We start from the raw sequence: 57,671 nt of genomic DNA, 5'->3' as shown, positions 1-57,671 counted from the left end.
TCGTTGATAACCAGCACCGATACGGTGGCTTTCGTAACCCCATCAAAGTAGGTAGCGTCTTTGCCTACATTGCTTTTACCACCAATGATAAAACGTTCTTTGACACTGTGCCCTTGATATTGAGCAACGAAATCAAACATGGATTTCTCGCCAAGCCCGTGCAAAAAAATCGGCTCGCTATGCTGCTTGACGAAAAGGTCAACCACATTGCCTTGTGTGTCTAGCCCAATCACTACATTAACTGGTTTGCCTGAAAAGCCTATGAAGTCGACAAAGTCATTCGACTCAAAAACATATCCGAGTAGTTGCTGAAGCTGATAGACCGGGGTTACCTTGATGTCAGTGTGCATCTCCCCCACGCGTGTAGCGTTGGGAAATATTTTGTAAATGTCTTGTGGAATGTCTGTCGCGTCAGACTGCGCCAACACATTGGTGCTGAGAAACAGCAAGAAAATGATTGAGGAAAATGCGATGCGCATAAAAGTAGCGGGCGGCGGTAGGCGCCGCCCTCAGGTTTACTTAGAAGAAACCAAGTGGGTTGATGTCGTAGCTTACCAATAGATTTTTTGTCTGCTGGTAGTGATCTAGCATCATCTTGTGGGTTTCGCGGCCAATGCCCGATTTCTTGTAGCCGCCAAACGCAGCGTGAGCTGGATACAAGTGATAACAGTTCGTCCATACGCGACCTGCTTCAATCGCTCGACCCACGCGGAATGCTACATTCGCATCGCGGCTCCATACACCAGCGCCAAGTCCGAAGCTTGTATTATTGGCAATCTCAATCGCCTCTTCTTCGGTTTTGAAGGTTTGAACAGCGATTACCGGACCAAAAATCTCTTCCTGGAACACACGCATGTGGTTTTCACCCTTCAAGATAGTCGGCTGAATGTAGTAGCCTCCATCAAAGCCAGGTAGCTGCTCTTTCTCACCACCAGTGACAACCTGAGCCCCTTCTGACTTACCGATATCGATGTATTTAAGGATCTTTTCGAACTGCTCATTAGATGCCTGTGCACCTACCATGGTGTCTGTGTCTAGTGGGTTGCCACGTTTGATCTTCTGAATTTTTTCCAACACTTTTTCCATGAATGCATCATAGATGTCTTCGTGAATAATCGCTCGAGAAGGACACGTACATACTTCACCTTGGTTGAAGTATCCAAGCACTAAACCTTCCGCACACTTATCAATAAATTCAGGCTCGTGATTCATGATGTCTGGGAAGAATAAGTTTGGTGACTTGCCGCCAAGCTCAACGGTAGATGGAATAAGGTTTTCAGCAGCACAGCGAAGGATATGTCCGCCAACAGGTGTAGAGCCAGTAAACGCAATTTTTGCGATTCTTGTGCTTGTTGCAAGAGCCTGTCCGGCTTCTGCCCCGAACCCGTTAACGATGTTTAGTACACCCGGTGGCAGTAGGTCTTGGATTAGTTCGGCGAACAATAAGATAGATACTGGCGTTTGTTCTGCTGGCTTTAGCACCACTACGTTACCGGTAACAAGTGCTGGCGCAAGTTTCCATGCAGCCATAAGTAGCGGGAAGTTCCATGGAATGATTTGCCCAACAACACCATAAGGTTCGTGGAAGTGATACGCCACCGTGTTTTTATCAATTTCACCGATGGTGCCTTCTTGGCTTCGAATACAGCCTGCGTAATAACGGAAGTGGTCTGCGCACAGCGGAATGTCTGCATTAAGCGTTTCGCGAACGGCTTTACCATTGTCCCATGTTTCCGCAACGGCAAGTAGCTCTAGGTTTTCTTCAATGCGATCGGCTATTTTCAGAAGAATGTTAGAACGCTCAGCTACTGACGTATCTGCCCAGCCCTTTTTCGCAGCGTGAGCGGCATCTAACGCAAGCTCAATGTCTTCAGATGTTGAGCGTGGGATTTGTGCGATGTCGCTGCCGTCTACTGGAGATGTTGCGGTGAAGTACTCACCTTTAACCGGTGCTACCCATTCGCCATTGATAAAATTACCGTAGCTTTCTTTGAAGCTTACGACCGAACCTTCACTACCTGGCTTTGCATAAATCATAAGAAGTACCTTTTGATAACTTTGCGCGTACCACGCGCACTAACTTGGTTTGTTGTGTAGTTTGATAATGGTACTTTTACGTTGTACCTACCATGATGCGATAGACCGATTTGACTCCTACTTTAGGAGGGGAAACCTATGGCTACTTCTCACTCTTCTCGACAAAAGACACCGATTGAGACGCTGAAAACTCTGCATCACCGATATAACCGTGTTTAGCCGCAATGGCTGAAAATTGGGAGGGCACCGCGTCGAGCTTTCGCTTAATGACGGTAAGTGCGTTGGAGACAGTCTTAGCCGATAGGCCCAACTCATCAGCAATATCGAAGCGGGATTTATTCATCGCTATCGCAATAAATATCTCGAACTCACGTTTTGTTAATTTGGCAGCAATGTCCACGTTGGTATCGAGAAGTTGATTGGCTAAATTTACCGCCAGGCCTCGCTCAATATACTTTTGCCCTTTTGCGACGACCTTAATTGCCGAGATCAATATTTCAGGCGAACTACTTTTACTGATGTACCCCATAGCACCGGTCTGCATGGCGCGGTGCAATATGACGCTGTCTTCGAACATACTGAAAAAGATAATTTTTAAATCTGGATGTCGCTTCAAAAAAATCTTGGCTAAAACAAGGCCACTTTCATTTGAAAGGTTTATGTCGAGGATTAAGATCTCAATGTCACTACTGGCTAATAAACGATGGGTTTGCGCGCCGTTTTCAGCATCAAAAATACGGCAATCGGGCATCATCGCATTGAGTAAAGCCTTGTATCCTTCACGCACCACAGCGTGGTCGTCGACAATTAGAATATTCATGCGACGTTAGCGCCCATAAGAGGAGGCATTTTTTTAAGGGTAAGGGACAGCGATACAGCAACGCCGCCATCATCGGGTGACGTCACACTGCAATTTGCTCCTATACAACGTGCTCGGCTGCGCATTGAAGACATGCCAATATTTTCTACAATGTGGTTCCCTAATCCCCGACCGTTGTCTTTGACCATCACAGAAACACGGTGAGTATCGCCATAAATTTGAATGCTAACCTTGGTGGCCTTCGCATGCTTAATCACGTTGTTAATGGCTTCTTGAGCAAATCGGTAAAGATGAATATCTCGCTCATTATCTTCTTGATAGCGCTTTAGATTAATTGACACGTCCCACTGCGTATCGGGCTGTGCTACTTCTTGTTCGTACACCAGTCGCTCAAGCGACGACTGAAGAGAGACTCTATCTAAAACAAGCGGGTGTAGGTGAGCAGTGAGTTTTCTAATTGCATCGCTTATTTGATGTGACATCACTTGAACCTTCTGCGCCGACAGTTCAACAACAGATCGCTCTTTTGCGTTAACCAGAATATAAGCGTGGGCTTTTATCGTGGTCAGCAACTGCCCCACATTATCGTGAAGCTCTCTGGCAAGGTAATTACGCTCTTGCTCTTGAAGAAGGGCTAACTGCTTATCTATTTTTATGAGCTGCTTTTCTTTTGATTTAAGTGCATTTTGCAGATGCTTAAATTGGTCTAATACCCTGTTCATTTCGGTGATATCTGAATGTGGCAGGGGCTGTGATTCCTTGCCTTCTCGTAGCTCAGATAACGCGTCAGCGAGCTGATTTAGCGGCACTAACCTTTGCTTAACCGCCACTTTTAACGTAAACAGCAACAGGACAAAGGTTGCGAAAAACAGTCCCGCCACCAAGGCAAAAAAAGTGAGATTCTGGGTGAGTTCAGTAGCATCAAAAGGCGTAACAATAAGATACTGATTTTCCTGAATTGGGATGATAACAGGTGTGAGTGCAGTACGTTCGGTTGTCGGCATCACTGAGGTCTGCTCTGCCTGAAGGCGCCCCGTGAAATAATGGGCGGATAAGTGAGGGCTAGGCTCTACAATCGCTTCGATATCAGCAACAGGGAAATTGAGGTTGACCATTTCTCGCACTTGATTAAGCGCGCCCGTCATCTCTTCCTCAATGTTATCTTGTATGTGGAAGTAGACCAGACAGGTAAAAACCAAAAAGCAGCCAATGAATACGGCCACTATAGCTGTAGATATTTTCGTAAAACCTGACATAACCGCCCCTGCAAGCCTTTTATTACAGGGTTATGCTATACAGGCTACGTTAAAAAGCACATCCTGCAATAGGGGCGAATTCATCCTACCAAGGTAGGATGAATTCTGTTTTGAGCAATGTTTTATTTGGTAAGAACTTAGACTGTTTACACTTATCGGTAAGCCTGTTTCTCTGTGCTACTAGCTTCCCAGTCGACTGCTGAATTGGCCTACTGCATCAACGACTTCTTTTGCACCGTCTTGAATTTGTTCGATAACTTCACCCGCCTCTCTGGCGTAATTGAGCCCTGATTGCGCCTTTTCATCACCTTCATTAACCAAGTTCACTGCGTCGGTGGCCAATGTCTGGTTGTGTTTAACCACATTGATGATTTCTTCTGTGGCTTCGGTTGTACGTGATGCTAATTGACGCACCTCGTCAGCAACTACAGCGAAACCTCGCCCCTGATCGCCAGCACGCGCCGCCTCAATCGCAGCATTTAGAGCAAGCAAGTTGGTTTGTTCGGCAATAGCACTGATACTTCCGATAATAGTGGCAATTTGTTGAGACTGAGCGTCCAACGCATTAATCCCCTCTTTTGCCCTATCCATTTGCTGCGACAGCGAAGACATTTCAGAAAGCAGTTCGCTAATGACTTCCTTTCCTCGCGTGGCGATTTGATCCGTAGTGTTTGAAGAACGGTAGGCGATATCAGCAGCACTGGACACGGCATTTTCTCGTGCCACCTGCTCAGTAATATCAGTAGCCAGCTTAACCACTTTATACATACGACCGTGAGAATCACAAATCGGGTTGTAGGTGGCTTCCAGCCAAATAGTGTTGCCGTGAGCGTCGAAGCGTTCAAATCTTCCTGCGACGAATTCACCCTGAGCAAGTCGTTCCCAAAACGTTTTATATTCGCGCGAATTTGCATACTCGGTATCACAGAAGATTCTATGATGCTGACCTTTAATGTCATTAAGGCTGTACTTAACGGTTTTTAGGAAAGCTTCGTTTGCGTCTTGAATATTGCCGTTCAAATCGAATTCAATCGCTGCATTTGACTTATGTAGTGCGGCCACCAAATCTTCGTGTTCTTTCGAGTTGGCTATAGTGCGCGTGAGGTCGTTGAGGTTAACTGAGAATTTGTGAATATTCCCTTTTCCGTCAAAAATAGGTTCAACTACGCCCCTTAACCACGCTTCTTCACCATTTTCACGAAGAAACTCAATCGCCCCCCAGTAATGAACACGCTGCTCGATAGAATCTTTCAGCTTTTTAAAGTGAGGCGTGTTTCTGGCAATCTCGGGAACAAATTCAAAGAAGCGATGCCCTTTCACTTGAGAGAGTGAGTAACCTAGCTCTTTCTCGAACATCTCGTTGACGGCTTCAATTTCACCACGCTCATTAAGGTTGAGAAAGATCATTTCTTCGCGCAAGCCATCTCGCACTTGCTTGAGTATATGTAGCTCCTCGCGAAGCGCTTCGTTTTCTTTCACTAAGTGTTTATTGAACATAGGGCCTTCCCTGACAGAGAATTACAGTAATATGCCGTTTATCGGCAGTAACTAACCTTGCCTTAACGATAATTTGATTAATCTACACAAGGTTTAGCAAACGGTTCGCTAGACAATGTCCTTTTAACTAGGACGTGTCGGCCTAATTTATTAAAGCCTAGACCACATTCAGCCACTTGTATTAATGCGTGGCGAGTTTTTCGACGCTGCTACGCTATTTTTTACATATTTACCCTGCAAAAGACAGTAGATAAACGTCTAATTTTTTAGTCGAGAAATTTTGAATGGTATTGCGTAACTTTATCTGTAAGCCATTTTGTAAATACCTGAAAGCGTGCTTGAGAATGAGTCTCTTTGTGTGTGGCCAGCCAGAATGTACGCTTAATATGAATCTCGTTTTCAATGAGTCGAACTAAGCCTGGCTGAGTTTCAGCCATAAATTTAGGTAAAATGCCTACCCCTGCGCCATTTACAAGCATTTGATATTGCGCATTAATACTGGTGCTGCGAAGCGCACTTAACTGTGACAAAGCAGTCTCTTCAATGAACTTTAATTGAGGAGCGTAAACCAAATCGGGCACGTAACTCACTAAATTGAAGGCGGTGAGCTCTTGTAATGTTCGTGGTTCGTTGTCGCTGATAAGGGACTGGTGGGTATAAAGATAAAGGTTATAGTCAGTTAATTTTTGTGTAACCAGCAAGCCTTTACTGGGCTTTTCTAACAAGATAGCCATATCGGCTTCTCGTTTGTTCAGGTTTAAAAAGCCGCTGGTTGCCACAAGCTCAATACTGATCCCCGGATACTGCTTTTTAAAATCGGGTAGTAAAGGCGCCAAAAACCAGCTACCGAAACCTTCAGAAACACTCACTCTGATCGTACCTGCCAAATGCGAGCGTTCATCACCTAATTCATTTTGTGCCTCTAGAAAGTAATGCTCTGCTTTTTCAATATACGTAACTAGCTCACTGCCATGGGTGGTAAGCACATACCCCTTTTTAGTTAGCTCGAACAACTTGCAATTTAATGAGTCCTCCAGTTTTTTTACACGACGAATTAATGTCGTAGGGTCTACCTTCAAGCCTTTAGCTGCAATAGCTACACGACCATTTCTTGCCAAACCAAGAAACAAACGCATGTCATCCCAATTCACTTAAACACCTGCATTTTTACAGCACCATACTGCAAGTATATGTATTGCCTTTGCAAACACAAGGTTTCAATATTGTTAAAAATTACAGGAGCTATGTCATGAGAAAGATTGTTCACTTTATTGCAGGTAAAGATTTTGAGGATAGCAGCGAGAATACCGCGTCGGTATTTGCGCCTAACACCGGTGAAGTACAGGCTGAAGTAAGCTTGGCTAACACTTCAACTTTGGCCTATGCAATTGAAACAGCCCAAGCTGCACAGGTTGAGTGGGCAGCAACAAATCCTCAACGACGCGCTCGTGTTATGTTCAAGTTTAAAGAGTTGGTTGAAGCAAACCGCGATCGCTTAGCGGCACTATTATCAAGCGAGCACGGTAAAGTGTTGGTTGATGCGCAAGGTGATATTCAGCGTGGCCTTGAAGTTATCGAGTTTGCCTGTGGAATCCCTCATGCACAAAAAGGTGAATATACCGAAGGCGCAGGCCCAGGAATCGATGTGTACTCCATGCGCCAAGCACTTGGTGTAGTGGCAGGTATTACGCCATTTAACTTCCCGGCCATGATCCCAATGTGGATGTTCGGTGTGGCAATTGCCTGCGGTAACGCGTTCATTTTAAAGCCATCAGAGCGCGATCCGTCAGTACCTGTTGAACTGGCAAAGCTTATGATTGAAGCAGGCCTTCCTGCAGGTGTACTTAACGTTGTACACGGTAACAAAGAAGTGGTTGATGGTATTTTAGATCATCAAACTATTAAGGCGGTGAGCTTTGTAGGCTCATCTGATATCGCTAATTACGTGTACGAGCGTGGCGCTCGTGCAGGTAAGCGCGTTCAAGCTATGGGCGGCGCGAAAAACCACGGCATTGTAATGCCTGATGCAGATCTAGATCAGGTGGTAACCGACTTAGTTGGTGCTGCATACGGCAGTGCCGGTGAACGCTGTATGGCGCTACCGGTTGTCGTTCCAGTGGGCGATGAAACCGCTGAGAAACTGAAAGCCAAGCTTATTCCGGCTATTAAAGACATTATGGTAAGTCATAGTGAAGATCCTAACGCTCATTATGGCCCTGTGGTTACTGCTGCTCACAAAGAGCGCGTTGAAGGCTATATCGACCTTTGCATAGAAGAAGGTGCTGAGCTTGTTTACGACGGCAGAACCAGTCAGATCCCAGACGACAGTCAAGGCTACTTCATCGGCCCAACGTTCTTCGACCACGTGACCAAAGACATGCGCTCATACCAAGAGGAGATTTTTGGTCCAGTGCTTCAAATGGTGCGCGCGAAAGATTTCAACGAAGCGGTTAACTTAGCAAGTGATCATCAATACGGTAACGGTGTTGCTATGTACACCCGTAACGGCCATGCGGCGCGCGAATTTGCGCAACGTGTAAACGTGGGCATGGTAGGGATTAATGTACCTATTCCAGTGCCAGTTGCTTACCACACTTTTGGGGGCTGGAAACGCTCTGCATTTGGTGATACCAACCAGCACGGTATGGAAGGGGTGAAATTCTGGACCAAGGTTAAGACCATTACGCAGCGCTGGCCTGATGGCTCAGATACGAACGACAACGCCTTTGTTATTCCAACCATGGGCTAAGTGAGGAGACTATTATGACCACAGTTGCATTTATTGGCCTAGGTAATATGGGCTCAGGGATGGCAGATAACCTAGTTAAGAACGATTACAACGTATTGGCTTTTGACTTAAGCGAAGCGGCACTGGCCAAAGCCAAAGAAGCAGGCTGCACTATTGCGCAAAGTACCGAGCAAGCTGCTGCTGAGGCCGACATCGTTATTACTATGTTACCAGCAGGCAAGCACGTAAAAGATATCTATTCAAATCAGATCTTGGCTTCTGTCCGCGAAGGCACCTTGCTTATTGATTGCTCCACCATCGACGTAGAAACGGCGAAGAGTGTGTCAGAATTAGCTGAGAAAAAAGGCCTTAAAATGCTGGATGCGCCAGTTTCTGGTGGTGTTGCAGCGGCTGCAGGCGGCACACTCACGTTTATGGTGGGTGGCGACGCTGATGCCTTTGACAAAGCCCATGGTGTACTTAGCGCAATGGGCAAAAAAATCGTCCATGCGGGCGGCCATGGTGCGGGACAAGCAGCAAAGATTTGTAACAACATGTTACTTGGCGCGACCATGATTGCGACGTGTGAAAGCTTCCAGCTGGCACAAAAACTTGGCTTAGATGCGCAAGTGTTCTTCGATATCGCGTCAAATGCCTCGGGACAGACATGGTCAATGACCACCTACTGCCCTGTAAAAGGTGTAGGGCCACAAAGCCCTGCTGATAACGATTTTGCTGGCGGTTTCGCTTCGGCGCTTATGCTCAAAGACTTGGGGCTGGCCATGCAGGGTGCGAAGGGCGTCAACGCGCAAGTACCTATGGGTGAGCTTGCTGCAAAGTGGTTTGAAATGCATTGCGAAGAAGGCAATGCAGGGATGGATTTCTCTTCAATAATCAACCGACTAGCATAAGAGAAAACCAACAGTTCTCCGACGGCTACTTTCCCTCAGAAGAGGTGGCCTTCTTACTGAGCGAGTAAAGGATTTTACTCGCTCTTTTTTATCTTTTCCCTCCTATCCCGCTTGTTTTTGCGCTGTTGTTACCTCGCAAGCTCCCTTACCAAGCGGAATTGTTCCTTTGTTATTTGGTGTTCCCTTTTCATCATCCAGAAGCCATTTTTAGGTGGCTATTCGTTCTCACTCACATGGTCAAAACGAGCCAATTCGGCGTTCGGTCTACATCTTGCAGTCCCGTATTTAGCCTAAGAAATTTACACTGCATTAAAGGGCTAAATTTTATACACCCTTATGCAAAGCGATACTTTTATAACCGTGAAAATATTATACGTTTTAATGACTTACTTAATTCACTAAGCAATTTCACTAAACACATTGGTTCTCTATATCGCTCACTTAGAGCGCGCTTTGAGAAGCAGAGTGTCGCTAATTTCTAACGTTCAATTTCCTAAATTCAGTAAGTAAAAATAAAAGGAACACACTATGAAAAAGCGTATTGTTGCCGCTTCGACGGCAATTGTAGCTATTGGTTGTATTTTCGCCTTTATCGATACAGCCCCCTCGGGCAAAAAAGAGGTAGCAGCGGCGAATGCTGAGACAAAACCTGTTGGTAAAGAAAACGCTGTTGAAAGGCAACGAAACGGCAAAGTGTTATCGACAGGTGTCGATAATTTCAAACCAAAAAATGAAGCCGAGCTAAAAGCTCAGGCTACAACTACTACTAACGGTAAATCAGAGAAAGACACCATCGTCTGGACAACATCAGAAGATGGCAAAAAGGTACTTGAAGCAGAAGGCTATATTCCCGCTGACGTAACCGATGAAGCTTACATTGAGCTTGATCGTGAAGAATTAATGACGGTAGAAGTTGGCGAGTATCTCGATTTATACATCCCACAGTTCGGTGGCAGTTACACCGGTGAAGTTGACCACGTTGTCACTCATCCAAACGGCGATCGTACCGTAGAGGCCCACATCCCAGGTGCGGGCTCTCTCTACGCCGCCGTTATAACGCTTGGCGAAAACGCCACCTACGGAAACTTAGCCACGCCTCGCGACGTGTTTGTGCTTGAAGGCAATGATAAATACGCGTGGATCGCACCAAAGTCTTCAATGATGCAAAACCACATCGAACGTGAACCCGACAGCGAACGCCCGCTTAGCGACGACAACGCTGAAGAAGTCTTCGATCTCCGCCAAAACTAATCCCCTAGTGCCTGTTGAGCTTCACAGGAAATTCAACAAGCTCAAATAAAACAACAAGAAGGAAATAAAAATGAAACACACATTTAAGTGTTTAACGGCAATGGCAGTTTCACTGCTTTGTGCAACATCAGTAACAGCAGCCACCATCGATGTAATGGTGCTTTACACCCAACCTGCTGCAAATAATGTGTCTAATATCGACACTAAAATTAACCAATACATCTCACACGCCAACCGTGTTTATCAAAATAATGCGGTAGATTTACAGTTGCGTTTAGTGGGCGCTCAGTCTTCTGCTGCTACATCTAGCGACCTTCGACCTACCGAAAGTGCGCTAGACTTGTTAACTGATAGCAGTGGTGTGCAAAACGCACGATCTTCAAACGGCGCAGACATGGTTGTGCTTTTAGGTAATCGTGAAAACATTTATGAAGGCGGTCAGCTAGTGGGTTACGTGTGCGGCATTGGCTGGGTAGGTCAAGGCAACAACGGTACACTGTACTCTAGCTCGCAAAGCCGCATGTACAGCATCAGCGCCTTTGATTGCGGTCTGTCCACATTTGTTCATGAACTCGGTCACAACATGGGCTTAGGCCACTCTGTTCGCCAAGGTTCAGTAGGCGGTGTATATGATGATGGTATCGGTCACGGCGTTGATAATAACTTCTCAACTATCATGGCCTATCCTCAGGCGTTCGGTAGTGCCACCCAGCTAGACTATTTCTCTGACCCTTACTGGTCAGGCTGTAATGGCCAAGCCTGTGGCGTTGAAAACGAATCTAATGCTTACCGCGCAGTAAATGCGGTTATTAACCAAATTGCTAACTACTTCTAAGTAAGTAATTAATTAGGGGATAAATAAGGGAAAGCAGCCTTGCTTTCCCTTCAACCTAAGCCCCTGTGGATTGTTTACTCTTTAGGCTGCGTCAACATGTCATCATACGCATCCATTTCCCAAGGCAGTTCGCCTGGGCTGGTATCGAGGAAGTGAAGATAACTTTCGAACTGATCTAAGATGTCCTTAGTAATACTCTCTTTGTCATATCCGTAAATATCGTAAGCTTGCCCTCCGCGGCGAAGGAATACTTCAGCGCGAAAATATTTTTCCGACTCATCTTCTTCTGAACGCAGCTCTGCGTAGCTAAACCCTGGCACTAAATATTCAGTCATACGAATATCGTAGATAAAATCCATGTGATCGTGACGCTCAACAGTGAAGGTGGCCCTTCCCGTTTCCTCATCAAGCTTAACAAACGCCTCCCACTCTCTCGCTTTCAAAGCAGCTTGTACGTCTTTCATCGCTGCAATCACAGTTTTATCAATAAACTCATGCACCTCACTTCGGCTTGGGTAATCGACCATTGCTGCGAGTCGGCCTTTTAGGCTAGTCGAGCGACCGTGGTTTCTATTAAGCGTATTCGCCTTCAAACTGTTGTTTCGGTAGCCTTCAATGACAAGCGCACGCCATAGACCTGCTGCAGACGCTAGCATAATGAAGGCGAATGGTAAGGCGCTCGCAATGGTCATCGTTTGCAGGGCATTCAGTCCACCAGCCAACAGCAACACTGCAGCAACGGTTCCTTCCAGACACGCCCAGAATATACGCTGCCAAACCGGGCTTTCTTCTTTACCACCAGAAGCAAGAGAATCGATAACCAACGACCCTGAATCTGATGACGTCACAAAGAACGTAATGATCAATAACACGGTCAAGCCTGACATGATTGACGCGCCAGGTAGCAAGTCATAGAGCTTAAATAAGGCAACCGCTTCGTTTTCCTGCACATCGCTAATGAGTGTAGTAACACCTTGGTTCATAATGGCATTTAGCGCGGTGTCGCCAAACACGGAAAACCAAAGGAAGGTGAACATGGTAGGCACAAGCATTACACCAAAAACAAACTGCCTAATGGTTCTGCCTCGACTTATTTTGGCGATAAACATGCCTACAAACGGCGCCCAAGCGATGGTCCAGCCAAAAATAAACAGCGTCCAGTTGCCAATCCAATCGCTGCGACTGTAGGCCTGAAGATTAAAGGTGCGCTCAATGATGCCGTTGATATAACTTCCTGTGTTCTGTAAAAAGGTTTCTAAAATATGAACCGTTTCTCCGAAGATAAAAACGGTACTCATAAGCGATACAGCCAGAACCATATTAAGAATTGATAGCCTTTTAATGCCCTTATCCATGCCCGCGATGACCGATATTGTTGCGGCAATGGTTACGATAGCAATGGTGCCTACCTGCACCATGATATCAATGGGGATATCGCCAGAAAGATAGTTAAGCCCCGCATTGATCTGTGTAACTGATAGTCCGAGTGTAGTGGCGATACCAAATAATGTACCGAGAATGGCGAATACATCTACCGCATGACCTATAGGGCCATAAATTTTATCCCCTATCAGCGGATACAAAGCCGAACGGATAGACAAGGGCAAGCCATGTCGAAAAGCAAAATAGGCAAGAACCAAACCGACTAGCCCGTAGATCGCCCAGATGTGAAAGCCCCAATGAAAAAATGCGATTTGCATGGCTTGTTTCGCCGCATCAACAGTTTCAGCTGCTCCTGCAGGCGGTGAAGAATAGTGTAGAACAGGCTCTGCTACGCCAAAGTAGAGCAGCGCTACGCCGTAGCCTGCTGAGAACAACATAGAAAACCATTCGGGAAAGCTATATTGAGGCTCTGCATGATCGGGCCCCAACTTTATGTTCCCCCAGCTAGATGATGCTACCGATACAATGAATACCAAAAAGATAGCGACCGACAACATGTAAAACCAACCAAAGGTTTCTGTAATCCATGCCAATGTACTGTCGAAGGCGTCGCCGGCAAGTTCGGGGTTGCTGATGGTTCCGATCACCAGAAGCAAAATAATGACGACGGCGGGGAGAAATACAGGAAGAAGAATGGTGGAGTTGTTTACTTGGCCTTTCATAGCAAATCCCTTTTCACTGACAGGTAAGTTGAAACCCTGCGAAAACTTAAAAGCTGCTTTTTTCTACTAGTGAGGATTTGCTTTGGTTCAGATAATTACCCAGATATATTCTTTTCTTGGCGCTACAGACTGTGACTTCAAGTAAATAAGGCGCTCTAAGCGGCAAGGACCTGCTCTGAAAAAAGAGATTAACGGGCGTGATTGCCTCTGGCGTATCAAAAATAATCAGACATAGATAAATAGCGCTGCCTGATATGTTCAATTAACAGCTTAATTTTTCGAGATGGCTGGCGGCTGTAAGGATAAACGGCATAAACGCCTAACACCTTACCTACCCGCTCTGGAAACAAATCGACCAGTGTTCCATTACATAAATCTTCGAATACCAAACATTTAGGTACGTAGGCAATACCTCTACCAGCAAGAGCTGCTTTGCGAAGCGCCCCTGCATTATCACTTGAAAATGCGCCATCTACGGTGATGGTGTAACTGCCTTGAGACGACGTAAACTCCCACTCCCTTGCGCCGGATGTGTGGTAGGAATACAACAAACAGTTGTGAAAGCTCAAATCCTCAGGTGCTTTGGGCCTGCCCTTTCGTCTAATGTAATCCGGCGATGTGCAAACCACCCAATGGGAATCTAAAAAGTGCCGTGCGATCAGACTTGAGTCTTCCAAATATCCCGTTCGAATAACAAGATCAAACCCTTCCTCGACTAAATTTACAAATCGATTATCCAGAGACATATCAACGCTTAACCCTGGATGAAGTGTACAAAACTCAGCTACCGCATCGGCTAACAGTAAATCGCCCGAAATCGTTGGAACCGACATCTTAATGTGTCCGGATATTTGTTCACTGTATCCAGAAATTGTGTCGATAGCTTCCTGCGTGGACGCCTTTACATTCATGGCGCCTTGCTTCAAAGCTTGACCCGCTTCGGTAAGCGTGAGTTTGCGAGTAGTGCGATACAAAAGCTGCGTTCCCAGCTCTTTTTCAAGCTTTGCTATTCGCTTACTGACTACCGAGTTGGTAATGTTGTTCGCCTCTGCCACTTTGCTAAAACTGCCCATCTCCGCAATTTGTGCAAAGAGAATTAAATCGTCTGCTCTCACGTTATTACTTCACTTTTGGAAAAGATAAATTTCATTGTTGCCGTATATCCCTAAGGCGAGAAACGTTATATTTTTATCAAGTTAATTACAATCGATTAAAGACATGATTATTTCATCGCCGACTGATTATCGACGCGCTGCGCAAAAAATATTACCGCCGTTCCTATTTCACTACATTGATGGTGGTGCCTATCGAGAGCATACACTTAAACGCAATGAAACTGACTTGGCTGACATTGCATTAAAGCAGCAAGTGCTGAGAAATATGTCGTCGCTTGACCTTTCTACAACGGTCTTTGGTGAACAATTGGCTTTACCTATTGCCCTTGCTCCCGTGGGATTAACCGGAATGTATGCGCGACGTGGCGAAGTGCAAGCTGCTAAAGCGGCAGCAAACAAAGGCATCCCGTTTACCATGTCGACGGTGTCAGTATGTCCTATTGAAGAAGTCGCACCAGCCATTGAACGTCCAATGTGGTTTCAGCTCTATGTGCTTCGCGATCGCGGCTTTATGAAGAATGTTCTGGAGCGCGCCAAAGCAGCGGGTGTAACAACGTTGGTTTTTACCGTAGATATGCCTGTACCAGGGGCTCGCTATCGCGATAAACACTCCGGTATGAGTGGGCCATTTGCTGCAAGCCGTCGCGTACTGCAAGCGATGACTCATCCTCGTTGGGCATTTGATGTAGGCGTATTCGGTAAGCCTCATGATCTTGGCAATATTTCTACTTATCGTGGCGAACCGACCCAGCTGGAAGACTATATTGGCTGGTTAGGCGCCAATTTCGATCCGTCTATCAGTTGGAAAGACTTAGAATGGATCAGAGAGTTTTGGGACGGCCCAATGATTATCAAAGGCATTTTAACTGAACAAGATGCCAAAGATGCCCTGAGTTTTGGCGCAGAAGGCATTGTAGTGTCCAATCACGGCGGTCGTCAGCTAGATGGCGTGCTTTCAACCGCTAAGGCTCTTCCAGCGATTGCTAGCGCGGTGAAAGGCGATCTAAGTATTTTCGTAGACTCAGGTATTCGTAACGGCTTGGACGTGGTGAGAATGCTGGCACTAGGTGCCGATTGTACTTTACTAGGGCGCTCTTTTATTTATGCACTTGCTGCTGAAGGCCAACAAGGGGTAGAGAACTTACTCGACCTGTACAAACAGGAAATGCATGTCGCGATGACACTATGTGGTGCAAAATCAGTCAGTGAACTTAACCTCGACTCTCTCGCTTTTTAGTATCGCTGGCACCAAGGCCACTAAAAAGACCCCCAGTAATTGCATAGTCCAACTATTGGGGGTCACTGCATTTTTTATGGCTCTTTTACCAATGCACAAGTGGCTGGAAGCGTTGTTTGCGCTTAATGATGCCCACCACAACAACTTCCATCATGCTCAGCCCAATTTTTAAGTTTGGTGGTTTTGCCTATTCCCGGGTTAAAACTATTGGTCGGGTCTAACTCTCGGTAAAAGTTTTTCAGCGCATCTTTTGCAAAGTACTCGTGTCCCACATTGTGCTCTGCTGGGTATTCAGCGCTTCTCGCATCGAACGTTTCCAGAATTTTACCCTTTAACAATTTGGCATCCGCCCCTTTTTTCAACACGTAATTCTGGTGCATTACGTGGCAGAATAAATGGCCGTAATACAGTTTTGTGTCTATCTGGTCGTCTATTTCTTTAGGCAGCACTTCAAACCAGTCAGGATCGTTACGGCGAAGTGCAACATCGATGGTCATCATAGCGCCCACGTCTTTGCTGTGCATCACGTGGTAACGACCTATCGCGCCACCAGCAACAAAGCGATGCAAAATAGCCTTATCAGCTTCTTCTTCTGTACACTCAAAATAACTACCTTCATTGGTTTTAAAGAAAGCATCAAGGTAGGCTTTGGCCTCATCTACCCCGTCGTTGCTCATCTCCAATATCCAATGATGCTGATACTTGTCTCTGTACTCTTCCATTCGCTTAGGCAAGTGGTTAGGAAAAACGTAGCTCATATACTGCATAACGCGATCTGACATTTTGTTGGGTAAGAAGCCCAGCTTGTCAGTAAATGCGTCAAATTTGCGCTTAAATGCAAACAGCTTAGGAATAAATTTGGCGCCAAGCTTGCTGATAACGATAAACATATCTTTACCGTATTTCTTGGATACGTCGTAGCAGTCACGGTGAAGGTACTCACCCGAGTCAGGCAAGTTCTTAAAGGTAGAAAGAATATCGCGACGCACTTTGGTAAACACGGCGGCGTCATTAGACCCCACATAAAATACCTGCTTCTTCTCAGGAATAGGAAAGGTGTCTAGCCTCACTGCGAACACGGCAAGCTTACCCGCACAGCCTGAAGCTTCATGAAGTCTTCTGCCGTCATTGTTGAAGCGCGAAGGTGTGTCTGAATCAACGTCTCGAACTCGTTCATCATACTCGTTGTCTGATGCACGAGCGTCAGGGTGCTGAACGTCAGCTTCTTTGTAACGTTTGTTCTCAAGATTATTCAGAATTTCTTCTGGCTCACTACCTAGGTTAATCCCCAGGTTGTTTACCAAAGATAGATTGCCATTAGCGTCGATTTGGGCAAAAAGCGCTAATTCAGTATAGGCAGGGCCTCGCTTGACCAAAGCACCACCTGAATTGTTACATATTCCCCCCACGATCGATGCGCCAATACATGAAGAACCAATCACAGAGTGAGGTTCGCGACCATAAGGCGCAAGCGTCTCTTCCAATCCAAACAAGGTGCTCCCCGCTAAGCCAACGATCTGCTTTCCGTTGTCAACTAACTGAATATCATCAATACGCATAGTACTGATAATAACGAGAGGCCTGTCGTAATCTTTACCATCTGGCGTAGAGCCACCCGTTAACCCTGTATTGGCCGCCTGCATAATAACCGCAACGTCGGCTTCAACACACAGCTTAAGCACACGCCAAATTTCGACAAGCGTTCCTGGGCGCACTACCGCAAGCGCTTCGCCCGCACCAAAACGAAACCCTTTAGTGTAAGGCTGCTTCTTCGCTTTATCAGTTAACAAATAGGCCTGCCCTACTACATCGCGCATTGATGCAATCAAAGACTGAGTGTCAACGTTTACGGTCATGGTTCTCTCTGTGTATTGAAATAATGGAAGGAATGACTTGGTGTTGAACTATACACTAACACCATTATTAACAAAGGGGGCAAGCCGCTTTTATCGAGATAATTTACTTATATTTAATTCGTTGAACACTTAGAGGCTCTAGCATTTAAGCAAAACTTACAGGCGTTTTTCACTGTTACATTTTGTTACGCTTTGGAGGAGCAAGTTAGACCAGAGGAGTATTGTAAAGCCAATGTATAGTTCGTAAGGTTGATAGACACGAAAAGGAGCTTTCATGTCACATCAAGCGTTCGTTTTAACAAGAAAAAGTTTTTCAGAAAATACTAGAAGGGATGGGGCTTACGAACGATTCCTAAGTATTTTGCCGTCATGTGGATTTGTCGTCACAACCGGTGCGATTCACCCACCTCGAAGCGTGCTTAATAACACCTATACCTTCTTTATCGATGCGCAGTATTGTGACTCTGCCGCTATGCTCAACTTGCCTGTAGTCAACGATAACCCAGAGTTGAACAAAGTCATTTTCAACGTGCCAGAGTCTGACGTCGATTTTCATTATGCGGCACTGCAACATGGTATTAATGGTATTTTCCATATTGAAGATAGCTTAGAACTTCTGGTTCGCGGTGTTCAACAAGTTCAGGCGGGCAACAAATGGTTCAGTCGCGAGATTATGAGTCGCTATATTGATGCCAATTTAGTGTCTAAAGCAAAACCCGTTGCTGCACTTCAATCGTCACATACTGTGCTGACCAAGAGGGAGTTGGCCATCACACGCAAAATTGCAGATGGTGCCCAAAATCAGGAGATTGCAGACTGCTTACACATCAGCGTAAATACGGTGAAAACTCACGTTTACAGCATATTTAGGAAAACGGACTGCCGAAATCGCGTTGAGCTTATCAAGTGGTTCGATCATCAGTTTAGCCAACCACAACAAGTAAGCATCTAAACTGATAATCCATTAAATTTAATTGCGTATGGCGCTTACGCTTTTGCGCGCCATACGCCTTTCTCCATTCCTTGTAACACCAACTCAGTCACCGCTTTTTCTATGCTTTGTTTAACGCACTCGAACATGGGTTCATTAGTCGTGTAGCCCGTTTCTGCTTCAAGCAGGCGCTTAAGCGAAACATACCTAAACAGGCCTGCTCTCACCTCCTGGCTTAGTACCTTCTTAGAGGTTGAAACCGACACCAGTACTTGACCTGTTCTCACGTCAACTGCACGCATGTAAATGGAAATTTGATCTTCCCTAAACAGTTCACTCGCTCCAATGCCAAAGTACTCTACACCAGCGCCGCCGGTACGAATGTTGGTATCGTAGCTAATTATCCCACCTTCTATAATAATTCTAGCTGTCGTGAGTGGCGGCAAATCGCCTCCGCTGCTTTCGTCGGCTCTAATTATTTTGCGTTCGGTAAGAATGTTCTGCAGCCCTTCACGCTCCACAGGTAAAAACCACGATGTCTCGCTTAAGGTCTGAACAAGAATAGAGGTTGCGCCTTGAGTCACCGCAGTAGAAAACGAACTTGCCCCAGTGCTAGGTTTATATTGCCCGGTCTGGTCTCTAAACGCATATACAGAAACCGGAATTTGTCCCATAGGCGCTGGCAAGCTTTTTACTTCAGACAATGTGGCACTGTCTTTAATTACATCAGCGGCCGTTGTATCTGGCGGCAGCGTATTAGTGATGGACTGGCATCCTGCAAGCGCCATGGCCACTATTAAAAAAACGGTACTTCTCATGTGTTTCCCTACCCAAACCGTGGAATTTCAACGACAGTAACCTCACCTGTCAGTAAGTTAGTAATGTTCACAACAATGCTGTCAGGATTACTCGTTATTAGTTCTACCTGAAAGTCACCACTAACAAAAATACTATCCTGATTGAATATGCTGTCTATCGGGTTTCCATCTTCATCATATTCTTGTTCACCGAATGCGATGTCTGTGATTTCGCGGACTATACGATTGATATAGGCGCGTTCGAGTGATTCTTGAAGGCGTTCGTCATAGGAGCGCTCGCTGTAAGGCGCTGTATGAGCGTTTTGTGAATTCGCCTTACTTAATAAAAATGATCCGTTAAGTGGATTACCACCGAATGACGGGTTGATCGGTTCATACACCAACTCTGTTGCTTTCACACTAGCTGAAGTCCACGAGCCAGTCGCGATTAAGGCTGCTATCAATATCCCTTTTTTCATTACCATTCGTCCCCTGCTAAATCTGGGCTTCTACTGTCTATACTCGCGTTTGCCACCGCGTCTAAAACTAACATGATGGCTTGCTGTACTTTTTCATCTAACGGTACTTGTCTACGCCCCATGTACGTTTGATAAACCACTCTATTGTCGTAAATCACCGAAAGAAGAGTACCCGCTTGTGGCACAATAATTTCTTTAACAACAAGGTTCTTACCCGAACTGTCTGGGACTTCTCGCCAGTATTGGCTAATGCGAGAGGCAAATTCGTGGCCTTGGCGGCTAATACTGTTATCGAGCAACAGTCCACCTAGCCGAATTTCTTCTGCGTGAATCGGAGAAAAGAACACACTAAAAAGCAGTGTGATAAGAGAGAAACAATACAAGTACTTCATTTTACTGAATATAGCCGGGCAAACGCCCGGCTACTCACTTTTACATCTGTAGGTTTACATCTGAACAACGGTAGCTACGTTGTAGTCACCAACCTGCGTAACACTTACTGTGCCGCCGTTGCCAGTGATACTACCTGTAACTAAGTTATCGTTACCCATTTGCGTAACTTCAAATGTATTCATATCACCAGAAATAACAAACTGACCACCCGCGTCGTCTGTTACCCAGTTTCCTACGCCTTCTTGCATAACACTAACAATATTGTCGTCACCGTTAACCAATAGGTCTAGTAAGTTAAGCTCGCCCGTTTGCGAAACCATAATTTCGTTGTAGCTTGATGTAACGTTGCTTGCCAACTCAACTGATGCCGTATTTTCAACACCCTCTTGAGACATTTCAATGATGTTGCCATCAGCGTAGTAAGTTGCATCACCAATACCAGCTTGTGCTAACGCCAAGTTGGCATCGCCATCTTGCTCAATTTCAACGGTGTTAAACAGGCCATCGAAATTAACTGTGCTGATTTCATTGGCATCACCTACCTGAGTTAAATCAAACTCGTTGAATAAGCCAATTACGCCAGCATAAGCCGTATTGCCTTCGCCCACTTGGTTAATTTCGAACGTATTCGCTTGTCCGCCGATAGTTTCTACGGTAGCTAAGTTTACGTCACCGATTTGATCGATATTAACTTCATTGCCAGAGCCTTCAAATACTCCTGTGGTAATCTCGTTGCCATCACCATCTTGTTCAAACTCTAGCACATTACCGTCGCCAATCATGCTCCAACCCACAGCGTTCTGGTCGCCATCTTGGTCAATTTCAATTTCGTTTTCTGAGCCGATAACGGTTAAATCAGACACGTTGTAATAGCCGTCTTGAATAACATCGATAACGTTTGCATCACCGCTTAACTCGCGAACATACGATTCGTGCCAGTCACCACTTTGATCAACAAATACCGTATTGTCGTTACCCGCAATGGCATTATTAGCCCAGTTACCACCATCGCCCTGATACACTGACAACGTGTTTCCGCTGCCCGAAATGCTATTTATTGAGCGATTAAAAATAAAACCGATAGGGCCGCCATCACCTAATTGAACAAGTGAAACCGTGTTATCGTCACCTTCGACAACGACATCGGCTGTACTATTTAAACTATCTTGCTCAGACTCTAAGAAGTTGCCGTTACCTGTGACACTTGCAAAGAAGGTATTACCTGACTGCATTTGTGAAGCTAGTACTTCGTTTGCGTCACCCGTTACTTCTACAAAAATTGCATTTAAGTCACCTTCCTGACTTAAAATAGATTCATTACCTACCTCATTTCCCTCTGGTGCCGTTTGGGTTAGCGTAATTTCATTGCCTTCAGCTGCAGCAATAAAATCTGCGGAAGCACTGAAATCAACTGTCTTACTCGCTGGAACTTCCTGAGCCGATGCCCACCCTGTCGCTGCTACTAAAAGCAATGCACTCGCTATTTTTGTTTTTTTCATTTTCACATTTGTCTCCCTATGGCAATCACATCATTCTTGATATTGTGTGATGTTAATCACCATTTCGTTCCCTATCTGGTAAACAGTAAAAGACTGTTCACCCAATTGATTAACATTGGCTACATTGTCGAACCCATCTTGAATAATCTCGAAATAGTTATTGTTGTTTTGCTGCAGTAAATTAACCACGTTCCCCTCACCCAGCTGTGTGATCAGAGCTTCGTTATTACTGCCGTTTTGAACAACATTCGATAGGTTGGCGCCGTTGCCGCTTTGGATAATGTTAGTTATGTTATTTAGCCCAAACTGACTAACAGCGATGAAGACCGTTTCATCGTCTATCGTTATAGCTTGAGCATTCAGACTCATTGAAAGAGAAGATTCCACCATGTCTGAGCTTGTTGATAAGTCGGACTGTTGAGCATAAGCAGGAAGATTTACGGCTAGAAGACTGCACCCGGTAATGGCTGCCAACGCAACGGCTCTACATGCCTTAGCGTTATTAGCAAATTGGCTCTTTTTAACCTTTAACTTCTTGTCCATGAGAACGACTGCTTCCTTGATTAACAACAAAGGTGACCCCTCTATAACACTCCTTAAGACGGCGAGAATCCATCACCAATAAGTTGTATTTATTACAGGTCAAATACAGTTAGCACACGTTAAATCAGCAAGTTATTTATAATGGGTAATACCATAGTGCTAGATTTGACAAAAATTCACGCACCGAGTAATTATTGGTAAGACCACCTAGTTTTTGTAGGGTCTTTTAACGGGTATTGCTACAGCTCGCCCCTAAGACATAGAGATCTGAACTACCTGTCAAAAATCATAGTAATTAAGTACCACTTTGGGCTTCTCTTCTCACTTTTTCCTAGTGGTTAAGTAGTATTTTTGAGCAAATTTTACTGTTAGGGGTGGCAGGTTTTTAAATTTGCGTTATAAGTTTTAACCGTTAGTTATATCAGACCGAACGAGAAGGTTCTGTGATTAAAGCATTATTGCTAATTATGGAATCTAATTATGAAAACAAAGCCTTTTAAAACAGGCCTTTCAGCACTGTCATTAGCCCTTTTACCGCTAATGGTATCTAGTCATGCACACGCCGCAAAAGCCGAAATTTTCGACGATAGCGTTATCGTTGTGTACAAAGAAAATGTAAGCAAAGCGGAAAAGATGCGCGCTCGCTCTTCGGTAGGTGCACGAATTAGTGACGCAAACCGTGATGAGGTAGATGATCGCTTCTCTAACCTTTTAAATGGTCGCATTGCCAAACTGGAACTTCGTGGCAAGTCTGTAAAAGACGCCATAGAAATCTTAAAGAAAAATCCTGCGGTTAAAATCGCCGAGCCAAACTTCTTGTACCGCAAAGCTCTGGTACCTAACGATCCTTCTTATGGTGACCTATGGGGTTTGAATAACACCGGTCAAGCCGGCGGTACTGCAGATGTGGATATTGACGCGCCAGAAGCATGGGATATTACAACCGGTGATAGCGATGTGGTCATCGGCGTTATCGATACGGGTGTTGACTACAATCATGAAGACCTTGCAGATAACGCATGGGTTAACCCAGGTGAAATTGCTGGAAACGGTATTGATGATGACGGCAACGGTTATATTGACGATGTTTACGGTATCGATGCCTTTAACGGCGATTCTGATCCTATGGACGACGATTCTCACGGTACGCATGTGGCCGGGACAATTGGCGCTGTGGGCGGAAACGGAATTGGCGTGGTCGGTGTAAACCATGACGTGTCAATCGCTGCATGTAAATTCTTAGGTCCTGACGGCGGTTCAACCGCTGGCGCTATTGAATGTATCGATTACTTCACCGACCTTAAAGAGAACCGCGGCATCAATATTAAAGCTACCAACAACAGCTGGGGTGGCGGCGGCTATAGTGAAGCGCTAGAAACTGCTATTGAAGAAGCTGGCCAAGCGGGTATTTTGTTTGTTGCTGCGGCAGGTAACTCTGGTTCAAACAACGACAACGTAGATAACTACCCGTCTAACTATGTCACTACAACAAACAGTCTGCTTGCAGTTGCTAGCCACACTCGTACTGACGGAGACAGCGGCTACTCTTACGGTATTGAAACTGTAGACATCGCGGCGCCAGGTACAGCTATCCTATCTACAGTCCCAGGTAACGGCTATGCGGCATACTCAGGCACATCAATGGCAACGCCACATGTTGCGGGTGCAGCAGCACTTGTGTGGTCACTAAACCCAGAACTTACGCCATCTGAAATGAAAGAGCTGTTAATGTCTACAGGTGAAACTAGCCTATGGGCTGATGGTCGCACCGTATCTGGTAACCGCCTAAATGTACTTAACGCACTTGAAGAAGCTGATCCAACTCCAGGTTTTAAACTGGGCATTACACCTGGTTCAGCTGAAATTGAAGCGGGTGAAACCTACACCTTCACTATTGAAGTTGGTTCAATTGCTGGCTACGAAGAAGAAGTACAGCTATCGCTTGCAGAGCCAAGTGATATCGCGTCTTTAAGTGCAAGCTCGGCAATGCCTGGCGATACGGTAACACTGACCGTAGAGACATCTGAAGATACGCCTTGGGGTCCATACAGCTTTACGGTGAACGGTGTAAGCGGTGATATTGAGAAATCTAAATCAGCGAATCTTTATGTTTACCCTCAAGGGCTAAACGAATTCCCTTACGCGTATTCTGGTGATGCTGTACCTACGTTACCGAATGAAGAAGATCCAGACGATGTCGGCGTGGACCTAGTGATTAACGTTCCTGACGACTTAACCGTATTCGGTATGCAGGCGTCGGTAAATATCACACACACCTATAGCGGAGATCTCGTACTATCACTGACCTCTCCTCAGGGTACGACCACCGTTCTTCGTCAGAATCAAGGTGGCGCTACAGATGATATCGTTGAGAGCTATAACTCTGATGCCTTTAACGGCGAAGTAGCAACAGGCGATTGGACCTTGAACGTGCTTGATACGTTCAACGGTGACAACGGCACTGTTAACACATGGAGCCTTGTGGTGACCGGTATTGGTGAAGTAGGCCCAACACCGCCTAACTCTGCGTTTACCTATGACGCTTCAGGATTATCAGTAAGCTTTACTAATAACAGTAACGACGTTAATGACGACATTGTCAGCTATAGCTGGGACTTTGGCGATGGCTCTACTTCAACGGAAGAGAACCCAACGCATGTTTACGCGAGCACTGGCGCCTATGACGTAACCCTTACGGTTACCGACTCTGAAGGCCAAACTGGCGTATCAACAGAAACCGTATCAGTTTCAGATAGCAACATTGTTGCAGAAATTGACCGCGCTATGCTGTCTCGATTCGGTTCGTTACGCGTAGATTTATCATATAGTGGCTCGATGGCCGATACTGTAATGATTTATCGCAACGGTGAGCTACTTGAAGAAGTAAGCAACACTGGACGTTATCGCGACAGAAGCAGAGGCGTTCAACCTGGTGAGTATACTTATATGGTTTGTGATGAAACCTCTGCATGCTCTGCACCAGTGTCTGTAAACCTTTAATGTAGTTTGCGTATCGCTGACGCGCTCTTCGTGACAGTTGGCGAATGATACGCTGAACAGTTAAGAGTTAAGCAATTGCCGGCCAAGGATAGGCCGGCTTTTTTTATTCTGAGAATTAAAGAGAGCACCAATCTAAGCCATCGGCTTATTCACTATAAGCCAAATACAACGTACACTTGATGCATTAAGAAATAATAAGCATTTTTTCATGCACATACTCATTATTGACGATCACGAAATTGTAAGGGATGGCATTAAAACACTCATCGAGCAAGAGTATGGCTGGCATGTTTCTTACGCAGTAAGCTCTCTGGATGCTCTTCCCTCCTTCGCTACGTTAGACGATATTGACGTTGCCATTCTAGATATCTCATTAGCACAGGAAAGTGGTTTCGACACGCTGATAAAAATCAAGAAAGACGCGCCGTTTATAAAGTGCTTAATGCTGAGCATGTATGATCATGTTGGCTATATTAGTAAAGCGCTTGAACTCGGCGCCGATGGCTACGTTACAAAGAATGCCGCCACTAAAGAATTGATGGACGCGTTGGAGTCTCTAGAAAAGGACGAGAATTATCTAAGCACAGATATTAGTAAAAAGTTAGCTTTCGGTGATAAACAGCTAACCTCTATCCTTACTGAAAGGGAAAAGGAAATTTTCTTACTGTTAGCAAAAGGATTCCAGCCAAAACAGATTGCTTACTACATAGATACTGCCCCGAAAACAGTGATGGTTCACAGAACTAATATTTACAAGAAACTCAATGTAACCTCCCAATTTGGTTTACTTAGAATTGCTTTAGAAACTGGGTACCTCGACGTTTCTGACGTTATCTACGACGATACGCTAGTCAAAGCAAATTGATGAATCTAACGCGGTATTTCAACGTTACCTATTTACTAATGGGATTAGGTTATACCGCGCTATTTCACGGCGTGTGGTTGTTCAGCACCCAATTCGAAATTATTTCAGGTACGGTGAGCTGGTATTTGCCTGCTGGAGTTCGCCTGGCGGCGTTTTTACTACTGCCAATTTACAGCTGGCCACTGCTACTCATCGCAGAAAAATCAACCCACTTCATTTTATTTCACCCCGGTGGCATTCTCGACAACACGGCGTTTTTAAGTGGAACCATAGGTTGGTACTTAGTCCATTTAGTGCTGTCACCTGCGGTAATTTGCACCTGCGTTTATTTATTCAGACGTCGCTTTAGCGCACCCTATATAGACAATGTTTTCAGCACCCTTGCCACGTTGGCTTTTGGTATTCTTATAAGTGTTGCTCTTGGGGCGGTATTTTTGGGCAGAAGGGCTATTGAACTGCAAACAGGCATAGAGGTTTTTCTTTCTATTTTGTTTGATTTTTCATTGGGTGACTTTGTAGGAATTGTTGTTCTTTGTCCTTTTCTTTTCGCATTATATAAACGGCCATCTATCCCTAAGAGTCATTTAGTACTGTACCTTACAACAATCGCTTGGCTGGTTTTGCTGATGCTGAGCAGCTATGCCTACTCCCAACAAATTAACATCAGCTATCAAGTTAAGTATCTAGCGGTTTTCCCCGCGCTCTTTTTATCGTATCGCTATGCCATAGTTGGCAGTGCGTTTTCGTGTTTACTCATAGGTATTACTGCGTTCGTGGTGGCAAGCCAGAGCGCACTTCCTCCCATTGAGCATCAGTTTTACATCTTAGCATCATGTACAAGTTGCCTCATTTTAGGTGCTTCAATTAACCAATCTACCTTGCTGAATATGAAGCTTGCGAAGAAAAACGAGGATCTTGAAGTATCGGTGCAAAGCGCTCAAGCACTGGCCAGTCAATTAGTGGTAGTGCAAGAAGATGAACGAAAGCGCTTATCGCGGGATTTACACGACGACTTTGGTCACCGCATAGTCGATTTGAAACTTCAACTGTCGCTAGATAGCAGAGAAAGCGACAACGACATGATGCTCAATAAGATAGATGCTCTATACCACGCAATGAAGAAAAGCTTAGGAGGATTACGTCCGTCCGGTATTGATACACTTCCCATTGAAAGCGTGATCCAACGTTCAGAGATCATTACCACGCTCAAGCGCGCAAACATAGACTATTCGTTTAACGTTAGCGGCACGCCAGTACCGTTCGATTCAGACCAGAAAATACATATCTATCGCATTGTGCAGGAAGCGGTGACAAACAGTATAAAATATGCCAATGCGACGTCGCTCAGTATTGATATCAACTATGCGCAACACAGTGCCGTGTTTATCGTTACTGACGACGGCGGCGGCATCCCTGAGCATTTTGCCCACTTAGCAAACGCTGAACCCACACTCGGCCTGCTGTCGATGAGAGAACGCGCAAAGTTGATAAATGGTGAGTTTGATATTTCCCAGAACAAACCAACAGGCACCCGAGTTTGCCTGACTTTGCCCTACAGTGCTTAAGTTACTCTACTGCGTTTTAGGTGCGTCGCTGCATCCTTTTTATGCTACATTGCTGTTGATTTAACTACTATTTTGATAACCGTATGCAAAAAAATTTCATTACTCGCCGAGCCCGTTTTTTTAGACAGTGCCTGAACATTGCTGTCCTAATTGCCACTTTCACCACGTTAAATGGCTGTGTAAGTACTCAAAATGAAAGTCCTTACACTTACGCTCCGTCTGCATCACCCTATCAAGATGTGGTCAATGCACAGCAGCGAGCTGTGGAACAAAGCAAATTACTTTTGGTTGTTCTGGGTGCTCAGTGGTGCCACGACAGTACTGGCTTAGCTGAGCGTTTTGCGACAAAGGAAATGGACCTTATTCTACGCGCTCATTATGAAACCGTATTTGTTGATGTGGGAACACTTGAAGACAGAAGAAATATAACCGAGCGATTTGACTACCCCATTTATTACGCCACACCAACAGTAATGGTGGTTGAACCTAAAACCAGCGCATTGTTAAACAGAACGTCAATGGATATATGGGGGCGCGCTGACAGCATTCCCTTATCGGAGTACATTCAGTATTTCTCTCGCTTTCCTGCAATGACAACTGCGCAAAAAGCCCCGTTTATTAACTGGGAAGCGACAGATGAAGAAGAAGCTTACAATAAAGAGCAAGCACTCAGATTACAAAGCGCTTATGACAAACTCGGTCCGCTACTTGCGCTAGATTTACAAGGTAATACCCCACAAGGGCTTAACGAGCTATGGAAAGAGACCAAAGGGTTTCGCACTGAACTGCAACAAACGCTGATAAAGCGCGCCGAGCTTACGTTAGATTCTGAGAATGGCAACGGAGTCAACACCACGCCAGCATTGCGACACTACAATCCGTTTTCGTGGGAACATAATTAATTACCCACTCAGCGAGATTTAAGATGTTCGTAATCGCGGCGTGTTATCGCAGGTATAGAGGTTCTACATCAAGGTGACGCAACAAAGAGTACGGACATTAAAAAGGGCCTTTCCAACGGCCCTTTTTTAATAAACTCGGTATTATGAAGCGCAGTTCAACTGTTTACGCTTTTGCCCTGTTTGATGCCGTATTATTAGTGGTGCTATTTGACGGATTACTTCTGCGCTTAGCTGGTCGTTTAGCGGCACTTCCTTCACTTCCTGAGCGTCTTCGACCTGCAGGCTTTCCACCGCTATTGTTGCGCGAATCCGGTTTACCTGCGCGCGGATTACCATTTCCGCTACGGTTGCCTTGACGTTGACCCGACTTTTTATTCTCGCCACTTCGTTTACCTTCGCTGCCGCTCTCACCTTGTGGAGCTTTCGACTTTTTCGGCTTCTTGGGCTTTTTAGGCTTAGAAAGCGTGGTAACAGGCACGGCTTGCTGAGGCTCGAAACCTTCCAACGTTTCACGAGGAAGCAGCTTTTGAATCAGTGTCTCAATATCTTTCAGGTTTTGCAGTTCTTCAGCACATACAAATGACCAAGCCTGTCCACTAGCGCCTGCGCGCCCTGTACGACCAATTCGGTGAACATAATCAGCAGCCGTATTGGGTAAGTCTAGGTTTACAACGATAGGCAATTCACTAATGTCGATGCCGCGTGCTGCGATATCGGTAGCTACCAGCACTTTAATTGCGCCATTTTTAAAGTCAGCAAGCGCTTTAGTTCTCGCTCCTTGGCTTTTATTACCGTGAATCGCGGCACTTGGAATTTTTGACCGAGTTAGCTTTTCTGCAATACGGTTTGCGCCGTGTTTCGTGCGGCTAAATACTAACACCTGCTCCCACTTCTGCTGTTTGATCAGACAAATAAGCGCGGTCGTCTTTTTAGATTTATCAATGGTCACTAAGTGCTGCTGAACCGCTTCTACCGTGGTATTGGCTGGCGCGGTTGAAATACTCACAGGGTTGCGCGTTATTGTTTTCGCCAGCGCAGTGATTTCATCAGAAAACGTGGCTGAAAACAGTAAGCTTTGGCGCTCTTGTGGCAATAGCTTTAATACTCTCTTAATGTCGTGAATAAAGCCCATATCAAGCATTCTGTCGGCTTCATCCAATACCAACACTTCAAGCTGAGAAAACTTAACAGCGTTTTGCTGGTAGAGGTCAAGCAATCGTCCAGGCGTAGCAATTAACACATCCACACCTTTACGCAGCTTCATCATTTGAGGATTAATCCCTACACCACCAAATACCACGGCAGTTTTTAACGGCAAAAACTCGCTGAACGCTCTGATGCTCTCTTCTACCTGAGCAGCAAGTTCTCGCGTGGGTGTCAAGATAAGTGCCCGAACATTGTTGCCAGATACAGGTTGTCCTTCCATCAATCTCTGTAAAATAGGAAGTCCAAATCCTGCAGTTTTCCCTGTTCCCGTTTGCGCAGCTGCCAACACATCCTTTCCTTGCAATACTTCTGGTATTGCTTTTTCCTGGATTGGTGATGGTGTACTAAATCCTCGTTTTTCAATAGCTTTTAACAAGGGTTCAGCGAGCCCTAATTGGGTAAATGACATTAATAAACTCCTGTCATAGGTATTTATAAAAAATTGCATACCGCAAAGGTATAAGCGTTAGTGCTTTATTGCTAACCGTGGGGGTTATAGATTACTGGGAAAACCTAAAGAGATACGCCATTGCCAACTTGGCTTATTGGTGTTTGACATCAAGAAAAGAACGTAGGTGTTTACTCTTACAAATTGCGCGCGGAGTCTACCACTAAAAGCCGAAAGCCACCAGCGCATTTTTTGTTCAAAATCTAGTTAAGCATTCCTGACGTTTCACTTAATAAGTTCCGATTTACATAGCTTAAGAGCATGGGAAGTTTTATCGGCTTTTCGCACTAAGAGAATGGTCTTATACAGTAACGTCTTCCCTCATTTTTAGGAGAGATATTGTTATATTTATATTTTTATCAAAACGATAAATATCTATTTAGTACGAATTTTGCGACCTAGAAACGTAAACTTTTCAAGTAACAGAGTTTAATTATATTTATCAATACCTTAAGACATTTCGCTTTTAAAAGTGTGCGTTAAAAAAACAATTTAAACAGGGCTCTTCTACGTAAAAACACCTCAAAATCTTTGAAATTAAAGACAACTTGATAGCCAATTTCTGTTGGATAGATAAAAAAAGCTTTACCATATTTGTTATAACAGATAAAAAGCGCGCAGTTATTCCACGCTCAAATTACATCCACGCTGCTGCAGTGTGGTAAACAAGTGAAGTAGAAAACATGAATGTTGATAGTTTAACCCAGCACTTTGAGGAAAAGTTGGCTTTAGTCAAAGCATCGGTGATGTCTGATAGCTTTGTTATCCAGCTTACAACAATCGCAATTATTTATTGCGTTGCGTTTTTGCTTGCACGACAAGTAAAAAAGCCATTTAAGTTTACCCGAGAAAAGCCACAGCAAGGCGCACATACTATGCACGGCTTTTTATACAATCTGGGTGAGGCACTATTCCCGCTTATCACCATCAGTATGCTAAAGCTTACTACCGTGTTGGGGGCGCAATTTCAGTTTGATGCATGGCTATTGGAAATAGCCGTTGTTGTAGCACTAATGCTGTTTGTTAATTCCTTGATTACTGGTTTTGTCGAAAACAACACCATTGCAGCGTTTATGCGATGGGTAGGTTTACCTATCCTATTTTTACACTTAGTTGGCGTGCTTCCGCTGATAACTTCAGCATTGGAGTCAATGGCAATATCAGTCGGCAATGTTGAAATTTCAGCGTATGGCGTAACAAGAGTGCTATTGTTTGGTGGCTTGCTGTTCTGGCTAGGCCGCAGCTCGAACGCCATTGGGCAAGATATTATTCGAAACCATAAGTCGCTCGACGTTTCTACCAAAGAAGTGTTCGCAAAGCTGTTTGAAGTTGCCCTGTTCTGTGTGGTCTTTCTTTTATTGCTTAACGTCATGGGAATTAACCTTACCGCATTAGCCGTGTTTGGTGGTGCAGTAGGTGTGGGTTTAGGCTTAGGTCTGCAGTCCATCGCATCAAACTTCATTTCGGGCATCATTATTCTATTGGATAAATCGTTGACCGTAGGCGATTACGTTGAATTGGAAGACGGGCAGAAAGGTATCGTCAGAGAATTTAAAATGCGCTATGCCGTATTAGAGACATATGACGGTAAAGATGTACTGGTGCCTAACGAAAAGTTTATCAGCTCCTTGCTAATAAACTGGACACACAAAAACCAAAAACAACGTTACCGCATCGACTTTTCTGTCGCCTATAAAACTGACATCCGCGCGATGGTAGAGATTATTAAAGAGGCGGTATCGGAACATCCGCAGGTGATCAGTGGCGATGATGTTCCATTTGAAGAGCTGCCTGACTGTGAAATAGATAGCTTTGGCGACTCTGGCGTTAACATGTTCGTTGAGTTTTGGATGGAAGGTGTGGACGATGGTAAAAACCGCGTGGGTGGCGATTTGCTGCTTACTGTGTTTGAAACATTACGCGAGCACAACATTGAAATACCGTTCCCTCAACGCGAAGTAAGAGTTATCAACGAACAAGGCATTGGTATTCGAAATACCACACCGTAGCTAAACTCGCTCATGAAATGAGCGCTTTCGGTCATACCTTCGCGCTGGCTAAAACCTAGCGCGAAGTGTATCCCATTGCCACTCTTGGGCAGACAGACCTAACGTCTGGACAAACTTTGCATAGTCTTCTTTGCCCATCGCTGACGCTACGGTTTTTAATTGAGATTTGGCTTTTATTGCTTTTACCTGCAGTAACTCCAATCGCTTATCGGCACTTGAATCGAAGTTTTCACTGATGATTGCATTCGCTTTATTGGTCGCTTCCCACGCTGTAATAACATAGCCCACCAGCTTTATGTAAACACCTACCATACGCTTTCGTTCAAATATGTTCTCAAACAGTGAGCCAGATAACGACTTTTGGAAACTGGCCTCTGTTTCTAAGGCAACAAATTGCTCGGCGTTCTTTAGCTCATTCAACACATTGTGTAAAAGCTTAATGTGGGCGTGCGTATTAAGTGCGTCGACGTGAAGTGCATTAATATCGTCGCTTAGCATTTCTAAATTGACCAACGTTCGTTGAAGACTAGCCATTGTGGTAATTGTCTATAGAAGCGAAAAATAAAGGTTCAGTGTATCGAATTAAAGGTGGGTTTGCGATGGTCTCGCGGGCGTTTTAATCACATTAAGAATTCATAACACAACTTATAGAAATCAATTAAAAAGGGCGCGGAAGCGCCCTTTTAGATTTATGTCTATTGAGAATTAGTTGTTAAGCTAATTCGCGATAGCAGTTATACCGCATCTATTTACCCAAGCTGGCGTTTAGATCGTGACGTAAATCGAAACGGTCTAGCGTCATCACTTTGGTCCAAGCGTCGACGAAGTCTTTAACAAAACGGCTTTTCGCATTGTCGTAGGCATAAACTTCGGCCACTGCACGCAGCTCACTGTTTGATCCAAAGACCAGGTCTACAGGCGTACCTGTATACATAACTTCACCAGTAGTTCTGTTTACACCTTCATATACAGACGGGTTATCTGTTTTTCTCCACTTAACGCCCATATCAAGAAGCGTTACGAAGAAATCGTTGTTAAGCGTGCCTACTTTGTCAGTAAATACACCGTGGCTAGTGCCATCTGTATTTGCTCCCAATGAACGCAGACCACCAAGCAAAACAGTCATTTCTGGTACCGTTAGATTAAGCTGATCGGCTTTGTCTACCAGCATGTCGGTTGGCGAACGATAGCTAGCTTCTGCGTTGTAATAGTTTCTAAACGCATCGGCTGTTGGCTCTAACAATGAAAACGAATTAACGTCTGTTTGCTCTTGGGTAGCATCAGTTCTACCAGGAACCACTGGCACAGTAACCTTGACGCCAGCATCTGCCGCTGCTTTTTCAATTGCTGCCGCGCCGCCAATCACAATGAGGTCAGCAAGAGACACTTTCTTCTTAGAAAACATGCGTGAATTGTAGTCTTCTTGCATCTCTTTAAGCTTAGAAACAACGGCTTGAACGGTTTCAGGCTCATTGGCTTCCCAATTCATTTGCGGTTCAAGGGCAATACGAGCACCATTCGCTCCACCGCGTAAATCAGATGCTCGGAAGCTAGACGCTGCCGCCCATGCTGTTTTCACAAGTTGCTGAACGGTTAAACCACTGTCTAAGATGTCAGCTTTAAGTTTCTTAACGTCTTTATCAGAGATCGCTTTATAGTCAGCTTTAGGCACTGGATCTTGCCAGATGAAGTTCTCTTCTGGGATATCGTTACCCAAGTAACGTGCCTTAGGACCCATATCGCGGTGAGTTAGCTTGAACCACGCTTTGGCAAACGCCGTTTGATACTCTTTAGGATCCGCTAAGAAGCGCTCGGCAATTTTTCGATACTCTGGATCATACTTAAGCGCCAAGTCAGCTGTAGTCATCACAGGAGGATTTTTCTTACCTTCTACATGCGCATCTGGTACTGATTTATGAAGCGATTCATCGGTAGGGACCCACTGGATAGCGCCGGCAGGACTGCGAGTTTGCTTCCACTCAAAGCCCAATAAGTTTTGGAGATATAGGCTCGTCCATTTAGTAGGTAGCTGTGTCCAAGCACCTTCCAAACCGCTCGTTACTGTGTCTTCTGCATTGCCTTTACCGCAATTGTTCTTCCAACCTAGTCCCTGCTCTTCTAGGCCTGCACCACCTGGCTCAGCTTCTAAACAATCAGCAGGCTTGTGTGCGCCGTGCATTTTTCCAAATGTATGACCACCCGCTATTAGCGCAACGGTCTCTTCATCATTCATCGCCATACGGCCGAATGCAGTGCGAATATTTTTCGCAGATCCCATCGGATCAGGCACACCTTTAGGGCCTTCAGGGTTAACATAGATCAAGCCCATGTGCGTTGCCCCCAACGGACGCTGAAGCTTACCGTCGCGCTCTTCACGATCGCTCGCAAGCATTTCCACTTCTGGGCCCCAATAAACCATGTCAGGTTCCCAGTCGTCGGTACGACCACCCGCAAATCCATAGGTGTCAAAGCCCATGTTTTCCATGCCTACGGTACCCGCAAGGATCATTAAGTCGCCCCAAGATAAACTTTCACCGTACTTTTGCTTAATAGGCCAAAGCAAGCGACGCGCTTTATCAAGATTTCCGTTGTCTGGCCAGCTGTTCAGCGGATCAAAACGCATTTGACCACCGTCACCACCGCCACGACCATCTAGCGTACGATAGGTACCTGCACTGTGCCATGAAAGTCGAATGAAGAAAGGACCATAATTTCCGAAGTCGGCCGGCCACCAATCTTGAGAAGTAGTGAGTAGCTCATTAACATCTTTTTTTACTTGGTCGAGATCTAGCTTAGCGAATGCCTTTGCATAACTGAAATCATCACCTAGTGGGTTTGAGCGATTATCGTGATCTCTTAACGGAGAGAGATCGAGCTGATCAGGCCACCAAAATTGATTATTTTTCGCTTGAAAAGCTTTAGCAGTGCCCGTGCCTTTAGCACCAGCAGGCTTACTAATTTGATCGTTGGCAATAGCCCCTGTTGCACCAAGCGATAGGGCAACAAGTACTGATACTGTGGTTTTTTTAAACCTGTTTATAGTCATGGTCTTTTCCCGTCTGAGTTTGTTGTAGTTACCAAAGCGTGAGTGCGAATCACACCACTAATTTGTTAACATTTTGTTTACCTCATAAGCAGTTAAAAGATAGACAGGCTTAGAGAATATTTACAGTTGATAAAATGAATTCAACTGATTAGAAAATCCAATCAATGAAAAGTTTATTAATTTCAATATGTTAAGAACCCAGTTCACTTTATGACGTAATCGACTGTCGCTCAGTAGAACTATGTAATGCGGAAAATGAGCTGGATCTGTGAATCTCTTTCAGAGATTGGGAAATTTTTTCGCTTCTTGAAGAGTGAAACTTTTCCATACTTTCTATAAGCGGCTAAATAACCAACTAAAAAGTGCCGGTTTATGTAAAGTTTTCATCTAATTGAAATACCTTCTGCAATTTCTACCATGGCACAGCAATTGATACAGAGATGATGCAATTAAAGACGCATTAACTTCAGATAAGAAGTCGATGGAATGTTAAAGAAGTAATGAGGATGAACTTATGAAAAACACACTTAAGACACTTACCGGACTTGCAGCTGTTGCCTCTATCAGTGCTATGGCTTCATTCGGTGCGCATGCTCAATCAAATCAAATTGAAGCAAAAGACAGTGGTTTTTATGTAGGTGGTAATTACGGTTACCTACGCGTTGAAGGTGAAGATGACTTTGACGATGACAAAGATGTTTGGCAAGGCCTTGTTGGATATAAATTCAATGAGTGGATTGCAATTGAAGGTGGTTACATCGATTTTGGTGATTACGGTAACGACCTTGCAGGTGCTGAAACAGACGGCTACACAGCGGCGATCAAGGGTATTCTTCCATTAACAGAGCGTTTTTCTCTCTACGCGAAAGCAGGTCAACTTTGGTCAGAAACCGAGTATAACTTTGCTGGCGTTTCACGTGATAACGATGACGAAAGCTTGTTTGTAGGCGCAGGTCTAAGCTACGCGATTACTAGTAACTTTTTAGTAAACGCCGAGTACACTGTTTATGATACAGAGCTTGATGCAGACGAAGCGTTTGATGACATTGACGACACCGATTTTGAAACCGATCTTAAGCAAGCCAGTATTGGTGTTGAGTATCGTTTCTAAGACATTGGTTGCCTCACGTTTAGCAACGTGACTTAATGAGAATGCTAAAGCCTTGGCAACACAGCCAAGGCTTTTTACTTTTTGCTACCCATCTATTTTCTGGATGAGCTGCGCCAGTTCCTCAATTTTTGACACTGTCGTTTTAACTAAGTTGTCAATTTCATTGGATGAGGACTGGGAGTTACCTGCTAACGTTCGTACTTCATCAGCCACAACCGCAAACCCTCTTCCCATTTCACCTGCTCGTGCCGCTTCTATCGCTGCATTTAGCGCTAGCAAATTAGTTTGCTCAGAAATAGAATTAATTGTGCCCACTATATTACTTATAGTCTGGCTGGTAACCAGTAGCTCTTTCATAGAATCTTGAGTATCGTTCACCGCTTGTTTTCTAGAGGTGATATTAACGGCAAAAAAGACATAACGTGTTACTTGCCCGTTGAAGTTCTTAAGTGCGCTGATTCTCGCGTCAAAGGCAAGATAACGCCCAGCCACTTGAAACTCAGTAATTTTTGAAACAAAACCAGCGCTCTCTAGAGTAGACTTGTCCTCTGCAGAAAGACTATTCATTACCTCATTTGCAAATGATTCAGAGCTCATTACCCCGTTCAATGTGTCGCGTAGTAGTTTGTTTGCCTCAACGACTTCACCATTAGGCTTCATTTCAAGAAGAACAAGTGCACTGCCTATAGCTTTTAATTTGTTAGTAAAATCTAAAGCCATTTGCTTAACACGAGTAATATCAGCCTGAACCGCGATAAAGTTAACGAGTTTTTCTTCTTTGAAAACGGGGTTTATTGATAGTGAAGTCCAGTAAGGTGTACCGTCCTTTCTATAGTTAAGAATTTCATCATAAAATGCTTCGCGGTTTTTAATTTTTTGTCGTATCACATCCACAGTACGTTGATCGGTTTCCTCACCTTGTAAAAATGATCCAGGTTTCTTGCCTTTTACTTCGTCCAGCTCCCACCCCGTCAACCGGTAAAACCCGTTATTAACGTACTCTATGAGACCATCTGCATCAGATATAATGACGGCATTGTCTGTTTCGTTGGCAACCAGCGAAAGCATACGTTGTAACTCTCGCTGCTCTACTTCTTCTGTTACATCTTTAATAAATGCTGTGTAGAGGGTTCGGTCAGCCAGCCTTACTTTAGACAAAGACAGCCTGCCCCACAGGCTTTTACCGTCTTTCCGCTCCACTTTAACTTCGCGGCTGGTTCCGACAATTTTGTCTTGGCCTGTTTCTCTATTTGCGTTGACATAGTTATCGTGGTTCGCTTGAATCGCCTGAGGCACTAACATCTTCACATTTTGGCCAATTACTTCATCTCTTGTGTATCCCCATAGCTTCTCAGCGGATGCGTTGAACAAGGTTACGTTGTTGTTTTCATCGATACACACCACAGCATCTAACGCTTGCTCTAATGTTTGCTCCACTATTTCGCGAGACTCTCGCTCTTCTGTAACGTCTCGAACGAAAGCGGTGTAGTGCTTCTTTCCTGCAACAATAACCTGAGATAAAGCAAGCTGAACCCAAATTCGCTCCCCACTTTTTGTTTCTAATTCGACTTCTCGCGAGCTGCCAACGATTTTATTAACATTTGTTTGTCGATGAGAATTAACGTAATTGTCGTGATTTGCTTTGTGTTCGTGGGGAACCAATAGTTTGATATTTTTGCCTAGTACCTCGTTTGGCGTATAGCCCCATAACTTTTGAGCGGCATCGTTGTAAAACGTAATGTTGTTTTTTTCATCTATGGTAACTACAGCCAAGATTGATTGAGCAAGCGCCTGTTTCGCCGCATTTTCCTTTGAAAAAAACTTCATTTATCTAGACCTTCTCATTAAATTTTTTAAGTTATATAGAAGATCTTTCCCTGTTTTTCCAACTGTGAATATTAAACTCGTTTCACAGTGAAAATATTACACATTACGAGCTGATACATCTTACACACGAGCTCAAAAACTCTAATTATCGATAAAAATCATTTACTTATATTTATCGTTCTTTCGTTTTATAGAGGTACAAATTCTGCAACAGAATACAAATAGTGAAAAATGAATAAATAGGAAACGTCACATGCAATCAGGAAAGAGTGTATTTCAACCCGGTCAAAACTGTTGGGTAGAGAGCAAGGCTCGCTTTTCTACACCTTTGATAGATTGCGGAAACTATTATAAAGCCTTGCACAGCTCTATCGTTAAAGCTAAGCACAGTATCTTCATTGTTGGATGGGATATAGATAGCCGCATTCGCTTGCTGCGAGGCGACGACGAAGCGAACAGTGAAGCGCCGAGCGTAATAAGTGATTTACTTAAGTGGAAAGCTGAGCAAAATCCTGACATTAAAATTTACCTGCTACGTTGGGACTCATCGCTAGCCTTTTTCGCGCAGCGCGAAATGTGGGCAAAGGAAGTGTGGGAAGAAAAAACTCCAGACAATGTGCAAACCGAGCTCGATGACACGATTCCGATGGGCGGAAGTCAGCACCAAAAAATTGTGGTTATCGATGATGAACTCGTATTCTCAGGTGGAATGGATGTATCCACTAACCGCTGGGATACCCGTGACCATCCCGTAGTTTCAGAAGAGCGTGATGGGCCTGATGGGGAGTATGGTCCTCTTCATGATGTGCAAATGGTATCAAGTGGACCCGTAGTAGCCGACTTTTCAAAATTAGTTCGATGGAGGTGGCAGCGTGTTGCTGACTCTTCACCTATTGATATCCGCGAGGACGCGCGCATTGATGAAAATGCCCCGTTGCCTGATGCTTGGCCACAAGATTATCCTCCCCTTTTTGAAGACGTAGAGTGTGCACTTGCCAGAACAATTCCATTTATGGATGAGGTCGAGCCTGCTCAAGAGGTACGTCATATGCTGCTTGATCTTATCGGTGAAGCAGAGTCTGTAATCTACATTGAGAATCAGTTCACAACGCGTCAGGAGATCGCTGAAGCGCTAAATAAGCAGCTCAAACTGAAACCTAATCTTTCGGTCATTATCGTAAGTTCCTACGAGCCAAAAGGTAAGTTTGAGTGCGAAGCATTTTGGGCAAGCCGCATAGAATTCAAGGAAATTTTAGAAAAAGGGATTGACCCTAAGCGAGTAAAACTGACTTATTCTTCAATTGAAGACATGCAAGGCCGCAAGGCATACAAGCGCATACACTCCAAAGTGATGACCATTGATAACAAATACCTTGTTATCGGGTCATCAAACTTGAGTAATCGCTCAATGACGCTAGACACCGAAATCGACACGGTGTTGTTTGGTAACACCAAAGACAATCAGGCGTGTATTGAGCAAGTGAGAAACGACTTACTCGCAGAGCACACGGGACGCGATATTGATGCAATGCCAGCGTTATTCAACAATGAATATCCGGTTGAAGCATTAATGCAGGATCAGATAGCACACGGCTACGTACTTACCGAAGTTCGTGATGAGGTGTTTACCGAACAATCCGTTAAGAATGTGTTCAGAGCGTTATCTGACCCTGAAGAACCCCTTATTTCGGTGCCAACCTTTGATGGAGCTGCTATGCCTGCACGTAACCCAAGACGTCGCAGTATTATGATTTTGATCGGTCTTGCCATCATTGCTGTTCTTGGCGGGCTTATGTTTTGGGCTAGCCAGTCCATACCATGGTTAAGTTCCGACAGCATTAACGCCTTTCTAGAGAAAAGTCGTGGTACGTACTTTGCTCTGCCTACCGTGTTGCTGGTCTATGTGGTCGGCGGCGTTTTATTCTTCCCGGTCACTGTACTGTCACTTGCTGTGGCTGCTATTTTTGGCCCTATATGGGGGCCCATCTACGGCATCATGGGAGCACTAATGAGCTCTGCAATCATGTTTGGAATAGGCAAGCTATCAGGCAACGCGGGGCTTAGAAAAATTGGTGGTCCAAAGGTAGCTGCCGTTGATGAAAAACTAAAGCGTAGCGGTATCGTTGGCGTCGCGGCCATTCGAATGTTGCCTGTAGCGCCCTTTAGTTTGGTGAATTTGGTAGCGGGTATCTCATCTATTGGCATTTTCCAGTTTTTAGTGGGGACATTTTTAGGCATGTTCCCGCCCATGATTGCGAAAGGGCTTGTGGGTGATTCGATAGCACAAATTTGGCAGAACCCTTCTGTGGAAACCATTAGCTATTTAGTTGGCGGTATCGTTTTATGGGGCCTTATGATTTGGGGCTCGCAAAAATTTGCACGCTACTACCAAGCTCGGAAGGAGTCGGGGAATCAAGATACTGCCAGTGATAATAGTGACAAAGATGAGGTAGAGAAATGTGCCGCATAGTGACCTACAACATTCACAGCGGAATAGGTAGAGACAAAAAGCACGATTACAAACGTATAGGGCAATTCTTGGCAAACAGTGGCGCCGACGTGGTGCTGCTGCAAGAAATGGATACTCGTCCCTCTGAGCGAAGTACAGCACAGGACGTTAAAGATATCTGCGCTGAAAACACGTTTAAGCTCATTCCATCACCAGCCATTAGGGAATCTGATGGCTGGTATGGCAACGCCATCCTAACTCGCTTTGACGTATTAGCGCACGATACACTGGATGTCAGCCAAAACGGGCGACAGCCTAGAAATGTTCAGATTGTAGAGCTCAAGACAGAGAAGACCCCCCTTACGGTAGTGAATACCCATAAGGGGCTTAAGAAGCTAGAACGTCGCTCACAGTTTTCTTTGCTTCATGAGCACCTTTCTTTGAAGATGAAAGAGAAGCAAATCCCTCTAGTTCTAGCCGGTGATTTCAACGAGTGGCAGTTTTTCTCAAAAGCGTTTAAAGCACTTAACGAATTGCTATTACAGCAAAAAGTGGGGGCAACATTTCCAAGCCACTTTCCTGTATTTGCACTTGATAGAGTATGGGTGTCTGACGACATCAAGGTAAAAGCGTGCAGAAAATTAAAAAATGCGAAAACTCGAATCTTGTCAGATCATTTACCTGTGCTTGTTGATATTGAACTGCCCCAGAACTACTAACCCAGTGATCTTTTGCACTTAACGGGTTGCGTTATTCTCGTCGTACGCGAGATTTAGCATTATCTTGTGTTGGCATAGTGCTATGCAGGTTGCGCTATAAACGATGAAGCGGCAAATTCTAACGTACCGCACCAGTGTTTCAGTGCGTTTTCTTGAGCCACTACTTTTCTGAGAATATCAATGATCGGACTGCTATCTAGTAGCGTCTTGGCACTTTTGTTTGTCGCAGCGAGTACAGTACGCTGCATTTCTGGCTGTGTTATTTTCAGTGATGAAACTAGGCCAGACTCCTTTAAATGAAAAATAGCTGATGTAGGAAGGATCATCACGCCTTCTCCCTGCATAACTTGCCTAAGGCCAGTCATGAGTTGTCCAGAATAGGCCAAATCGTGCTGCAAACTAACGCCCGTTGCTTTTTCATAGTCAGCAATTAGTTGACCCAATGCATCTTTGTTACCCGGTGATAGCAAAGGTAATTCACTGATTTCCCAAAAACGGATCGTCGTTCTGTCTCGAAGCTTGGCGTATTGTTCACACGATGAGGAAGCAGAAAAAACCAAATGAAGATCTTCTTGAATTAGCGGTGTGACTCGCATGAATTTAGGGTCGACAGCTTGCTGATAAGTAAGCGCAACATCCACCTGCTTTGACTCAAGCCAATCATTAATGGTGTAAGACGGTCCAGTGCTGATTTCGACTTTGAGCCCTTTATGGTTCGCCGTTATCTCCGTGAGCAGCGGTAAAGAAAGCACATTGCCGATTGATGGTAGCATGCCTATTTTTACTACCTTCTTTTGTCCAGTTTGAAAGGCTTCCAATGCGGCCTTAACGTTGTCTATTTCGGTTAGCAGCTTTAATGCATGTTTATAAAAAACTTCGCCCGCCGATGTTAGGTTTACTCCCGAAAAACTTCTTTCAAGCAGCGTCGCTTTCATCTCTCTTTCTAAACTTGCCAACTGCTGACTAATGGCGGGTTGAGCGATATCCAATGCTCTCGCTGCCGCAGCAATACTACCCTTACGCACAGTCATAACAAAATAATGCAGCTGTTTTGAATGCACTTGCCCTCCTTACAAAGGTGGTGAGTTCTAGAACGGGAACGGTTTAATGAAGACGGCAGCAACGAATATGCCATTCCATTAAGTTATATGAAGCAAAATTGTAAAAATGGGCTAAAAGCAGTGGGGCATGAAAATCTTGTCTTCCCCCATACTTAAGTCTAATAGCATTAAATTAGCGCCCTGTGAGACAGCTCAATATTTTTCTTATACCCCTGAATAATCTTCTTTCTTCCTGCAAAGCCAAAGAGTTTTTAGCCTTGTTCTTGTACACGAGTGGCTAGACAACAATAACAAGATGCTTCTCGCATCAAAGTAGTGCTCGTGCGTGCCTAAAAAGAGTGCAGATTTTAATAATCCACACCCACAAAACTAAGTAGCAATAAGCACGATTGGGAACACAAATGAAACAGAAAAAGCTCCACACTGCAGTACGTTACGCACTTACCGGATTAACACTTTTCACTACTTCATTGCTTGTACAGGCGCAAGAAGTGACTGAAGAAACCACAGAAGCCAAAGACCTAGAACGCATTGCCGTTGTTGGTGCCCGCGGTGCACCGCGTTCAGTGACCAGCTCTCCTGTACCGGTTGATGTACTCACCGCCGAAGACGTTGAAGCCGTTGCGTTTACCGATATGAACAATGTCCTTATGACACTCGTTCCCTCTTATTCCGTAGGCCGTCAACCCATTTCCGACGGCGGAACGTTTATCCGTCCAGCAACGCTTCGAGGTATGCCCACCGACAAAACGCTTGTTTTGGTTAACTCTAAACGTCGTCACAGGGCCGCACTTGTTTCAATTGGCGGTTCTGGCACACAGGGGCCAGACATAGCAACTATTCCCACCGCAGCAATTCAAAGTGTTGAAGTGTTGCGCGACGGTGCAGCTGCGCAATATGGCTCAGATGCCATTGCAGGTGTTATCAACTTTCAATTAAAAAATAACACCGAAGGCGGCTCGTTCACTGCCGACTACGGCAGCTACTACGAAGGAGATGGCGATCAAATTACCGTTACTGGGAATAAAGGTTTCGCGTTAGGCGACGATGGCTTTTTCAGTATTTCAGCCGAATACTCTGACAGCGAAGCCACCTTTCGTGGTGAGCAATATTGTGAGCCATGGTTTTGTGTGGATGACCAGTCAGATCAATACATCGCTGATGCTACGGCCATGGCCAACAGCGTTCATGGTTCAGACGTAGTCCAACCATGGGGGCAACCAAATACAAGCGGGACGCGTGTTTTCTTTAACGCCGGTTACGCACTATCCAGTGAACTTGAACTCTACGCATTCGGTAACTATTCAGAAAGTGAAGGTGACGGTTCATTCTATTATCGCTATCCAGGCAATGGCACCATTGAAGACATTCGACTTGAGGACGGTTCAATCTGGAACCCGCTAGAGTTCTTCCCTGGTGGCTTCACGCCTCGTTTCTTCGGTGATGTGACTGACTACTCATTTGTTGGTGGTGTTAAGGGCATGTCGGGCGACCTTACTTATGATATCAGTGGCCGTTACGGCAATAATGAAATCTCTTACACACTAGCCAATACCATTAACCCGTCACTGGGTAACGAGTCACCTACTTCATTTAAGCCGGGTGACTTAACCAACGAAGAAACACAGATTCAAGCTGACTTCACCTATGACTTGAACCAGTATGTTCTTGCCTTCGGTGCAAGTTACTTAGACGAGTCATACGAAATATCTGAAGGCGAGCTAAGTTCCTATTTTGCAGGCTCTTACGCCACATCCGACCCTTGGGAGTTTTGTAACGACGACTACACCACTACGGCACTGGGCGCTGCTGTCATTGCAAACGGTTCAACTCTGAATTGTGCCAACTACACCAGTGCTGACAGTAACGACGATGGGGTTGAAGATGATGGATTCGCTGGAGTAGACGCCGTTTATACTGTTGTAGGCGTTGGCTCCAACGGCTTCCCTGGCTATTCACCAGACTATTCGGGCTCATACGAGCGTGACTCATATGCGTTATACACGGATATCTCTGGTGACATTACAGACGAGTTGTTTGCTCAGGCTGCGCTGCGTTATGAAGACTATTCTGACTTTGGCTCAGAAGTAGTATACAAAGTAGCAGGGTTCTATCAGTTTAGTGATGAAGTAGGCTTTAGGTCGTCTTTTGGCACTGGCTTTAGAGCTCCTACTCCAGGTCAGCAAGGAACCACCAACGTATCTACCCGTCTGCCCGATGGCTTCCCAGTAGCAACAGGTCTGTTCCCAGCCGGCGGCGAAGTAGCGCAGGCGCTTGGTGCCAACGAGCTTTCACCCGAAAAATCGACCAACTTTACGCTGGGCATGACTGCGAACTATGGCGATTTAACGCTCACTGTTGATTACTACAACATCAAGCTTGAAGACCGCCTTTACTCTGTGTCTACCCGAGATGTTTCCACCACTGTCGTTACCGATCCTCAAGCAGACGGTTATGACGCCTACCAAAACTATCTAGCCCTAGCAGGTGCCAATGTTTCTGGCGCCGAGTCCATTGGTGGTGTGTTCTTCTTCCAAAATGCTTTCGATACCGTAACCGAGGGCGTGGACGTTGTTGCTACTTACAAGATGGAATCGAAGTATGGCGCAACCGTGCTAACCGGCTCTGTGAATTACAACAAAACAGAGTTCGATTCTGATCCGAGTGAATACTTGAACGCTGAGGATCAGTTCGACTTTGAAAATGGCCGTCCCGAAATGCGTGGTGTCTTCTCAGTTACCCACAGTTACGACGTGTGGTCTGCCGTTGCACGTCTTAGCTATTTTGGCGAATACGAAAATGCGGGAAGCGATGACGGGGTAAACGCCACGAATATTCAAACCTTTGGTGACGAATATATGTTCGATATAGAGGGCTCCTATCTTATTAACGAAAACCTCACCCTGTCAGTGGGGGTAAGAAATCTCTTCGACAATTACCCAGATGTAAGTACTAACGGCGACGCCTGTTGCGGTGAAGTCTATGACTCTGCCTCGGTGGTTGATTGGCAGGGAGGATATTACTACACCCGACTTGCAGCCCGTTTTTAACTGGCTCCTTGCAAACACCGACATAAGTCGGTGTTTGTGTATGTAGTTAACTGTATATAAGAAAAACTTAAAAGGTCATTCATGTTTAAAGCTGTTTCATGCGGAGTAAAAAGCAAATGGAAATAGAGCTACTGTGGTTTGTAGTTACTTTGTGTATAACTGGTGCCATTGCAGGTATCACGGCAGGTCTGTTTGGTAATGGCGGGGGATTTGTTGTCGTGCCTGCTCTTCTCGCTGTTTTTCCGTTTTTTACTCCTCCATCAGAAGCCCTCGTTAAGGTAGCCATCGGAACATCATTGGCATCCATTGTGGTATCAAGCGCTCGGTCAGTGATGGCGCATCGCGCTAAAGGTGCGGTGGATTTTGACATTCTTCGCTCGTGGAGTATTTGGCTTATTCTTGGCGTTGGTGGCGGGCTGCTCATCGCAAACAACTCCAGCGCCAATGGTTTAACGGTCGTGTTCGCCGCTGGTGTTCTACTTTACTCCGTATACTTCCTTTTCCCTGAGTTCGTTGTAAGACCCGGGCTTGTTTTCGATATGCCTAAAGGCATAGGCAAAGCGGTTTTGGCGTTTGTTCTGGGTGGTTTCTCTGCTCTGCTTGGCATAGGTGGTGGCACGCCAACCGTAATCACTATGGTGATGTGCCAGCGCACCATTCAACAGGCTGTTGCGACCGCCGCAGGCGTCGGCTTTCTTATCGGGCTTCCAGGTGCCATTGGCTTTTTGTTTATGAAGCACCCTGAAACCGCCTCGTTGCCGGTAGGCACTATTGGCTACATCAATATACCTGCGCTTATTGCTATCAGTATTGGGGCAATCTTTACCGCTCCAATCGGAGCCAAAATGGCGCACAACTTCAGTGAAAAGAAGCTAAAGCGCTTATTTGGCATCTATCTCGTCATTGTTTCTAGCGCAATGTTCTATAAAGCCATTTAAAAGAAGAAGGAGACAACCCGTGAGTTATAACCGTTCAAGACGCTTGTTTATTGGTGGCACAGTTGCAGCTTCAGCAATAGGTGCGAGTGGCATAAGTCACCTTGTGAGCGCCCAATCTGTTAGCGCAAGCGCTTCCCCATCGTCTGTTATGTATGGACCAAAGCCTGGGGTTGCAAAGCTCAATGCCAATGAAAACCCGTTTGGGCCGAGCCCAAAAGCGCTAGACGCTATCGCAAAAGCATCGGCGGAAGGTGGAGCCTACTATGCTTATCCTGCCGCTATGACACTATTGGATATGATTGCCGAGCGCTATGGCATTACTCGAAAGCACATTTCTTTGAGCGCAGGTTCAAGCCCTATTCTTTCCTACGCCGCCCTTGCGGCCAGCAAGAACGGAAAAATTCTGGGCCCGGACCTTTTTTGGGACACCACGTCTAAAGCACCTGAAAAACAAGGTGCGCCAGAAATAGTGAGAGTTGCTAATACGGCAGAGCTTGATATTGACCTTGATGCCATGTACGCCGCAATAGACGACTCTATTGGTATGGTGCACATTTGTAACCCGAACAATCCAACGGGAAAAGTGCTCGATCCGAATAAGCTTCGCGAATTCTGCATAAAAGCATCTAAAAAAACACTGGTGTTGGTCGACGAGGCATATAACGAGCTTATCGATGAGCCTCCTAAGCATTCAATGATTCCGCTCGTTAAAGCTGGTCATAATATCATTGTAGCGAGAACCTTCTCAAAGATTTATGGCTTAGCAGGTATGCGCGTGGGCTATTTAATCGCATCAGAGGAAAACACTGAGTGGATCAATCGCTATGGCATGGGCGGCTATACATTGAATCAAGCAGGCCTTGCCGCGGCTATCGCCAGCTACAATGACGATGCCTTTTTAACTTTCTCTAAAGAGAAAATTTATGAAGGTAAATCTATGGTTATGGACGCAGTAAAAGCAAATGGATTGACAGCGCTACCTTCTAGTACTAACTTTATTTTTGTTAATTTAGGTGACGGCAACGCAGAGTACTTCCGCCAAGCCATGGCAGAACAGGACGTGCTGATTAGAGGAATCTACCGTACGTACGACAACTGGTCTCGCGTAAGTATGGGAAAAATTGGCGATGTAAAACGCTATGTTGATGCCATGCCCAGTGCACTTGAAAAAATGTACACTATGCAAAATACTTAGCTGCAAGGGTGTGCATTGTCGGCCAATGCACACCTCGCTACTTATAGACTTAAATTTTCTGCTACTTCCTCGTTTACTCTCCTAGTCATTTTCAACTAAAAGTCTAATACGCATAAAAGTCACTTCTGTCATATACTCATTTTAAAGCGCCACTGCTCAAAGAATACGCTGATTGGAAAATTTTTACGGTATTGTTGCAGTAACGCTAAAGTTGCACATACTTTACTAAAAAGGCATCGCATTAAATGCCGCTCTAGGAGGCTGTAAATGTCAATTTCTGTATTAGTAGCTGATGATTCTAAGTTGTCGAGGCGTAGTGTGATTCGCTCACTTCCGCAAGATTTAGAGTATGACATCACCGAAGCAACAAACGGGCAAGAAGCCATAAATGCGCTGTCAGAAAGTGAATTTGCATTGGTACTTTTAGACCTAACCATGCCAGAAGTTGACGGCGTTGGTGTGTTGGAATTCTTGCACCAAAGGCCCGACGCCCCAAATGTAATTGTGATTAGCGCTGACTTTCAGCCAGAAAAACAGAAAATTGTCATGTCTCTGGGGGCAAAGCGCTTTTTACGCAAACCGCTTGATAAAGAAGAATTAGCAATGTCGTTGTTTGAGTTGGGGTATCTATGAGCATTGTACTACCACTAGACGAAGAGCAAAGAGATGCCCTTCAAGAACTCCTAAATATTTCCATGGGGCAAGCGGCTAACTCTCTTGCGCAGTTAATTGAAACCAAAATTGATATTTCTATCCCAAAAATCTCAGCGGTTACTCCCACCCAGCTTTACAGTCTCTTATTTGAAACCGAAGACGCTTTCTATACCCGTCAGTCTTTTTTAGGCGACGTACACGGCGAAGTGATGTCTGTGCTATCTCAAGCTGGATTGAGTGAGGTCGCAACGTTGATGGATTACGATGAACCGTTAAGCAAAGAAGACATTCAAGAGATTATCTTGGAGCTTTGTAACATTTTGGCAGGTGCGTGTTTGGCTGGTCTTTCCGACCAGTTGGAGCTTACCACTAATTTGAACATGCCCACGTTATTCTTGCCCGATAAAGCGAACTTCGATGAGTTGCAATGGCAGCACAGCTTAGTTATGGAAGTGCAGTTTATTATCGCGATCTCGTCGTTTAGCATGCGCGTTGTTTTCTGCTTAGACGATGAATCTCTTGCACGCATGAAAGACACATTGGATGAGTTACTCGCATAATGTTTGAACAACTGGTAGGTAAATTACCTGTCGGAATTGGTATAGTCGATGAGAGCTTTAAGGTTGTTTACCTAAATGACTTCTTTTTAGATCGACTTCCTCACAATATGCGCGACTGCTATAAAGAAACGCCAGTTGTTGAGTTATTTCAAGGACAAGGTAAGTTTCTAAAACGCAGACTAAAGTCAGTTTTTGTTCTGCAGCATCCTAGCTTTAGCTATTGGGAACAACGCCCCCACATCTTTCCGTTTAAGAGCTCTCGCCCTATAACGGGTGAAGAAACACAGATGTATCAAAACATGGAAATCTTGCCCATTAAAGACAAAAACACAGGGCAAAAATTGGCGTGTATTTTTCTGCAAGATGTGACCGCCCAAGCTAGCTATTTTAGAGCCCAGCAAAAGCTTTCAGAAGCGCTGAAAAAAGAACACGAAGCGCAAAAAAAGTTAATTCGCAAACTCGATACCGCACAAAGCCAGCTTATTCAAGCAGAGAAAATGGCTTCTACTGGTCAGCTCGCGGCGGGGATAGCCCACGAAATTAATAACCCTATTGGTTTTGTGAGCGCTAACCTCAATACACTTGAGCAATACTCAACTCACCTTATTGCGATTTGTGATGGCGTTAAGGGGCAACTCGAACACTTCACCGACGAACTTAAAGAGCAGATTGACGCACTGTTTGAGTCTAATCATTACGACTTGTTAAAGGACGATATTACTGAGCTAATTGCCGAGTCTACAGACGGTCTTACCCGCGTAAAAGACATCGTCGAAAACCTTAAGAACTTTTCGCTGGAGACTACTGAAGGCGTGCAGATAGTAGATATCTGCGCCGTGTGTCACCAGCTGATCACGCTTATTTCCGCCCAGTACAGCACGCCCCAATATAAATTTGAATGTGAATTAGAGAAAGTGGAGGTAATGGGAAACCCTGGGCCGCTGAAACAGGCGCTAATGAACGTCATGATAAATGCAGCACAGGCCATAGAAGATAGGGGCTTTATTAAACTCACTGTGCTCGATTCACCTACGTTGGTGACCATCAAAATACTGGACTCGGGTTGCGGTATTCCTACAAAACATCTAAAGCGAGTCTTTGAACCCTTCTTTACTACAAAGCCCGAAGGGCAAGGCCAAGGGCTGGGCCTTTCTGTGGCTTACACCGCCATTGAACAACATCAAGGTAAAATATCTATTAGCAGCAAAGAGGCAAAAGGAACCGTGGTAGAAATCACCATTCCGAAACAGCCTGCAGCACAGCCCCCGTCCAGTGAAGGTAATGACGAGAATAAAGAAAACGAAGCGGAAAGCTCTCAAACGGCCTAGAAAACAGATAGCCCAGTACAGAGTAGGACATTGTTAATCCTCACTCTGTTTGTATGTCCTCTGACTGAACTAACAAGCAAGCTTTTTTACTTCACAGGCTTTAAATGTATACACACCCTTGCTGTTTAACGTCCGCGAAATGGCTCCTTCATTAAGCAAGTAATTAAGGTGAGACAAACACTCTGCTACTGCAAACACCATGTTGCGACTAGAGAGCTTGCGCTTAAACATAACCGGTAATAGCTCTACGACCGTTTGAGGTTGCTCGCAAGCATTTAACTGTGCTTTTAGGTGCTCGTGATGATGAGCAATAAGCGAATCTACTCGCTCATGCAGGCCGATAAAGGGTAGCTTGTGAGCAGGTAATACTGTCGCATCTTTGGGCAAATTCTTGAATTGCGGCAGCGTAGAAAGGTAGTCGTCTAAAGTGTTGGCATCAGGCTCTGTTGAGTAGGCGCCAATGTTTGGCGTGATAATCGGCAAAATATGATCGCCTGATATGAGAATATTTTTTTGCTTATTGTAAAGGCACGCATGCTCAGGAGAGTGGCCGCGGCCAATGATGATCTGCCATTCGTTACCGCCAAGCGACAGCGTCATACCATGCTTTAGACGTGTGTAGCTAATAGGTAGTGGTGAAACGACGCTGCTGTAGCCGTTGCCTTCACCAGAAGTAAGCTTTGCGATCATGGATTCGTCTAAACCTGCTCGTTGGTAGTATTGCACATCCCGGTCATTCGTTGCGCCATTTCTTCCTGCCGCAAACGCTCTGGCAGTAAAGTACTCAGTTTGAGACATATAAAAGGGAACATTATACGTGTCGGCTATCCAGCCCGCTAACCCTACATGATCAGGATGTAAGTGCGTAACGATGACACCAACTATTGGCCCGTCTAATTGCTTGAATATACGCTCCCACAGCGCTTTGGTGGTGGACGTTCCTATGCCAGTATCAATGACCACCCAACCGCCTTCACCGCGGATCAGGTACAAATTTATGTGGTCAAGTTCAAATGGAAGCGGCATTGTTAGCCAAAGAACACCATCGGCCACTTCTATTAGCTCGCCCGGCTCTACCTGTTTATCGAATAGATATTCCATATCGCCCTCACCTTTTCTATCGTGCATGGTCTAACGTGCACAAAGACTGTACGTTTTCGTTTTAACTCGCGCTGCTTACAAAAACAAACATATCTGTCGAATAGAGATCTATAGGAGTAGGTGATAACAAACGTTATACTAAGCCTACTGCCGTTTCTCGTGCACAGTGGTAGCGCATTTTTATTGCACCTTTGCGCCAGTTATTGAACAGATAATGGTAATGCGAGTTTATAAAACGTACACGCCCATGAGGCTATTTAAAGAAATTAACGTCAACAAAGCCGGTTAGTAAATCAGATCCATGTCAGCCTCAACAATACAACAAGGGTTCATACTCAATAAAAGTACGTTTACCCGGCGAGGCAAGGTGTATGTTGAGCTATGGGTAAAAACGCCCAGTAGCACCGCTAGGTTAATTTCTTCACCCCAATACCCCACTTGCTTTGTATCTGTTGATCACGCCAATGATTTACGCAATATCGCCGAGCGTATTTCAGCAAAGATCAGTGTTTCAGATGACGGGTTTCATACGCTGGAACAAGTTCCTGTTGCGACGGTAAAAACCGCAACCGAATCACACATGCATCAGCTTCGCCAGCATGCGCAGGAAAGCAGTATTATATTGTACGAAGCCGATATTCGCGTTGCCGATCGCTACTTAATGGAGCGCTTTGTGTATGGTGCGGTGGAATTTCTGGCTCCGCAAGATTTCGACGATACGTCTCATATCGTTATAGAAAATGCGCAAATCAGACCCTGTCAATTCAGAACCACATTTACATCACTTAGCATAGACATCGAATGCAATGAGCATGAAGAACTCTTTAGCATTGCGTTAGCCGGTGAAGGACTCAACGTTGTGCTGCTTTTATGCCCGCCACGTTTTGTTGGGCAAACATTGCAAGGACAAGAAGACAGCGCGTACGAGCTCATTACCGTTGAATCAGAAAAAGTACTGCTTGAAGCATTTTTTTCTTATCTTACATCCTACGACCCAGATATCATTTTAGGCTGGAACGTTAAACAGTTCGATATGGCGGTACTTGAACGCCGCGCTAGGGCTAACTCGCTAAAGTATGCTATCGGCCGCCATGGCAGAGAGGCTTCTGTAAGACAGTGGGAAGATCAAACCCTCGTTGATGTGCCAGGACGATGCGTTATTGATGGTATCGAAGCACTAAAAACAATGACTTATCAATTCGAGTCGTTCTCGCTCGATCACGTATCTGAAGAACTGCTTGGCGAAAATAAGCTTATTCAGGCTGCAGACAAGCTTGAAGCGATAAAGCGTCTTTATCATAGCGACCCTGTTGCACTCGCTAACTATAACTTTAAAGACACGGAACTGGTCAATCGCATTCAGGATAAAACCCAATTTATCGATTTTCTGGCGCTGCGCAGTATTCTTACCGGCCTAGATATGAGTCGCCCCGGAGGGTCAGTGGCCGCGTTTTTAAATGTGTACTTGCCTAAGCTTCACCGCAAGTCTTATGTCGCGGGGGTAAGACCTGAAAATGGAGGCTTGGCTAGTCCGGGTGGTTATGTCATGCGTTCCCAGCCAGGTTTATATAAAGACGTTTTAGTCCTCGATTTTAAGAGCCTGTATCCTTCCATCATTCGTACATTTAAAATCGATCCGTTGGGACTTGCAGAAGGGCTTAAGTCCCCCCACACGGCGATAGAAGGTTTTAAAGGCGCAGTATTTAGCCGCGAATCTCATTTTCTACCTTCCATCATTGAAAACCTATGGCTTCAGCGCGACGAAGCCAAAAAACAGAATGACGCACCGCGCTCTCAGGCCATCAAAATATTAATGAACTCCTTCTATGGTGTGCTTGGTAGTGGAGGTTGCCCTTTCTACGATCCTCGCCTGGCTAGCTCAATCACATTAAGGGGTCACGAGATTATGCAAACCACTGCGGGTTGGATTGAAGAACTAGGCTATACGGTTATTTACGGCGATACCGACTCAACATTTGTTCATGTAGAAGGTAATGATGCACTGGGTACGCCCTCAGAGACTGGACTTGAGCTCGCTAGCATTATTAATCGAAAGTGGACAGAGTTACTAAAAAGTGAGTTCGACATTGATTGCCACTTAGAAATTGAGTTTGAATCTCACTTTTCTACGTTTTTTATGCCGACGATCCGAGGCTCTTCCGAAGGCAGCAAAAAACGTTACGCAGGAATGAAGGGCAGTGAACTTGTCTTTAAAGGCTTAGAAAATGTCCGCTCTGATTGGACGGTACTAGCTAAAACCTTCCAGTACGAGCTGTACAAAAAAGTGTTTACTGGACAGCCTGTTGAAGACTACATAAATAGCACGATAGCAGCGATAAAGTCCGGTGAAATGGATCACGCTTTGGTCTATAAAAAGCGGCTGCGAAAGCCTTTGTCGTCGTATACCAAGTCGCTACCTCCCCACGTAAAGGCAGCGCGATTAGCGGACGAGTACTATAAAGAACAGGGGTTGCCACTTCGCTATCAGTTTAATACTACCATTGCTTATGTTATTACAGTACAGGGCCCTCAAACCGCAGAAACCGCCACGGCCCCCCTTCAATATGACCACTATATTGAAAAGCAAATCCAACCCATTGCCGATAGTATCTTGCCTCTTATTGGCCTGAATTTTGAGACAATAGCGAACGATCAACTCTCGCTGTTTTAATCTCATTAATGGGGTTCTATCTATATCTGAGAACAGCTTAAGTTTGACGTATGAAGATCTTGCAAACACTGCGACAATTTAACATAGCAATAACATTGAAAACCTCGCCTTAAATTTTTATTACCTCACTAAATCAGTTAGTTATGCATTTGGCACATTCAATGAATAATGAATTACGTAAGTCATTAGCGGTGTCAGATTGAAACTTACTTCCAATCTGCACCTATGTTGAGGTCTGTGGACCTAGTGGTTAGGGCAATTGAACGCCCGAGTTCACTGTAAAAGCCAGAAGGAATTTGATTATGAAGATCACAAAACTAAGTATGATTACCAGTGCTGTTATTGCTGCAACACTATCTGCTTCAGCAGTAGCAGGCCACCACGAAGAGAAGATCTCGATGGGATTTAACGCAATGGATAAGGATGGAAACGGCTATATCGTCGGTTCTGAGTCTTCAGGCGTTATTGACAGTAAGCTTCTTGCAAAAATGGATACCGATGGTGACAGCATGATTAGCCGTGTTGAATTCAACAAATTTGTTGATGAAAAACCATCAATGTTTAGCGACGACATCATTACTCAGGTGAAAACTGAAGGCACCAATGACGCTCTACTCTCGGAAAAGGGCAATCCTGAATTATTCTCTAAAGCTGACGGTGAAATGATATCAGAGAAGAATAAGGAGCTTCGCACCGAGATGTCAGCCACAGCCGACAATAAGTTTACTGAAATCGATGTAGACAGCGACGGTAAGCTTACAGCCGAGGAGTTAAAGGTTGCACATGTCGAAGGTGACTTTGAGATGATGGACGAAAATGGCGATTCTTACGTTACCCGTATGGAATATCGTGCCTACTTCGAAGGTATTGAGTCTGAATAGACGCTCACCTCTCGTAAAGTAAAAATTTTTAGGAAGCCTCCTTCGTCGGAGGCTTTTTTGTTTCATTAAAGTCGAGAAAATTTTCTTTAGACATCAAATACATTGTCACTTTTGGTTATTACTCTCCTTTCAGCGTGTACGACGAGTCACACAAATTCATCGTTGAATAACCCCATATACGACTAACATCTTGTCGACAAAACCCGTTTGCAACAATATTGTTAATAAAGATTGAATTATTTGTTTTATTCGTTGCGTATTCAGCATTTACTGCAATTGTTGCCATTGGTTATTTGGAACAAAAAGCCGAAACAGCCAACTCTATTATTTATATATAAATCAGATGCGTACGCGCATGGAGGCAAGATATGATGGAATCAAAATTTACACCGAACTCACTACTCCCTCTTCAGAAAAGTGAGTTTACTGGCTCTGATGACGCTGAGCTGACGTCGCTCACTATCGGTCAGTATTTCAAAAATGTTGTCGACAATTATGGCGATAACCCAGCGATTATTGTAAAACATCAGGACGTTAGCTGGACCTATCAGCAGTATTGGTATGAAGTAGAACGTGTTGCTTGCGGCTTACTTGCAAACGGTGTAGAACCTGGCGACCGTGTGGGTATATGGTCTCCGAACAATATCGAATGGTCGATCGTACAGATGGCCACTGCGCGAATCGGGGCGATCATGGTATGCCTGAACCCTGCTTATCGTCCTAATGAATTAGCGTTTGCCATTAATAACGTTGCCGTAAAATACTTAGTCATGGCGCAGTCATTCAAGCAGTCAAATTACGTCGCCATGTTGAAAGAGCTTGCGCCAGAAATCGACAGCCAAGATAAGAACACACCAAAGCGTCCTCTAACGCTTTCTAAGTTGCCTTCACTTAAATATGTATACACTATTGGCGATAAGCCTGTAGAAGGATTACAGGCTTTTTCTGCATTGCAAATAGAACCAACGGAAGCGCTCAAGTCTCAGTTGGAGGCCGTTGAATCGAACCTTAGCGCGGATGATAACATCAATATTCAGTTTACCTCTGGCACCACGGGAAATCCGAAAGGCGCAACGTTAACACACCGAAACATTCTAAATAATGGGTTATTAGTATCACAAGCAATGAGGTTCACACACAAAGACAAACTTTGTATTCCCGTACCGCTTTATCACTGCTTTGGAATGGTATTGGGCAACTTAGTATGCTTAGCATCTGGAGCGTGTGCGGTATTTCCTGGGGAATCATTCGCCCCTGAAACAACGCTTCGCACGGTAGAAGAAGAAAAGTGTACGGGCTTACATGGCGTACCTACCATGTTTATTGCTGAGCTCGAACTATCCAACTTCAAGAGCTTTGATCTATCAACACTAAGGACAGGTGTCATGGCAGGTAGTACCTGTCCAGAAGAGCTCATGCGAAAGGTCCATAGTGAATTTCATATGACAGAAGTCGTCATAGGTTATGGTCAGACAGAGTGTAGCCCTATCAATCATATTACTGACATTGACTCGCCATTTGAAAAGCAGGTCAAAACCGTAGGACGCGCTATGCCCCATACAGAAGTGAAGATCATAGATCCCCAAGGCAATACGGTGCCTATTGGAGAACCGGGCGAAATCTGCGCGAGAGGCTACTGTGTAATGAAAGGTTATTGGGGTGATGAGGTTAAGACGAAAGCCACCATAGACGATGAAGGTTGGCTTCATTCGGGTGATCTCGGAGAAATGGACGAAGAAGGCTATGTCACAATAGTTGGTAGAATAAAGGACATGATCATTCGTGGTGGCGAAAACATTTATCCAAGAGAAATTGAAGAAGTCTTATATCAACATGCGGATGTGTCAGACGCCGCTGTCTTTGGTATTCCTGACAACAAATATGGCGAGCAAGTATGCCTATGGATTAAGGCAAAGGAAAATCGACATATAGACGAAGATCAGATACGCGACTACCTGAAATCCAAACTAGCCTACTTTAAAGTACCCAAATACATCAGCGTAGTGAAAGAGTACCCAATGACAGTAACAGGGAAGCTTCAGAAGTTTAAAATGCGCGAATACATGATAGAAACACTGAAGAAGCAAGCCCTACAAACCGAAGCATAACCCCAGCAAATAGTGGGGTCAGAGTACTTTTTAAAAGATAACGCTTTAAAGTACACTGACCCTACATTCGTATTTCCAACGCTTGCACCTACAGTCTGTACCTATCTACCGTATTTTCAAACTACCTGTTACATGCCCTAGAGAATTAAAGAGCTCGAATTATTGAGTTAGCCCACAATAATGGGGTCAGAGTACATTTCTTCGTTTTAATAAGTGTGAATGTTAAAAAAGTACTCTGACCCCTTTACTCCTGAGTGAAAAGACTTAAGGTCTGTATCGGAGTTTGTGCGCCTTAAACTATTCGATAAATGAAACTTTCACAGTGACTAGAAGTAGGTAAAAAGAGCAGTCGCAGAAAAACACATTTTAATAATGGGGTCAGAGTACATTTCTCTGATTTAGCGGCACTGGGGGGGTAAGGGAATGACTATGTTCTGATGTTTAAAGTAATAAAGTACTCTGACCCCATTTTGAGGTTTTGCTTGGGGGAATGGGGATTAATGTACTCTGACCCCATTTTTTTGTTTCTTCCAAACGCAAAAAACCCGCCGTTAGGCGGGTTTCTTTTAATGGGACCTGGCAGTGTCCTACTCTCACATGGGGAAGCCCCACACTACCATCGGCGCTAATACGTTTCACTTCTGAGTTCGGAATGGAGTCAGGTGGTACCGTATCGCTATGGCTGCC

Annotated in this window: 43 protein-coding genes and 1 rRNA gene (1 of these 44 running past the window's edge); 23 read left to right on the top strand and 21 right to left on the bottom strand. The window is 44.9% G+C overall.

Going from position 1 to position 57,671, the window contains the following annotated elements; genetic code table 11:
• The 6 genes from AWH61_RS07930 to AWH61_RS07905 all read right to left on the bottom strand — a co-directional run.
• Positions 1-479, bottom strand: partial view of a 4Fe-4S binding protein gene (locus tag AWH61_RS07930; RefSeq protein ID WP_075176729.1) — the 5' end (the start) only. Its footprint begins 1,618 nt before the window's first position; the window shows 479 of its 2,097 coding nt (coding positions 1-479); it begins with the start codon at positions 477-479; the stop codon falls past the left edge of the window.
• A gap of 40 nt (positions 480-519) precedes the next feature.
• Positions 520-2,037, bottom strand: a complete 1,518-nt coding sequence (gene exaC / locus AWH61_RS07925) for an acetaldehyde dehydrogenase ExaC (RefSeq protein ID WP_014950684.1) — start codon at positions 2,035-2,037, stop codon at positions 520-522.
• Positions 2,038-2,179: 142 nt separating this feature from the next.
• A complete protein-coding gene (locus tag AWH61_RS07920) occupies positions 2,180-2,857 on the bottom strand; it encodes a response regulator transcription factor (protein ID WP_039223530.1) in 678 nt (225 codons plus the stop codon).
• Entirely contained in the window at positions 2,854-4,113 is a 1,260-nt protein-coding gene (locus tag AWH61_RS07915) for a sensor histidine kinase (protein WP_075176728.1), read from the bottom strand. Before AWH61_RS07915 ends, AWH61_RS07920 begins: the two co-directional genes overlap by 4 nt.
• A gap of 180 nt (positions 4,114-4,293) precedes the next feature.
• A complete protein-coding gene (locus AWH61_RS07910; protein ID WP_014950687.1) occupies positions 4,294-5,610 on the bottom strand; it encodes a methyl-accepting chemotaxis protein in 1,317 nt (438 codons plus the stop codon).
• A 266-nt stretch (positions 5,611-5,876) separates the two neighbouring features.
• Complete coding sequence (locus tag AWH61_RS07905; RefSeq protein ID WP_014950688.1) at positions 5,877-6,761, bottom strand: LysR family transcriptional regulator; 885 nt, start codon at positions 6,759-6,761, stop codon at positions 5,877-5,879.
• A 98-nt stretch (positions 6,762-6,859) separates the two neighbouring features.
• Here AWH61_RS07905 and AWH61_RS07900 point away from each other — a divergent pair, with 98 nt between their 5' ends.
• The 4 genes from AWH61_RS07900 (at position 6,860) to AWH61_RS07885 (ending at position 11,335) form a co-directional block, all read left to right on the top strand.
• The gene (locus AWH61_RS07900) at positions 6,860-8,359 is read left to right on the top strand and encodes a CoA-acylating methylmalonate-semialdehyde dehydrogenase (protein WP_020744244.1); all 1,500 of its coding nucleotides are present in this window, start codon (positions 6,860-6,862) and stop codon (positions 8,357-8,359) included.
• A gap of 14 nt (positions 8,360-8,373) precedes the next feature.
• Positions 8,374-9,249, top strand: coding sequence for a 3-hydroxyisobutyrate dehydrogenase (gene mmsB, locus AWH61_RS07895; protein WP_014950690.1), 876 nt, complete (start codon positions 8,374-8,376; stop codon positions 9,247-9,249).
• A gap of 528 nt (positions 9,250-9,777) precedes the next feature.
• Positions 9,778-10,500 carry a lipocalin/fatty-acid binding family protein gene (locus AWH61_RS07890; protein ID WP_075176727.1) on the top strand — a complete coding sequence of 241 codons (723 nt, stop codon included), beginning with the start codon at positions 9,778-9,780 and terminating at the stop codon, positions 10,498-10,500.
• Positions 10,501-10,570: 70 nt separating this feature from the next.
• Positions 10,571-11,335 carry a zinc-dependent metalloprotease family protein gene (locus AWH61_RS07885; protein ID WP_075176726.1) on the top strand — a complete coding sequence of 255 codons (765 nt, stop codon included), beginning with the start codon at positions 10,571-10,573 and terminating at the stop codon, positions 11,333-11,335.
• Between the two features lie 74 nt (positions 11,336-11,409).
• Here the strand turns inward: AWH61_RS07885 and AWH61_RS07880 are convergent, their stop codons facing one another.
• Positions 11,410-13,440, bottom strand: a complete 2,031-nt coding sequence (locus AWH61_RS07880) for a BCCT family transporter (RefSeq protein ID WP_075176725.1) — start codon at positions 13,438-13,440, stop codon at positions 11,410-11,412.
• 215 nt (positions 13,441-13,655) lie between these two features.
• The gene (locus AWH61_RS07875) at positions 13,656-14,555 is read right to left on the bottom strand and encodes a LysR family transcriptional regulator (RefSeq protein WP_014950694.1); all 900 of its coding nucleotides are present in this window, start codon (positions 14,553-14,555) and stop codon (positions 13,656-13,658) included.
• Positions 14,556-14,658: 103 nt separating this feature from the next.
• Here AWH61_RS07875 and lldD point away from each other — a divergent pair, with 103 nt between their 5' ends.
• Positions 14,659-15,792 (top strand): FMN-dependent L-lactate dehydrogenase LldD, encoded by a 1,134-nt coding sequence (lldD, locus tag AWH61_RS07870; RefSeq protein WP_015068029.1) that lies wholly within the window; start codon positions 14,659-14,661, stop codon positions 15,790-15,792.
• Between the two features lie 122 nt (positions 15,793-15,914).
• On the opposite strand, the gene dld is transcribed toward lldD, so the two are convergent.
• Positions 15,915-17,648, bottom strand: a complete 1,734-nt coding sequence (gene dld, locus AWH61_RS07865) for a D-lactate dehydrogenase (protein WP_014977383.1) — start codon at positions 17,646-17,648, stop codon at positions 15,915-15,917.
• Positions 17,649-17,922: 274 nt separating this feature from the next.
• On the opposite strand from dld, the gene AWH61_RS07860 reads away from it, so the two are divergent.
• Positions 17,923-18,600, top strand: a complete 678-nt coding sequence (locus AWH61_RS07860) for a helix-turn-helix transcriptional regulator (RefSeq protein ID WP_014950697.1) — start codon at positions 17,923-17,925, stop codon at positions 18,598-18,600.
• A 35-nt stretch (positions 18,601-18,635) separates the two neighbouring features.
• Here the strand turns inward: AWH61_RS07860 and AWH61_RS07855 are convergent, their stop codons facing one another.
• The 5 genes from AWH61_RS07855 to AWH61_RS07835 are packed head-to-tail and all read right to left on the bottom strand — an operon-like array spanning position 18,636 to position 22,290.
• Positions 18,636-19,397: a CsgG/HfaB family protein gene (locus AWH61_RS07855; protein ID WP_014950698.1), complete on the bottom strand. Its 762-nt coding sequence runs from the start codon at positions 19,395-19,397 to the stop codon at positions 18,636-18,638.
• 8 nt (positions 19,398-19,405) lie between these two features.
• Positions 19,406-19,855, bottom strand: coding sequence for a curli assembly protein CsgF (locus tag AWH61_RS07850; RefSeq protein WP_014950699.1), 450 nt, complete (start codon positions 19,853-19,855; stop codon positions 19,406-19,408).
• Complete coding sequence (locus AWH61_RS07845; RefSeq protein ID WP_014950700.1) at positions 19,855-20,247, bottom strand: CsgE family curli-type amyloid fiber assembly protein; 393 nt, start codon at positions 20,245-20,247, stop codon at positions 19,855-19,857. Before AWH61_RS07845 ends, AWH61_RS07850 begins: the two co-directional genes overlap by 1 nt.
• Positions 20,248-20,301: 54 nt before the next feature.
• A complete protein-coding gene (locus AWH61_RS07840; RefSeq protein ID WP_075177105.1) occupies positions 20,302-21,747 on the bottom strand; it encodes a curlin in 1,446 nt (481 codons plus the stop codon).
• Between the two features lie 30 nt (positions 21,748-21,777).
• A complete protein-coding gene (locus AWH61_RS07835) occupies positions 21,778-22,290 on the bottom strand; it encodes a minor curlin subunit CsgB (protein WP_014950702.1) in 513 nt (170 codons plus the stop codon).
• 480 nt (positions 22,291-22,770) lie between these two features.
• Here AWH61_RS07835 and AWH61_RS07830 point away from each other — a divergent pair, with 480 nt between their 5' ends.
• From AWH61_RS07830 to AWH61_RS07815, 4 genes are all read left to right on the top strand, one after another.
• Positions 22,771-25,290 carry a S8 family serine peptidase gene (locus tag AWH61_RS07830; protein WP_014950703.1) on the top strand — a complete coding sequence of 840 codons (2,520 nt, stop codon included), beginning with the start codon at positions 22,771-22,773 and terminating at the stop codon, positions 25,288-25,290.
• 208 nt (positions 25,291-25,498) lie between these two features.
• Positions 25,499-26,155 (top strand): response regulator transcription factor, encoded by a 657-nt coding sequence (locus AWH61_RS07825; protein WP_014977387.1) that lies wholly within the window; start codon positions 25,499-25,501, stop codon positions 26,153-26,155.
• Positions 26,155-27,720 (top strand): ATP-binding protein, encoded by a 1,566-nt coding sequence (locus AWH61_RS07820; RefSeq protein ID WP_075176724.1) that lies wholly within the window; start codon positions 26,155-26,157, stop codon positions 27,718-27,720. Before AWH61_RS07825 ends, AWH61_RS07820 begins: the two co-directional genes overlap by 1 nt.
• 83 nt (positions 27,721-27,803) lie before the next feature.
• Positions 27,804-28,622: a thioredoxin family protein gene (locus AWH61_RS07815; protein ID WP_075176723.1), complete on the top strand. Its 819-nt coding sequence runs from the start codon at positions 27,804-27,806 to the stop codon at positions 28,620-28,622.
• Positions 28,623-28,785: 163 nt separating this feature from the next.
• On the opposite strand, the gene AWH61_RS07810 is transcribed toward AWH61_RS07815, so the two are convergent.
• Positions 28,786-30,237, bottom strand: a complete 1,452-nt coding sequence (locus AWH61_RS07810) for a DEAD/DEAH box helicase (protein ID WP_075176722.1) — start codon at positions 30,235-30,237, stop codon at positions 28,786-28,788.
• Positions 30,238-30,959: 722 nt separating this feature from the next.
• Between AWH61_RS07810 and AWH61_RS07805 the strand changes: the two genes are divergently transcribed.
• Positions 30,960-32,285, top strand: a complete 1,326-nt coding sequence (locus tag AWH61_RS07805) for a mechanosensitive ion channel family protein (RefSeq protein ID WP_075176721.1) — start codon at positions 30,960-30,962, stop codon at positions 32,283-32,285.
• A 48-nt stretch (positions 32,286-32,333) separates the two neighbouring features.
• Here the strand turns inward: AWH61_RS07805 and AWH61_RS07800 are convergent, their stop codons facing one another.
• Complete coding sequence (locus AWH61_RS07800) at positions 32,334-32,819, bottom strand: hypothetical protein (protein ID WP_014949481.1); 486 nt, start codon at positions 32,817-32,819, stop codon at positions 32,334-32,336.
• Between the two features lie 211 nt (positions 32,820-33,030).
• Entirely contained in the window at positions 33,031-35,331 is a 2,301-nt protein-coding gene (gene katG / locus AWH61_RS07795; protein ID WP_075176720.1) for a catalase/peroxidase HPI, read from the bottom strand.
• A 514-nt stretch (positions 35,332-35,845) separates the two neighbouring features.
• Here katG and AWH61_RS07790 point away from each other — a divergent pair.
• On the top strand, positions 35,846-36,442 hold the full coding sequence (locus tag AWH61_RS07790; protein ID WP_014949483.1) for a porin family protein: 597 nt from the start codon (positions 35,846-35,848) through the stop codon (positions 36,440-36,442).
• An 84-nt stretch (positions 36,443-36,526) separates the two neighbouring features.
• On the opposite strand, the gene AWH61_RS07785 is transcribed toward AWH61_RS07790, so the two are convergent.
• The gene (locus tag AWH61_RS07785; RefSeq protein WP_075176719.1) at positions 36,527-38,269 is read right to left on the bottom strand and encodes a PAS domain S-box protein; all 1,743 of its coding nucleotides are present in this window, start codon (positions 38,267-38,269) and stop codon (positions 36,527-36,529) included.
• Between the two features lie 253 nt (positions 38,270-38,522).
• Between AWH61_RS07785 and AWH61_RS07780 the strand changes: the two genes are divergently transcribed.
• Both AWH61_RS07780 and AWH61_RS07775 read left to right on the top strand, forming a co-directional pair.
• Positions 38,523-40,739, top strand: a complete 2,217-nt coding sequence (locus AWH61_RS07780) for a VTT domain-containing protein (protein WP_014977396.1) — start codon at positions 38,523-38,525, stop codon at positions 40,737-40,739.
• Complete coding sequence (locus AWH61_RS07775) at positions 40,727-41,437, top strand: endonuclease/exonuclease/phosphatase family protein (protein WP_075176718.1); 711 nt, start codon at positions 40,727-40,729, stop codon at positions 41,435-41,437. The genes AWH61_RS07780 and AWH61_RS07775 overlap by 13 nt, the downstream gene beginning before the upstream one ends.
• Before the next feature lie 80 nt (positions 41,438-41,517).
• Here AWH61_RS07775 and AWH61_RS07770 read toward each other — a convergent pair whose 3' ends face one another.
• A complete protein-coding gene (locus tag AWH61_RS07770; RefSeq protein WP_014977398.1) occupies positions 41,518-42,498 on the bottom strand; it encodes a LysR family transcriptional regulator in 981 nt (326 codons plus the stop codon).
• 401 nt (positions 42,499-42,899) lie between these two features.
• Here AWH61_RS07770 and AWH61_RS07765 point away from each other — a divergent pair, with 401 nt between their 5' ends.
• The 6 genes from AWH61_RS07765 (at position 42,900) to AWH61_RS07740 (ending at position 50,223) form a co-directional block, all read left to right on the top strand.
• Positions 42,900-45,548, top strand: a complete 2,649-nt coding sequence (locus tag AWH61_RS07765) for a TonB-dependent receptor plug domain-containing protein (RefSeq protein ID WP_075176717.1) — start codon at positions 42,900-42,902, stop codon at positions 45,546-45,548.
• Between the two features lie 116 nt (positions 45,549-45,664).
• Positions 45,665-46,486 (top strand): sulfite exporter TauE/SafE family protein, encoded by an 822-nt coding sequence (locus AWH61_RS07760; protein ID WP_014949489.1) that lies wholly within the window; start codon positions 45,665-45,667, stop codon positions 46,484-46,486.
• A gap of 19 nt (positions 46,487-46,505) precedes the next feature.
• Entirely contained in the window at positions 46,506-47,681 is a 1,176-nt protein-coding gene (locus AWH61_RS07755) for a pyridoxal phosphate-dependent aminotransferase (protein ID WP_075176716.1), read from the top strand.
• Between the two features lie 267 nt (positions 47,682-47,948).
• Positions 47,949-48,314 carry a response regulator gene (locus AWH61_RS07750; RefSeq protein ID WP_014949491.1) on the top strand — a complete coding sequence of 122 codons (366 nt, stop codon included), beginning with the start codon at positions 47,949-47,951 and terminating at the stop codon, positions 48,312-48,314.
• Positions 48,311-48,895: a chemotaxis protein CheX gene (locus AWH61_RS07745; RefSeq protein WP_014949492.1), complete on the top strand. Its 585-nt coding sequence runs from the start codon at positions 48,311-48,313 to the stop codon at positions 48,893-48,895. Before AWH61_RS07750 ends, AWH61_RS07745 begins: the two co-directional genes overlap by 4 nt.
• Positions 48,895-50,223 (top strand): sensor histidine kinase, encoded by a 1,329-nt coding sequence (locus tag AWH61_RS07740; protein WP_075176715.1) that lies wholly within the window; start codon positions 48,895-48,897, stop codon positions 50,221-50,223. Before AWH61_RS07745 ends, AWH61_RS07740 begins: the two co-directional genes overlap by 1 nt.
• A 69-nt stretch (positions 50,224-50,292) precedes the next feature.
• On the opposite strand, the gene AWH61_RS07735 is transcribed toward AWH61_RS07740, so the two are convergent.
• Positions 50,293-51,324: an MBL fold metallo-hydrolase gene (locus AWH61_RS07735; protein WP_075177104.1), complete on the bottom strand. Its 1,032-nt coding sequence runs from the start codon at positions 51,322-51,324 to the stop codon at positions 50,293-50,295.
• 301 nt (positions 51,325-51,625) lie between these two features.
• Between AWH61_RS07735 and AWH61_RS07730 the strand changes: the two genes are divergently transcribed.
• The 3 genes from AWH61_RS07730 to AWH61_RS07720 all read left to right on the top strand — a co-directional run bounded on the left by AWH61_RS07730 (position 51,626) and on the right by AWH61_RS07720 (position 56,984).
• A complete protein-coding gene (locus tag AWH61_RS07730) occupies positions 51,626-53,995 on the top strand; it encodes a DNA polymerase II (protein WP_075176714.1) in 2,370 nt (789 codons plus the stop codon).
• Between the two features lie 302 nt (positions 53,996-54,297).
• Positions 54,298-54,876 carry an EF-hand domain-containing protein gene (locus AWH61_RS07725; protein ID WP_014949496.1) on the top strand — a complete coding sequence of 193 codons (579 nt, stop codon included), beginning with the start codon at positions 54,298-54,300 and terminating at the stop codon, positions 54,874-54,876.
• Between the two features lie 368 nt (positions 54,877-55,244).
• Positions 55,245-56,984: an AMP-binding protein gene (locus AWH61_RS07720; protein ID WP_075176713.1), complete on the top strand. Its 1,740-nt coding sequence runs from the start codon at positions 55,245-55,247 to the stop codon at positions 56,982-56,984.
• A gap of 574 nt (positions 56,985-57,558) precedes the next feature.
• Here AWH61_RS07720 and rrf read toward each other — a convergent pair.
• Positions 57,559-57,671, bottom strand: a 5S ribosomal RNA gene (gene rrf / locus AWH61_RS07715); the annotation flags it as partial.

It is taken from the genome of Alteromonas sp. W12 (assembly GCF_001924945.1).
GTDB classification, from domain to species: domain Bacteria; phylum Pseudomonadota; class Gammaproteobacteria; order Enterobacterales; family Alteromonadaceae; genus Alteromonas; species Alteromonas macleodii.
This window is presented reverse-complemented; position numbering and strand designations above follow the sequence as displayed.

Coding starts and splice junctions, on each gene's coding strand:
- AWH61_RS07760 (WP_014949489.1), top strand. CDS start 45,665: ATGGAAATAGAGCTACTGTGGTTTGTAGTTACTTTGTGTATAACTGGT.
- dld (WP_014977383.1), bottom strand. CDS start 17,648: ATGACCGTAAACGTTGACACTCAGTCTTTGATTGCATCAATGCGCGAT.
- AWH61_RS07805 (WP_075176721.1), top strand. CDS start 30,960: ATGAATGTTGATAGTTTAACCCAGCACTTTGAGGAAAAGTTGGCTTTA.
- AWH61_RS07790 (WP_014949483.1), top strand. CDS start 35,846: ATGAAAAACACACTTAAGACACTTACCGGACTTGCAGCTGTTGCCTCT.
- AWH61_RS07880 (WP_075176725.1), bottom strand. CDS start 13,440: ATGAAAGGCCAAGTAAACAACTCCACCATTCTTCTTCCTGTATTTCTC.
- AWH61_RS07815 (WP_075176723.1), top strand. CDS start 27,804: ATGCAAAAAAATTTCATTACTCGCCGAGCCCGTTTTTTTAGACAGTGC.
- AWH61_RS07840 (WP_075177105.1), bottom strand. CDS start 21,747: ATGAAAAAAACAAAAATAGCGAGTGCATTGCTTTTAGTAGCAGCGACA.
- AWH61_RS07785 (WP_075176719.1), bottom strand. CDS start 38,269: ATGAAGTTTTTTTCAAAGGAAAATGCGGCGAAACAGGCGCTTGCTCAA.
- exaC (WP_014950684.1), bottom strand. CDS start 2,037: ATGATTTATGCAAAGCCAGGTAGTGAAGGTTCGGTCGTAAGCTTCAAA.
- AWH61_RS07720 (WP_075176713.1), top strand. CDS start 55,245: ATGATGGAATCAAAATTTACACCGAACTCACTACTCCCTCTTCAGAAA.
- AWH61_RS07745 (WP_014949492.1), top strand. CDS start 48,311: ATGAGCATTGTACTACCACTAGACGAAGAGCAAAGAGATGCCCTTCAA.
- AWH61_RS07765 (WP_075176717.1), top strand. CDS start 42,900: ATGAAACAGAAAAAGCTCCACACTGCAGTACGTTACGCACTTACCGGA.
- AWH61_RS07920 (WP_039223530.1), bottom strand. CDS start 2,857: ATGAATATTCTAATTGTCGACGACCACGCTGTGGTGCGTGAAGGATAC.
- AWH61_RS07915 (WP_075176728.1), bottom strand. CDS start 4,113: ATGTCAGGTTTTACGAAAATATCTACAGCTATAGTGGCCGTATTCATT.
- AWH61_RS07735 (WP_075177104.1), bottom strand. CDS start 51,324: ATGGAATATCTATTCGATAAACAGGTAGAGCCGGGCGAGCTAATAGAA.
- AWH61_RS07825 (WP_014977387.1), top strand. CDS start 25,499: ATGCACATACTCATTATTGACGATCACGAAATTGTAAGGGATGGCATT.
- AWH61_RS07740 (WP_075176715.1), top strand. CDS start 48,895: ATGTTTGAACAACTGGTAGGTAAATTACCTGTCGGAATTGGTATAGTC.
- AWH61_RS07830 (WP_014950703.1), top strand. CDS start 22,771: ATGAAAACAAAGCCTTTTAAAACAGGCCTTTCAGCACTGTCATTAGCC.
- lldD (WP_015068029.1), top strand. CDS start 14,659: ATGATTATTTCATCGCCGACTGATTATCGACGCGCTGCGCAAAAAATA.
- AWH61_RS07750 (WP_014949491.1), top strand. CDS start 47,949: ATGTCAATTTCTGTATTAGTAGCTGATGATTCTAAGTTGTCGAGGCGT.
- AWH61_RS07850 (WP_014950699.1), bottom strand. CDS start 19,855: ATGAAAAAAGGGATATTGATAGCAGCCTTAATCGCGACTGGCTCGTGG.
- AWH61_RS07910 (WP_014950687.1), bottom strand. CDS start 5,610: ATGTTCAATAAACACTTAGTGAAAGAAAACGAAGCGCTTCGCGAGGAG.
- AWH61_RS07900 (WP_020744244.1), top strand. CDS start 6,860: ATGAGAAAGATTGTTCACTTTATTGCAGGTAAAGATTTTGAGGATAGC.
- AWH61_RS07885 (WP_075176726.1), top strand. CDS start 10,571: ATGAAACACACATTTAAGTGTTTAACGGCAATGGCAGTTTCACTGCTT.
- AWH61_RS07780 (WP_014977396.1), top strand. CDS start 38,523: ATGCAATCAGGAAAGAGTGTATTTCAACCCGGTCAAAACTGTTGGGTA.
- AWH61_RS07800 (WP_014949481.1), bottom strand. CDS start 32,819: ATGGCTAGTCTTCAACGAACGTTGGTCAATTTAGAAATGCTAAGCGAC.
- AWH61_RS07725 (WP_014949496.1), top strand. CDS start 54,298: ATGAAGATCACAAAACTAAGTATGATTACCAGTGCTGTTATTGCTGCA.
- katG (WP_075176720.1), bottom strand. CDS start 35,331: ATGACTATAAACAGGTTTAAAAAAACCACAGTATCAGTACTTGTTGCC.
- mmsB (WP_014950690.1), top strand. CDS start 8,374: ATGACCACAGTTGCATTTATTGGCCTAGGTAATATGGGCTCAGGGATG.
- AWH61_RS07810 (WP_075176722.1), bottom strand. CDS start 30,237: ATGTCATTTACCCAATTAGGGCTCGCTGAACCCTTGTTAAAAGCTATT.
- AWH61_RS07835 (WP_014950702.1), bottom strand. CDS start 22,290: ATGGACAAGAAGTTAAAGGTTAAAAAGAGCCAATTTGCTAATAACGCT.
- AWH61_RS07730 (WP_075176714.1), top strand. CDS start 51,626: ATGTCAGCCTCAACAATACAACAAGGGTTCATACTCAATAAAAGTACG.
- AWH61_RS07890 (WP_075176727.1), top strand. CDS start 9,778: ATGAAAAAGCGTATTGTTGCCGCTTCGACGGCAATTGTAGCTATTGGT.
- AWH61_RS07775 (WP_075176718.1), top strand. CDS start 40,727: ATGTGCCGCATAGTGACCTACAACATTCACAGCGGAATAGGTAGAGAC.
- AWH61_RS07820 (WP_075176724.1), top strand. CDS start 26,155: ATGAATCTAACGCGGTATTTCAACGTTACCTATTTACTAATGGGATTA.
- AWH61_RS07845 (WP_014950700.1), bottom strand. CDS start 20,247: ATGAAGTACTTGTATTGTTTCTCTCTTATCACACTGCTTTTTAGTGTG.
- AWH61_RS07855 (WP_014950698.1), bottom strand. CDS start 19,397: ATGAGAAGTACCGTTTTTTTAATAGTGGCCATGGCGCTTGCAGGATGC.
- AWH61_RS07860 (WP_014950697.1), top strand. CDS start 17,923: ATGTCACATCAAGCGTTCGTTTTAACAAGAAAAAGTTTTTCAGAAAAT.